The sequence below is a fragment of the Rhizobium sp. AN68 genome, from assembly GCF_030758035.1.
Lineage (GTDB): Bacteria > Pseudomonadota > Alphaproteobacteria > Rhizobiales > Rhizobiaceae > Agrobacterium > Agrobacterium tumefaciens.
In genome coordinates, this window is record NZ_JARWMI010000002.1 from 1,871,368 (window position 1) to 1,929,038 (window position 57,671).

At 59.4% G+C, this 57,671-nt stretch carries 46 protein-coding genes and 5 pseudogenes (2 of these 51 only partly in view); 36 read left to right on the forward strand and 15 right to left on the reverse strand.

Features of this window, described 5'->3' with window-relative positions; genetic code table 11:
• A pseudogene (gene katG / locus RBH71_RS11930) lies at positions 1-1,153 on the forward strand (catalase/peroxidase HPI) (it extends 1,020 nt beyond the left edge of the window).
• Positions 1,154-1,209: 56 nt separating this feature from the next.
• On the opposite strand, the gene RBH71_RS11935 reads toward katG, so the two are convergent.
• Positions 1,210-1,386 carry a hypothetical protein gene (locus RBH71_RS11935; protein ID WP_038495335.1) on the reverse strand — a complete coding sequence of 59 codons (177 nt, stop codon included), beginning with the start codon at positions 1,384-1,386 and terminating at the stop codon, positions 1,210-1,212.
• Between the two features lie 244 nt (positions 1,387-1,630).
• On the opposite strand from RBH71_RS11935, the gene RBH71_RS11940 reads away from it, so the two are divergent.
• Positions 1,631-2,524: an AraC family transcriptional regulator gene (locus RBH71_RS11940; RefSeq protein WP_323687307.1), complete on the forward strand. Its 894-nt coding sequence runs from the start codon at positions 1,631-1,633 to the stop codon at positions 2,522-2,524.
• Positions 2,525-2,655: 131 nt separating this feature from the next.
• On the opposite strand, the pseudogene RBH71_RS11945 reads toward RBH71_RS11940, so the two are convergent.
• Positions 2,656-4,777 (reverse strand): annotated as a pseudogene (locus RBH71_RS11945) (TonB-dependent siderophore receptor).
• Between the two features lie 222 nt (positions 4,778-4,999).
• On the opposite strand from RBH71_RS11945, the gene RBH71_RS11950 reads away from it, so the two are divergent.
• From RBH71_RS11950 to RBH71_RS11965, 4 genes are read left to right on the forward strand one after another with little or no spacing between them, the layout of a single operon-like run.
• On the forward strand, positions 5,000-6,010 hold the full coding sequence (locus tag RBH71_RS11950; protein ID WP_112515336.1) for an iron-siderophore ABC transporter substrate-binding protein: 1,011 nt from the start codon (positions 5,000-5,002) through the stop codon (positions 6,008-6,010).
• Positions 6,007-7,050 (forward strand): iron ABC transporter permease, encoded by a 1,044-nt coding sequence (locus RBH71_RS11955; protein WP_323687308.1) that lies wholly within the window; start codon positions 6,007-6,009, stop codon positions 7,048-7,050. The genes RBH71_RS11950 and RBH71_RS11955 overlap by 4 nt, the downstream gene beginning before the upstream one ends.
• Positions 7,051-7,052: 2 nt before the next feature.
• A complete protein-coding gene (locus tag RBH71_RS11960; RefSeq protein ID WP_111827910.1) occupies positions 7,053-8,087 on the forward strand; it encodes a FecCD family ABC transporter permease in 1,035 nt (344 codons plus the stop codon).
• Positions 8,084-8,896, forward strand: a complete 813-nt coding sequence (locus RBH71_RS11965; RefSeq protein ID WP_025594946.1) for an ABC transporter ATP-binding protein — start codon at positions 8,084-8,086, stop codon at positions 8,894-8,896. The genes RBH71_RS11960 and RBH71_RS11965 overlap by 4 nt, the downstream gene beginning before the upstream one ends.
• A gap of 5 nt (positions 8,897-8,901) precedes the next feature.
• Here RBH71_RS11965 and RBH71_RS11970 read toward each other — a convergent pair whose 3' ends face one another.
• On the reverse strand, positions 8,902-9,285 hold the full coding sequence (locus RBH71_RS11970; RefSeq protein ID WP_323687309.1) for a helix-turn-helix domain-containing protein: 384 nt from the start codon (positions 9,283-9,285) through the stop codon (positions 8,902-8,904).
• 153 nt (positions 9,286-9,438) lie between these two features.
• On the opposite strand from RBH71_RS11970, the gene RBH71_RS11975 reads away from it, so the two are divergent.
• Positions 9,439-9,828 carry a DoxX family protein gene (locus tag RBH71_RS11975; protein ID WP_323687310.1) on the forward strand — a complete coding sequence of 130 codons (390 nt, stop codon included), beginning with the start codon at positions 9,439-9,441 and terminating at the stop codon, positions 9,826-9,828.
• 26 nt (positions 9,829-9,854) lie between these two features.
• Positions 9,855-10,598 (forward strand): annotated as a pseudogene (locus tag RBH71_RS11980) (SDR family NAD(P)-dependent oxidoreductase).
• Positions 10,599-10,685: 87 nt separating this feature from the next.
• Here the strand turns inward: RBH71_RS11980 and RBH71_RS11985 are convergent.
• Positions 10,686-11,561, reverse strand: coding sequence for an AraC family transcriptional regulator (locus RBH71_RS11985; RefSeq protein WP_112199209.1), 876 nt, complete (start codon positions 11,559-11,561; stop codon positions 10,686-10,688).
• 132 nt (positions 11,562-11,693) lie between these two features.
• Here RBH71_RS11985 and RBH71_RS11990 point away from each other — a divergent pair, with 132 nt between their 5' ends.
• Positions 11,694-11,891 (forward strand): hypothetical protein, encoded by a 198-nt coding sequence (locus tag RBH71_RS11990; protein ID WP_112199208.1) that lies wholly within the window; start codon positions 11,694-11,696, stop codon positions 11,889-11,891.
• Positions 11,892-11,907: 16 nt separating this feature from the next.
• A complete protein-coding gene (locus RBH71_RS11995; protein WP_111803143.1) occupies positions 11,908-13,359 on the forward strand; it encodes an aldehyde dehydrogenase in 1,452 nt (483 codons plus the stop codon).
• Between the two features lie 30 nt (positions 13,360-13,389).
• Here RBH71_RS11995 and RBH71_RS12000 read toward each other — a convergent pair whose 3' ends face one another.
• Positions 13,390-14,286, reverse strand: a complete 897-nt coding sequence (locus tag RBH71_RS12000; RefSeq protein ID WP_111800805.1) for a choline sulfate utilization transcriptional regulator — start codon at positions 14,284-14,286, stop codon at positions 13,390-13,392.
• 94 nt (positions 14,287-14,380) lie between these two features.
• On the opposite strand from RBH71_RS12000, the gene RBH71_RS12005 reads away from it, so the two are divergent.
• Complete coding sequence (locus RBH71_RS12005) at positions 14,381-15,334, forward strand: choline ABC transporter substrate-binding protein (protein WP_323687311.1); 954 nt, start codon at positions 14,381-14,383, stop codon at positions 15,332-15,334.
• Positions 15,335-15,348: 14 nt separating this feature from the next.
• Positions 15,349-16,863: a choline-sulfatase gene (gene betC / locus RBH71_RS12010; RefSeq protein WP_323687312.1), complete on the forward strand. Its 1,515-nt coding sequence runs from the start codon at positions 15,349-15,351 to the stop codon at positions 16,861-16,863.
• 12 nt (positions 16,864-16,875) lie between these two features.
• Here betC and RBH71_RS12015 read toward each other — a convergent pair whose 3' ends face one another.
• Genes RBH71_RS12015 through RBH71_RS12040 form a run of 6 tightly spaced genes read right to left on the reverse strand, consistent with a single transcriptional unit; the run spans position 16,876 to position 23,393 of the window.
• On the reverse strand, positions 16,876-17,775 hold the full coding sequence (locus RBH71_RS12015) for a carbohydrate kinase family protein (RefSeq protein WP_323687313.1): 900 nt from the start codon (positions 17,773-17,775) through the stop codon (positions 16,876-16,878).
• On the reverse strand, positions 17,772-18,812 hold the full coding sequence (locus tag RBH71_RS12020; protein ID WP_323687314.1) for a sn-glycerol-3-phosphate ABC transporter ATP-binding protein UgpC: 1,041 nt from the start codon (positions 18,810-18,812) through the stop codon (positions 17,772-17,774). Before RBH71_RS12020 ends, RBH71_RS12015 begins: the two co-directional genes overlap by 4 nt.
• A complete protein-coding gene (gene argH / locus RBH71_RS12025) occupies positions 18,812-20,326 on the reverse strand; it encodes an argininosuccinate lyase (RefSeq protein WP_323687315.1) in 1,515 nt (504 codons plus the stop codon). The genes RBH71_RS12020 and argH overlap by 1 nt, the downstream gene beginning before the upstream one ends.
• Before the next feature lie 4 nt (positions 20,327-20,330).
• Entirely contained in the window at positions 20,331-21,173 is an 843-nt protein-coding gene (locus RBH71_RS12030; protein WP_112951399.1) for a carbohydrate ABC transporter permease, read from the reverse strand.
• Complete coding sequence (locus tag RBH71_RS12035) at positions 21,170-22,111, reverse strand: carbohydrate ABC transporter permease (protein ID WP_004431252.1); 942 nt, start codon at positions 22,109-22,111, stop codon at positions 21,170-21,172. The genes RBH71_RS12030 and RBH71_RS12035 overlap by 4 nt, the downstream gene beginning before the upstream one ends.
• A gap of 16 nt (positions 22,112-22,127) precedes the next feature.
• Positions 22,128-23,393 carry an extracellular solute-binding protein gene (locus tag RBH71_RS12040; RefSeq protein ID WP_323687316.1) on the reverse strand — a complete coding sequence of 422 codons (1,266 nt, stop codon included), beginning with the start codon at positions 23,391-23,393 and terminating at the stop codon, positions 22,128-22,130.
• A 245-nt stretch (positions 23,394-23,638) separates the two neighbouring features.
• Between RBH71_RS12040 and RBH71_RS12045 the strand changes: the two genes are divergently transcribed.
• The 3 genes and pseudogenes from RBH71_RS12045 to RBH71_RS12055 all read left to right on the forward strand — a co-directional run bounded on the left by RBH71_RS12045 (position 23,639) and on the right by RBH71_RS12055 (position 28,193).
• The gene (locus RBH71_RS12045) at positions 23,639-24,865 is read left to right on the forward strand and encodes an ROK family transcriptional regulator (protein WP_323687317.1); all 1,227 of its coding nucleotides are present in this window, start codon (positions 23,639-23,641) and stop codon (positions 24,863-24,865) included.
• Positions 24,866-24,884: 19 nt separating this feature from the next.
• Positions 24,885-27,287: a PIG-L family deacetylase gene (locus tag RBH71_RS12050; RefSeq protein ID WP_323687318.1), complete on the forward strand. Its 2,403-nt coding sequence runs from the start codon at positions 24,885-24,887 to the stop codon at positions 27,285-27,287.
• Positions 27,284-28,193: pseudogene (locus tag RBH71_RS12055) on the forward strand (DMT family transporter). The gene RBH71_RS12050 and the pseudogene RBH71_RS12055 overlap by 4 nt, the downstream one beginning before the upstream one ends.
• A gap of 12 nt (positions 28,194-28,205) precedes the next feature.
• Here the strand turns inward: RBH71_RS12055 and RBH71_RS12060 are convergent.
• Positions 28,206-28,673: a hypothetical protein gene (locus tag RBH71_RS12060; RefSeq protein WP_162694213.1), complete on the reverse strand. Its 468-nt coding sequence runs from the start codon at positions 28,671-28,673 to the stop codon at positions 28,206-28,208.
• Positions 28,674-28,746: 73 nt separating this feature from the next.
• Positions 28,747-29,640, reverse strand: a complete 894-nt coding sequence (locus RBH71_RS12065) for an AraC family transcriptional regulator (protein ID WP_323687319.1) — start codon at positions 29,638-29,640, stop codon at positions 28,747-28,749.
• A gap of 197 nt (positions 29,641-29,837) precedes the next feature.
• On the opposite strand from RBH71_RS12065, the gene RBH71_RS12070 reads away from it, so the two are divergent.
• The 11 genes and pseudogenes from RBH71_RS12070 (at position 29,838) to RBH71_RS12120 (ending at position 45,229) form a co-directional block, all read left to right on the forward strand.
• The gene (locus RBH71_RS12070) at positions 29,838-31,304 is read left to right on the forward strand and encodes an alpha-glucosidase/alpha-galactosidase (RefSeq protein WP_013761095.1); all 1,467 of its coding nucleotides are present in this window, start codon (positions 29,838-29,840) and stop codon (positions 31,302-31,304) included.
• A gap of 107 nt (positions 31,305-31,411) precedes the next feature.
• The gene (locus RBH71_RS12075; RefSeq protein WP_323687320.1) at positions 31,412-33,499 is read left to right on the forward strand and encodes an ABC transporter substrate-binding protein; all 2,088 of its coding nucleotides are present in this window, start codon (positions 31,412-31,414) and stop codon (positions 33,497-33,499) included.
• Positions 33,500-33,586: 87 nt separating this feature from the next.
• Positions 33,587-34,594, forward strand: coding sequence for an ABC transporter permease (locus RBH71_RS12080; protein ID WP_019566696.1), 1,008 nt, complete (start codon positions 33,587-33,589; stop codon positions 34,592-34,594).
• Between the two features lies 1 nt (position 34,595).
• Positions 34,596-35,732 (forward strand): ABC transporter permease, encoded by a 1,137-nt coding sequence (locus tag RBH71_RS12085; protein ID WP_111800815.1) that lies wholly within the window; start codon positions 34,596-34,598, stop codon positions 35,730-35,732.
• A 12-nt stretch (positions 35,733-35,744) separates the two neighbouring features.
• Entirely contained in the window at positions 35,745-37,409 is a 1,665-nt protein-coding gene (locus RBH71_RS12090; RefSeq protein ID WP_111800816.1) for an ABC transporter ATP-binding protein, read from the forward strand.
• 21 nt (positions 37,410-37,430) lie between these two features.
• Complete coding sequence (locus RBH71_RS12095) at positions 37,431-38,804, forward strand: alpha-glucosidase/alpha-galactosidase (protein ID WP_111800872.1); 1,374 nt, start codon at positions 37,431-37,433, stop codon at positions 38,802-38,804.
• A 361-nt stretch (positions 38,805-39,165) separates the two neighbouring features.
• Positions 39,166-40,230: an HlyD family secretion protein gene (locus tag RBH71_RS12100; protein WP_111800817.1), complete on the forward strand. Its 1,065-nt coding sequence runs from the start codon at positions 39,166-39,168 to the stop codon at positions 40,228-40,230.
• Between the two features lie 11 nt (positions 40,231-40,241).
• On the forward strand, positions 40,242-43,016 hold the full coding sequence (gene rbbA / locus RBH71_RS12105) for a ribosome-associated ATPase/putative transporter RbbA (RefSeq protein WP_111800873.1): 2,775 nt from the start codon (positions 40,242-40,244) through the stop codon (positions 43,014-43,016).
• A pseudogene (locus tag RBH71_RS12110) lies at positions 43,013-44,130 on the forward strand (ABC transporter permease). The gene rbbA and the pseudogene RBH71_RS12110 overlap by 4 nt, the downstream one beginning before the upstream one ends.
• A gap of 135 nt (positions 44,131-44,265) precedes the next feature.
• Positions 44,266-44,868 (forward strand): hypothetical protein, encoded by a 603-nt coding sequence (locus tag RBH71_RS12115; RefSeq protein ID WP_004431289.1) that lies wholly within the window; start codon positions 44,266-44,268, stop codon positions 44,866-44,868.
• A 214-nt stretch (positions 44,869-45,082) separates the two neighbouring features.
• Positions 45,083-45,229 carry a DUF1127 domain-containing protein gene (locus RBH71_RS12120; RefSeq protein ID WP_004431290.1) on the forward strand — a complete coding sequence of 49 codons (147 nt, stop codon included), beginning with the start codon at positions 45,083-45,085 and terminating at the stop codon, positions 45,227-45,229.
• Positions 45,230-45,672: 443 nt separating this feature from the next.
• Here the strand turns inward: RBH71_RS12120 and RBH71_RS12125 are convergent, their stop codons facing one another.
• Positions 45,673-46,116, reverse strand: coding sequence for a response regulator (locus RBH71_RS12125; protein WP_004431292.1), 444 nt, complete (start codon positions 46,114-46,116; stop codon positions 45,673-45,675).
• Between the two features lie 378 nt (positions 46,117-46,494).
• Here RBH71_RS12125 and ftsZ point away from each other — a divergent pair, with 378 nt between their 5' ends.
• From ftsZ to RBH71_RS12140, 3 genes are all read left to right on the forward strand, one after another.
• The gene (gene ftsZ / locus RBH71_RS12130) at positions 46,495-47,457 is read left to right on the forward strand and encodes a cell division protein FtsZ (protein ID WP_019566702.1); all 963 of its coding nucleotides are present in this window, start codon (positions 46,495-46,497) and stop codon (positions 47,455-47,457) included.
• A 202-nt stretch (positions 47,458-47,659) separates the two neighbouring features.
• Positions 47,660-48,358, forward strand: coding sequence for a GntR family transcriptional regulator (locus RBH71_RS12135; protein WP_004431295.1), 699 nt, complete (start codon positions 47,660-47,662; stop codon positions 48,356-48,358).
• A 108-nt stretch (positions 48,359-48,466) separates the two neighbouring features.
• Positions 48,467-49,432 carry a dihydrodipicolinate synthase family protein gene (locus RBH71_RS12140; protein ID WP_013761087.1) on the forward strand — a complete coding sequence of 322 codons (966 nt, stop codon included), beginning with the start codon at positions 48,467-48,469 and terminating at the stop codon, positions 49,430-49,432.
• 111 nt (positions 49,433-49,543) lie between these two features.
• Here the strand turns inward: RBH71_RS12140 and RBH71_RS12145 are convergent, their stop codons facing one another.
• Positions 49,544-50,581 (reverse strand): Ldh family oxidoreductase, encoded by a 1,038-nt coding sequence (locus RBH71_RS12145; RefSeq protein ID WP_323687321.1) that lies wholly within the window; start codon positions 50,579-50,581, stop codon positions 49,544-49,546.
• A gap of 326 nt (positions 50,582-50,907) precedes the next feature.
• On the opposite strand from RBH71_RS12145, the gene RBH71_RS12150 reads away from it, so the two are divergent.
• The 7 genes from RBH71_RS12150 to RBH71_RS12180 form a co-directional block, all read left to right on the forward strand.
• Positions 50,908-51,714, forward strand: a complete 807-nt coding sequence (locus RBH71_RS12150) for a transporter substrate-binding domain-containing protein (protein WP_323687322.1) — start codon at positions 50,908-50,910, stop codon at positions 51,712-51,714.
• Between the two features lie 71 nt (positions 51,715-51,785).
• Positions 51,786-52,451, forward strand: a complete 666-nt coding sequence (locus RBH71_RS12155; RefSeq protein ID WP_019566704.1) for an amino acid ABC transporter permease — start codon at positions 51,786-51,788, stop codon at positions 52,449-52,451.
• Between the two features lie 12 nt (positions 52,452-52,463).
• On the forward strand, positions 52,464-53,117 hold the full coding sequence (locus RBH71_RS12160; RefSeq protein WP_004431304.1) for an amino acid ABC transporter permease: 654 nt from the start codon (positions 52,464-52,466) through the stop codon (positions 53,115-53,117).
• A complete protein-coding gene (locus RBH71_RS12165) occupies positions 53,110-53,832 on the forward strand; it encodes an amino acid ABC transporter ATP-binding protein (RefSeq protein WP_004431309.1) in 723 nt (240 codons plus the stop codon). The genes RBH71_RS12160 and RBH71_RS12165 overlap by 8 nt, the downstream gene beginning before the upstream one ends.
• Positions 53,832-55,073, forward strand: a complete 1,242-nt coding sequence (locus RBH71_RS12170; protein ID WP_111800820.1) for an NAD(P)/FAD-dependent oxidoreductase — start codon at positions 53,832-53,834, stop codon at positions 55,071-55,073. Before RBH71_RS12165 ends, RBH71_RS12170 begins: the two co-directional genes overlap by 1 nt.
• A gap of 111 nt (positions 55,074-55,184) precedes the next feature.
• On the forward strand, positions 55,185-56,894 hold the full coding sequence (locus RBH71_RS12175) for an aconitase X (protein WP_323687323.1): 1,710 nt from the start codon (positions 55,185-55,187) through the stop codon (positions 56,892-56,894).
• A 10-nt stretch (positions 56,895-56,904) separates the two neighbouring features.
• On the forward strand, positions 56,905-57,671 hold the 5' portion of the coding sequence (locus RBH71_RS12180; protein WP_111803133.1) for a trans-3-hydroxy-L-proline dehydratase. The gene runs 262 nt beyond the window's last position; 767 of the gene's 1,029 nt are visible here — the first part of the coding sequence; its start codon is at positions 56,905-56,907; the stop codon falls past the right edge of the window.

The window sequence follows — 57,671 nt, forward strand, 5'->3', positions numbered from 1 at the left end:
CACAGCCCGGCTGGCGCGTCCCAGTGGGCGCCGATCACCATTGCCGAAGAGGACAAGCCTGTTGACGTCGAGGATCCCTCGATCCGCACCATCCCGATGATGACCGATGCCGACATGGCCCTGAAGGTCGATCCGATCTACCGCGAGATTTCGCTGAAGTTCAAGGATGACCAGGACCACTTCTCCGAGGTCTTTGCCCGCGCATGGTTCAAGCTGACCCACCGCGACATGGGCCCGAAGTCCCGCTACTTCGGCCCGGATGTTCCCGCAGAAGACCTGATCTGGCAGGATCCCATCCCGGCAGGTTCCACGAGCTACGATGTCGCTGCCGTAAAGGCAAAGATCGCCGCTTCCGGTCTGGCGGTCGCCGATCTGGTCTCGACCGCATGGGACAGCGCCCGTACCTTCCGTGGTTCGGACAAGCGCGGCGGCGCCAATGGTGCGCGCATCCGCCTAGCGCCGCAGAAGGACTGGGAAGGCAACGAGCCCGCCCGTTTGGCCCATGTGCTTTCGGTGCTGGAGCCGATTGCCCGTGAAACCGGCGCCAGCATCGCTGATGTCATCGTTCTCGCAGGCAACTACGGTGTTGAGCAGGCGGCGAAATCAGCCGGCTTCGATGTCGCCGTGCCTTTTGCACCCGGTCGTGGCGATGCCTCAGCCGAGCAGACTGATGCAGACAGCTTTGCGCCGCTCGAGCCGCTGGCGGATGGTTTCCTGCAACTGGGTGAAGAAGGACTATGTCGTCAGCCCCGAAGAACTGCTGCTGGACCGCGCTCAGCTTCTGGGTCTCACGGCGCCGGAACTGACCGTTCTCATCGGTGGCCTGCGCGTCATTGGCGCCAATTACGGCGGCGCAGCGCATGGTGTGTTCACGCAGACCCCAGGTGCTCTGACCACTGATTTCTTCGCAACGCTGACGGATATGGCCTATTCCTGGGTTCCGACCGGCGGCAATCTCTATGAGATTCGCGATCGCAAGTCCGGAGCAACCCGATATACGGCGACCCGCGTGGACCTCGTTATCGGCTCCAACTCCATCCTGCGTGCCTACGCGGAAGTTTACGCGCAGGACGACAACAAGGAAAAGTTCGTGCGTGATTTCGTCGCCGCCTGGACGAAGGTCATGAACGCCGACCGTTTCGACCTTGTCTGATAAGGCTGACTAGTCCAAAAAAGCCCCTCCCTGAGCGATCAGGGAGGGGCAATTTTCTATCTGCGGTCGGAGGATGGAACCGGTTTTTCGGGTGATGGCTTTTCGCCACTATCCCCCGGCGCCTTGCCGCCCTTTTCATTCTCATGCGCATCCGGCCCAGCGACGATGACGCCGCGGCCCTGCTCTTCGCGCTTCTTGTCGGCGAAATCGCCGGGTTCCTTTTTGTCGTTCATACTGATCTCCCTTCGTGATTTCATTTGTCTGGAGATCAAACGGCTGGTCGGGGCAGAGGTTCCAAGGCTCACATTGGAGCGGGATCGACTGGCAGCACAGCAATGTTTTGCATTACAACCATCTTTGCTATTAACATGAATTGATAAGTCATGTTATTGCGGCCTCATGTGGTGGAGCGTGCGGCGCCGTTATCGTGACGCGCATGTCTTACAACCTCGGCTCGACAACTGAACGGTACCCGCATTGAGTTTCTGGCACTCCATGACCTGGCACACGGAAGGGATCAGCGTCACTGCGCCGGTCAAATGGCGCCAACTGGACGGGCTCGTCAGCGCCTTCTGGGAGGCAGAGAGCCAGATGGGCGCGAAGGGTTATTACCTGGCCGCCGATCCACGTATCATGATATTTTTCAACGATGTCTCGTCGCGCATCAGCATTTCCAACCGCGACGGCGAGTTCACGCAGCATTCCCGCCCCATGACGCGGGCGGTCTATGTGCCGGCCGGTGTTCCCATGTGGACGAGCAGCAACGCTACGCACCGGTTTTCGCACCTCAATCTGCATATCCACAAGGACCGTCTGCTGCGTTTCCTGTCGCCATCGGTCGGCAGTTCGGCGGCGATGACAGCCTTGCGCCGCCCGGTCGAGATACAGGATATCGGCTCTGTCGAAACACTGGCTGGACTGCTTGTCGATGAACTCGCCGAGCCTTCGAAACATGCGGTCTATGCGGAAAGCCTTGTTGGCAGCATCGTTGCCGGTCTCCTCGATATTCCCGGAACTTCGCCGGAACAGGTAAATGGCAGGCTGACGCAGGCGCAGATGAACAAGCTGCTTGCCCGTGTCGAAAGCCGCGGTGACGACCGCATGACGGTTGCAGAAATGGCCGACATCGTCGGGCTTTCGGAAAGCTGGTTCGCAACCGTGTTCCGCCAGACAACGGGCAAGACGCCGCTGCAATGGCAACTGGAGCGGCGGATAAGCCTTGCCCAGAAACTGTTGCTCGAAGGCGATCTCACGGTGGCCGATATCGCTGCCCAGCTAGGCTTTTCCGATCAGGCCCATTTGACCAAAGCCTTCCGCCAGTCCGTGGGCAATACGCCAGCCGCCTGGCGGCGCATGCACAGGCTGCTTTGAATGGTCGCCTTGCCGTCTATGCGGAGCGGGTTCGGCGCATGCCTCGAGCTTCGTTCCACGTCACCCCAGGTCATGACGTGGAACGTTAGGATGGTTACGTAGTATGTTGAAAAGTAGAGATATACTTACCCTCACCACGTCTTGCGCAGCGTAGCTGAGAACGCTCGGCCGGGGTTGTAGAAGTCTGCGCCGAAACCGCCATAAGAGACGTGCTTCTCGTTGAAGAGGTTGGAGACATTCACCTCCAGCGAGGTGGTTTCCTGGATTTTGTAGCTGAACGCTGCGTCCATGGTCACGCTGCTGCCGGTCGAAACCTTGTTCGCGTCATCAAAATAATACGAGCCGGTGAAGCGTCCGCCGAGCCCGAAGGTCATGTCGCCGCGTTTGTCGTTGCCGGCCAGCGTGTAGTTTACCCAAAGCGAGGCCTGATGTTCAGGCACGAATTGCGGGCGGTTGCCGACATTGCCAGCGATGCCGTTTTCGGTGATTTCCGCGTTGAGATAGGAATAGGCCGCCGTCAGGCTCAGCTCGTCGGTAACTTCCGCCTTGGCCTCGAGGTCGAGACCGCGCACGCGCACCTCGCCGATGGTGGTGGGCAGGCTGGTGATCGGGCTGGTGACGGTAATATTGTTCTTCTTGAGGTCGTAGATCGATACCGTGAACAGGGCAGGGAAGGCATCCGGGCGATACTTCACGCCAAGCTCGATCTGCTCACCGCGTTCGGGCTCAACGGTCAGGCCCGAGGCCGGCACCACGGATTCGGCGTAGCTGATATAGGGCGCGATCTCGTTCGTGACCTTGTAAGACACGCCGATGCGCTTTGTCAGTTCGCTGATATCGCCGCTTGCCGTCGTGCCGTTCAGCCTGTTGGTCTGGTCGGTGTCGATCCAGTCATTGCGCAGACCGGCGCTGACGGTCAGCCTGTCGAAGAAGGTCAGGTCCTGCTGGAGGTAGATTGCCCTTGTCTTTTGATCCGTCAGCGAGCTGGCGTAGAGCGGCACCGAAGCGGGCGCACCGGTATAGACCGGGTTCAGCCAGTTGATGCCTGGCGCAGAACCGAAGTAGCTTTTGCTGCCGGACGAGTAGTCGTTATAAAAAACGCCGACAAGGCTGCGGCTTTCGACGCTTTCGAACGTCGCGTCATATTGCAGCCGGGTGTCGATCAGGAAATTCTCGGTTTCGGTCTCGTTGCCGAAATAGGAACGGTTGGCGATGGTCGAGCCATTGGTCGGTGTGGACGAGATATACGCATAACCGAAATCGGTATTTGCCTTGCTGTAGCGCGCGTTCGAACTCAGCGTCAGGCCAGAGCCGAAATCATGGTCGAACATCACGCTCAGCGAATTGCGGTTGGTGCCGCGGTAATTATAGTCCGGTTCACCGAAGAAACGGCTCCTGTCGAAATGCGAGCCGACCGGATGGCCGCCGCCGCCGGGAACGCCGTCCTTGTTGAGATGATCGTAAACGACGGTGAGGCTGGTGGCATCGGTGGGCCGCCATGTCAGGCCGCCCATGAAGAATTTTTCATCGTCGCGGGAATAGTCATATTCCGCGTCGGCATTTCTGAGCTTGCCGGTCAGGCGGTATGACAGGGTATCGTCGCTGGTGATGTTGTCGCCGAAATCGAAGCCGGTTTCAGCGCGGCTATAGGAACCGCCTGTCACATAGGCCTCACCAAAGCGGCTGCGTTTGGGAACCTTGGTCGAGTAGTTCACCGAACCGCCGGGATCGGATACGCCAAAGGTCGTGGAATTGCCGCCCTTCAGGACTTCCACGCGCTCATAGGCATAGGTCTCTTCGCGCAGCGCGCCGAAGGGACGGCCGAGCGTCAGCCCGTCGCGATAGGTGTAGGCGTCGAAACCGCAGAATCTTGAAATAGTCGAAACGGTCGTCCGAGCCGTAGAAATCCGTGGTCACACCTGCCGTGTATTGCAAGGCTTCTTCCACGGTCTGCACGCCACGCTGCTGCATTTCCTTGGCGGTGATGACGGAAACGGCGGCCGGCGTATCGAGAATGTCGGTTGCCATCTTGCTTCCGCTTGTGGTGCGGGTGGCGACGATCGACTTCTGGTCATTGTCACCGCTGTCGATGGTGATGCGCTCGAGAACCGTGCTTCCGCCCGTATTGGCGGCCTCCTGCGCCAGCGAACGAGCGGGCAGTACCGTCACAAGCGCCGTGCAGGCAAGAAGGGCTGCCTGCCCGTAGCGCAGTCGCGCGGTCCCGCCGTTGACGCCATTCATTTCAGTTTTCATTGCTAAATTCCAGAAGTTGATGCCCCAATCGCCGCTTCCACGGCCCGCTCTCGAAGCGCCCAATAACTTGAGAAAGTTTGTCCGGTATTGTAACTTTTTGCGGTTTTGTACAAAACCCCGGAAATTTCACCACTGTTGTGGCGGCATTTCCTCACCGGGGTTGACGGGGGCATGTGAAGCTGAGAGTTCAAGTCCACTTTTGAACCGTTGAGAGCTTCGCCCATGCTTTTCCTGTTTCGCTGCCTCGCGCCGGCATTCGTGTTTTTCCTGTCGATGATCGCGCCAGCCATTGCCTCGGCGGAAGAGGCGACGCGCTATCCCGTCGTCATCAAACACGCCTTCGGTACGACCACGATTGCGAGGAAGCCTCAGCGTGTCGCGACCGTCGCCTGGGCAAACCACGAGGTGCCGCTGGCGCTCGGCATCGTGCCCGTCGGTTTTGCCGCTGCCAATTTCGGCGATGATGACGGTGATGGATTGCTGCCGTGGGTAGCGAAGCAGCTTTCTGAAATGGGTGCTGCAAAGCCTGTTCTGTTTGATGAGGGTGATGGTATCGATTTCGAGGCCGTGGCGGCAACGCAGCCGGATGTCATCCTCGCCGCCTATTCCGGCCTCAGCCAGTCCGACTACGATACGCTAAGCCAGATCGCACCGGTCGTTGCCTATCCCGTGTCACCGTGGGCAACCGACTGGCGCGAGATGATCCGGCTGAACAGTGCCGGGCTTGGCATGGCGGCGGAAGGTGAGGCGCTAATCAAACGCATCGAGGGTGAGATCGCGCAGGTGGCTGCCGGCCATCCGCAGCTGAAGGGCAAGTCTGCGATGTTCGTCACCCATCTCGACGCCACCAATCTCAGTGTCGTCAATTTTTATACCGCCAATGACAGCCGGGTGAAATTTTTCACCGATCTTGGGCTGACCTCGCCGAAGAGCGTGGCGGAGGCGACGAAACCGGGGCAATTCGCCGCCGGCGTCAGCGCCGAGCGAGTCGATGCCTTCGACGATGTCGATATCGTCGTGACCTATGGTAGCCAGCCACTGCTCAAGGCGATGCGGGCCGATCCGCTGCTTGCCCGCATGCCCGCCGTTGCCCATGACGCCATCGTCATGCTGGGGCGTGATCCGCTCGGCACCGCATCCAATCCCACACCGCTGTCGATTTCCTGGGTTTTGAAGGACTACGCCGATCTTCTGGCGAAAGCAGCGGATAAGTCCTCCGGTAAAGCGAAATGACAATGGAAGGGCCTGCCAAAGGTCCGGCCGTGCTGCCGAGCGGCCGCTCCAACCGCATGCGGACCGCATGGCTCAGCGCCGTGCTGGCGCTTCTGGTGCTGCTATGTGCGCTTTCCGTGGCGATTGGCACCCGTGACGTCACGTTCGCTGACATCACGGCAGCGCTTGCCGGTCGCGTCGAGACGGTGGCGGAAGCGGCTGTCGCGGTTCGCCTGCCGCGAACGCTGCTTGCCCTGCTGTCCGGGGCAGCGCTCGGGCTCGCTGGCGCCATCATGCAGGGCGTTACGCGCAATCCGCTTGCCGATCCCGGTATTCTTGGCGTCAATATGGGCGCATCACTTGCCGTCGTTATCGCCATCGTCTGGTTCGGCATTGCCTCGGCGCAGGCCTTTATCATCACGGCGATTGTCGGGGCAGGTGCAGCTGCGGTTTTCGTTTATGTCGTCGGTTCGCTCGGACGCGGTGGGGCAACGCCGCTGAAACTCGCTCTGGCCGGTGCCGCCACCTCTGTCGCCTTCTCCTCACTCGTCATTGCCGTCGTGCTGCCGCGCAGCGATATTGCCGGCGGCATCCGTTCCTGGCAGATCGGCGGTGTCGGTGGTGCCACCTTTGACCGGATTGAGACCGTGCTGCCGTTTCTCGCCGCCGGTTTTTCCATCAGCCTTCTTTTGGCACGCAAGCTGAATTCTCTGGCGCTTGGTGATGAGTTGGCCGCCGGTCTTGGCGAGAATGTCGTAGTCGCGAGAGCCATTGCATCCTTTGGCGCTATCCTCCTCTGCGGCGCGGCGACTGCCATCTGCGGGCCAATCGGTTTCGTTGGGCTGGTCGTTCCGCATCTCTGCCGCCTGCTCGTTGGCGTCGACAATCGCTGGCTTCTGCCGTTTTCCGCGCTCGGCGGCGCCTGTCTGCTGCTTGCGGCCGATATTGTCGGGCGCATCGTGGCGCGACCGTCTGAACTCGATGTCGGTATCGTCACCGCCCTTGTCGGCGCACCTTTCTTCATCTGGATCGTCAGACGTCAGCGGGTACGCGAACTGTGAACATGCACACGTCCGTCATGGAAACTTTGGTTTCCAACCGTCACGCCCGCCAGCGCCGGCGTCGCCTTGTCATTGCAGCCCTTTCAGCTCTTTTGATCGCGGTTTTCGCATTGACGCTGATGCTGGGACAATCCTTCACGCCGCCCGGCAACGTCCTGCGGGTGCTGCTCGGAGAGGACATTGCCGGCGTCACTTTCACGGTCGGGCAGTTGCGCCTGCCACGCGCGCTGCTCTCCGTTCTCGCGGGACTGAGCTTCGGGCTGGGTGGTGTCGCCTTCCAGATCATGCTGCGCAACCCGCTTGCCAGCCCTGACATTATCGGCATCAGTTCCGGCGCAAGCGTGGCAGCGGTGTTTGCCATCGTTGTCCTGCATCTGAGTGGACCGCTCGTTTCGGTGTTCGCCGTCGTCGCCGGGCTTGGCGTCGCATTGCTGGTCTATCTACTGTCCTTCCGCAACGGGGTTGCCGGAACGCGGCTGATCCTTGTCGGCATCGGCGTTTCGGCCATGCTCGAAAGTTTCATCGCCTATATCCTGTCCGTTGCACCGGCCTGGACGCTGCAGGAGGCGATGCGCTGGCTGACGGGCAGCGTCAACGGCGCAAAACTTGCCCAGACGCTGCCGCTCTTCGTTGCGCTCATCCTCTTTGGCGGCCTGCTGCTCAGTCGCACGCGCGATCTCGAGGCATTGAGGCTTGGCGATGATATGGCCGCGGCGCTTGGGGTCCAGGTGGGGAGAACGCGCATCATCGTGATTATCGCCGCCGTCGGCATGATCGCCTTTGCCACGGCAGTTTCGGGGCCGATTGCTTTCGTCGCCTTTCTGTCCGGGCCGATTGCCGCGCGCATCGTTGGCAGCAATGGGTCGCTGCTCATTCCGGCTGCGCTCGTTGGGGCAGCCTTGGTGCTGGTGGGCGATTATTGCGGCCAGTTCCTGCTGCCTGGCCGTTACCCGGTCGGCGTCGTCACCGGCGCGCTCGGCGCGCCCTATCTGATCTACCTTATCGTGCGGGTGAACCGCAGCGGAGGCTCGTTATGACCAGCCACTCCCTTTCCGTGAACCGTCTTTCGGCCGGATACGGTGAAAACCTCATCATCGAAGGGCTGGATCTTGTCGTTCCGCGCGGCCAGATAACCGTCATCGTCGGTGCCAATGCCTGCGGCAAGTCCACGCTTCTTCGCAGCATGTCGCGGCTTATCTCTCCCCGCGCCGGTCAGGTCCTGCTCGACGGAAAGTCGATCCACCGTCTTCCCTCGCGCGAACTTGCAAGACGGATGGGTCTTTTGCCGCAGTCACCGATTGCGCCCGAGGGCATTGTCGTTGCCGATCTGGTCAGCCGCGGCCGTCACCCGCATCACGGCCTTTTCGCGCGGTGGTCGCGCCAGGATGATGAGGCCGTGGCCGCAGCCCTCGTCGCCACCGATACGGTTGAACTTGCCGAGCGGCCGGTGGACGAACTCTCCGGCGGGCAACGGCAACGCGTATGGATCGCCATGGCGCTCGCCCAGGAGACCGAGATATTGCTGCTCGACGAACCCACCACCTTCCTCGACATCAGCCATCAGGTGGAAGTGCTGGATCTTCTGACGGACCTCAACCATGCCCGTCAGACCACCATCGTCATGGTGCTGCACGATCTCAATCTCGCGGCGCGCTACGCTGATCATCTGGTCGCCATGACCGGTGGAAAGCTGCATATCTGCGGCACGCCGGAGGAGGTGCTGACGGAAGAAAACGTGCGGCACGTCTTCGGCATAGAAAGCCGTGTCATCGAAGACCCGACGTCGGGCAAACCAATGATGCTGCCGATCGGGCGGCACAGGACGGCGGCGCAACGGCCGCAATAATCCATCTATTTTTGCGGTGACCGTCTGCGTCCACGGGTGGTGGTTTTAACCGGAACGCTCGCGCCGTACTCGTTCCACCATGCCATCAATGCCTCCATGGTCGGGCCAAGTCCTTTCGCCTTTGCCGTAATTTCATATTCCACGCGTGGCGGAACCTCTGCAAAGACGGTGCGAGAGACCAGTCCATCGGCCTCGAGCTCACGCAATTGGGAGGTCAACATGTGCTTTGTGATGTCGGGAATGGCTTTGCGCAGCTCGTTGAAACGATAGACCCGCTGGTTGAGAAGCCACATGATTTCGAGCTTCCACTTGCCGGAAAGCAGCGCGAAAGCGCGACGCATTTCCTCGTGCATGTTAATGGTTTCACCGCCATTAGTCTGGTTTTCCATACTTACCACGCCAAATTCATCCTACTTGCGCATATTCATTCAATAGCACATTTTCCATGTGAGCGCCGGATCATGAGCCCCAAGCTGTTCCGGAACAACGAAAATATTGAACAAATCAAGCTGCCGAAGACATTCGGCGGCAATGGATATCCCATGTCTTCATTCTACATCTACTGGGTCGCAACAACCCTTCTCGTCCTGCTCTATCTGGCGTCGGCAGTCACCTACGTCGTCAAATCCGGCTGGGTGAGGGAGACGATAACCGGCTTCGGTTACCCTGCATACCTTGTGCCTCTTCTGACGGCGGTGAAGATCGCCGCCGTCATCGCCATCCTTGCGCGGTTCAACGTCGCCATCAGCGATCTGGCGTATGCGGGGGTACTGTTTCACCTGCTGCTGTCCGGCCTTGCACATATCGGCGTCCGCAAACCTGCCGGCGCACTGCCTGCCGCCATCGGGCTCGGGCTGCTCGTCGTTTCCTTCGCCATGCAGAACGCTGCACGCGAAGTCCCGTCCCCCTATGCCCTTGCACGGCAGCTCTGACGCATCCATCACGAAAGGAAATCAAAATGGGAAGACTGACCGGAAAAGTAGCCATCGTGGCGGGCGCAGGCAGAGGGATTGGCCGTGCGACGGCAGAACTCTTTGCAAGGGAGGGCGCCAAGGTCGTGGTATTGTCCTTGACGCCTGCAAATGTGAACGCGGTCGTCAGTCAGATACAATCCAGTGGTGGCACCGCGCTCGGCATCGTCTGTGATCTTGGCGATGGCCAACAGATCACCCGGGCTGTGGCTGAGGCAGCGGAGGTATTTGGCGGCATCGACATTCTCGTGAATGTCGCGTTCGACCCGACTGTCGTCCACTCCCCGATCCTCGAGCTGACAGTCGAGCAACTGCAACGAAACCTCGATATGGGGCCGATCGCCTATCTTCGCATGATGTAGGCTTGTTATCCGTACTTGAAGGCCAGTGGCGAGGGCCGGATCATTAATTTCGCGTCGCTGGCCGGTATTCTCGGCATGTCGCCGTATGGACCTTACAACCTTGCCAAGGAGGCCGTCCGCGCCCTGATGAGATCTGCTGCGCGCGAATGGGGTCCTGACAATATCACCGTGAACAACCTGCTTCCGGTTGCCGACACCTGGGGTGCGGGCGTCGACGCTCCTGCTCCCACGAATGCCCTTGGTCGTTACGGTTCCCCTGAAGAGGATGTCGCTCCGGTGGCTCTCTTCCTCGCAAGCAGCGATTCGAGGTTCATTACAGGCTCGAGCCTCACCCCCGACGGCGGCCAGATTATCGACAGCGCCCGCTAACGCCCCGTTGGAGTGCCGGGCAAACAGGCCGGCACTTCGCTCCGTTGTCTCTTCTGCCGCTCCTGATTTGCACCTGTCGGGCAGAAATCAAGGCCATGCGGCATAGGACGGCGGTGCTACGTTCTCTATGCGCACCGCCGTTCGCCGGAAACGGCCGGGAGACGTGCCTTCATTGCGGGTGAAGAAGCGGTTGAAATACCCAGGATCCTGAAATCCCAATCGAAACGCAATTTCAGCGACTTGCAGTGAAGAGTTAAGAAGAAGGTCACGCGCTTCGGAAAGCAGTTCGCGGTGAATATAGGCCTGTGGTGAAAGCCCCGTTGCCTTGCGCACCACAAATCCAAGACGTTCACGGTTGACGCCGAGTTGACCCGCATAGTCTTCCACGCCCCATTGGTCGCGTTTGTGCTGACTGACAAGTAGCACAAACCGCTCCGTAAGGCTGCCTGCGGTGGAAGCCGCGCCCGCAACGTCGGCCATGGCATGCTGGCAGATGCGGATAAGGGTGACGGATAACAGGCTGGCGATGATCGTATCCGACGCTGTCGATGAGCGGAAATTCTCATCCGCGATGGTGTCGAGATAACCCGCCAGTTCCTGGCTGTCCTTTTCAGCCAACGTCCGGGTCAGAACGCGCTGCAATGTGCTGCGCACCATGATTGCGCTCGTTCCGGTTGGCATGGCATGCGCAAGGCCGATTTCGGTCGTTTTCAGCAGTGATCCGCGGCTTCCGGCATTCAGCCGCAGGCGGCCGGCGGGGCCGGAGGCAGGCAGCCAGGCCAGCCCCGGCGCGGTAACCACAAGTGTCTTTTCGCCCTGAATGATCTCCGCTTCACCGGCTGAGACGACGACAAAATGGGCTGCGCCCTGTTCCAGCTTGAACTCCGACACGCGCAGGGACGAAGTCAGCATGCGCGCCGTCGTTTCGATCCTGTTAGCAGCTATCTGGCCGTGACGCGGCATTCATCCTCCAAAAGTACAATAATGCACTACATTAGTGCATTTTATATGCGCCTGTCGTTGCTAAACTTCCATCAGCGCAGGGAAGCCTTGAGGAGAATGGCAATCCCGCTACTGCGCCGTTGGAGGAAAATAATGAATGGTATGAAGCGCAGAATGCTGTCCTGCCTTGCGCTGGCGCAACAGGTTGTTCGCGGAAGCTCTGCCCTTGTCGATCGCGATTATCTGCTGGAAGCCGGAAGGATCGCAGGGGCGGGGACGGCAGCAGCCCTTTCCTCCCGTCCCACCGTGCAACGGGCGTTTTTCGGCGGTGCCGCCGCCACCATTTTCTGAATTCAGGAGGAAGACCATGCAGACTGTCAATCTTTTCATCGGTGGCGACCATTGCCCAGCCGCAAACGGCAAGCGTTTCGAGCGCAACAATCCTATTACCGGGGACCTGGCAACCAGTGCGGCGGCGGCAACGCCTGAGGATGCCACACGTGCGGCCGATGCCGCAGCCGCAGCCTTTCCCGTCTGGTCGGCAACGCCGCCCGGCGAACGCCGTCGCCTGCTTCTTGCCGCGGCGCAGGCGCTCCGCGATGCCGGGCCGCAGATTACGCTGGCGATGAAAGAGGAGATTGGCGCGACGGATGCCTGGGCCGGTTTCAACGTGATGCTGGCCAGCGACATGCTGGTCGAGGCGGCCAGTCTGACGACCCAGATAAAGGGTGAAATCATTCCCTCCAACCGCCCGGGAACCACGGCGATGGCACTTCGCCAGCCGGCAGGCGTGGTTCTGTCCATCGCGCCATGGAATGCACCGGTCATTCTCGGCGTACGCTCCATCGCCACGCCACTTGCCTGTGGCAACACCGTGGTGATGAAGACCTCGGAGCTTTGCCCGCGCACCCATGCGCTGATCATCGAGGCCGTCGCTTCGGCAGGTCTGCCGAAAGGTGTGCTGAACGCCGTCTCCAATGCGCCGGAAGATGCGGCGAAAATCGTTGAAACACTGATCGCCCATCCGGCTGTCAGAAGGGTGAATTTCACCGGTTCGACCCGCGTCGGTCGTGTCATTGCGGAAACGGCGGGCCGTTACCTGAAGCCAGCGCTTCTGGAGCTTGGCGGCAAGGCACCCTTCATCGTGCTTGATGATGCCGATATCGATGCGGCAGTGGCTGCGGCCGCCTTTGGCGCTTACATGAACCAGGGCCAGATCTGCATGTCGACGGAACGCATCATCGTACTCGACAGCGTTGCCGACACCTTTGTCGAGGCCTTTGCCAAAAAAGCGGCGAGCCTTAAGGCTGGAGACCCTCGCGACGGAAAAATGCCGCTTGGCTCCTTGGTCAGCGCCGAGGCCGCGTCCCGCATCCGGGCGCTGGTGGATGACGCCGTTGCCAAAGGCGCACGCCTTGTGGCCGGCGGAGGCGGCAATGGTACCATGCTGGATGCGCTTGCCGTCGATGGCGTGACCTCTGCCATGCGGCTCTATTCCGAAGAAAGCTTCGGCCCGGTCGTTTCCATCATTCGCGCCGCCAGCGTCGATGAGGCAGTCAGTATCGCCAACGAAACCGAGTTTGGTCTTTCCGCAGCTGTTTTCGGCAGGGATCAGGCAAAGGCACTCGCGGTAGCCGGACGCATCGAAAGCGGCATTTGCCACATCAACGGACCCACCGTTCACGACGAGGCGCAGATGCCGTTCGGTGGGGTGAAGGCCTCCGGTTACGGCCGTTTTGGCGGCACGGCGGGCATTGCGGAATTCACCGAACTGCGATGGGTCACGCTGCAGGACGGACCGTTGCATTACCCGATTTAAGCCGGAAGCATCACCGGCTGGCTGGTCACGTCAACGCTTCTCGTCGATCAGCCAGCCGGTGAGTTTTCTGACCGCACTGTCGCTGCTTTTCGGCCTCAGCAACCAGTAGCCGCGACCCGGCGCATCCAGACTCGGGCCTGCGGTCACCAGCACGCCTGCCTCGACCAGCGGATCGACCAGTCCCGCCCAACCGAGGGCAAAACCCTGTTCGCCGATCGTTGCCTGAACCACCATGGTGTAATTGTTGAAGCTGATGTCTCCGCTTTCGTTTTCCGCGCCTCTCAGCACGCCGAAATGCTTGAAATAGGACGCCCAGTCGAACCAGTGCGCCTGTGAGGTGTTTTCGAGGTGGATGAGTTTCAGCCGCGAAAAATCAGCCACGGTTTCGGGTGCCGACTGCTCCGCCAAAAGCGCCGGCGAACAGACGGGCGTGACCTTCTCCGAAAGCAGCAGCACCGCGCCGTCGCCGGCATCCTGCCGCGTGCCGAAGATGATCATCACGTCGCTGTCGTGTTTGCCCTGTCCGAGCGGATCCTGCGTGGCGACGATCTGGATGTTGATGTCGGGATTGAGCGCGCGAAAACCATGCATGCGTGGGATCAGCCAAAGAGAGGAGAAGGCATAGTCCGTGTGCAGGCGGATTGTCTGCCGTTCCTCCGTTCGGCGAAGTTGCTGGGCCAGAAGGTCGATGGCATCGACATTGCGCGAGACGATCTCGAACAGCTTTTGCCCCTCGGCCGTCAACTCGATGCCGCGATGTTTACGCCGCACCAGTGCAACGCCCAGATCGTCTTCCAGCCGGCGGATCTGATAGCTGACAGCTGGCTGGGTCAGCCGCAGGGATGCCGCCGCTGCCGTCAGGCTGCCGCGACGGGCGACCTCGGTAAAAATGCGCATCCATCCAAGATCGAGCGGCCGCTCTGTCATAGAAATTCCTTATATCAGTCATCGAAAAATACCCGCTTCACAGGCAAAAACAATGTGGTGTTCAATAAACTGGACTAATAAAAGGGGAGCCGCAATGAAAACCGTTTCTCGCATGCACCGCATCGCCGCCGGTCTGTTTTTGTCCGTGGCGGCCTTCTCCAGCCCGCTTTATGCCGCCGATGATGCGGCCTGCAAGACCATTCGCCTCAGCGATCCCGGCTGGACCGACATCACCGCCACCAATGGCGTCGCCTCGGTTCTGCTCGAAGCTTTGGGGTATGAGGCTGACGTCAAGACGCTGTCGGTGCCGATCGGCTATCAGGCCATGAAAAACGGTGAGATCGACGTCTTTCTCGGCAACTGGATGCCCGCCCAGAAATCCTTCGTTGACGACCTCAACGCCGCCAAGGCGGCCGACGTGTTGACGAAAAACCTTGAAGGCGCCAAGTTCACCCTGGCAGTGCCTTCCTATATGGCCGAAAAGGGCGTGAAGGATTTTTCGGATCTTGCCAAACACGCTGACGAATTTGAAAGCAAGATTTACGGCATTGAGCCGGGCGCACCCGCCAACCAGAACATTCAGAAGATTATCGATGCCAATGATTTCGGCCTGAAGGGCTGGCAGCTTGTTGAATCCGGCGAGCAGGCGATGCTGGCGCAGGTGGAACGGGCCGGAAAAGACAAAAAGGCGGTCGTCTTCCTAGCATGGGCGCCGCACCCGATGAACGAGAAGATCGATATCGCCTATCTCTCCGGCGGTGACGCCTATTTCGGCCCGAATTTCGGCGGTGCCGAGGTCTATACGCTTGCCCGTACCGGCTGGCCGCAGCAATGCCCGAATGCGGCAACGCTTTTCAAGAACCTCAAATTCGATATCGGCATGGAAAATGCCCTGATGGGTTCCATTCTTGGTGGCGAGGATTCCAAGGCGGCGGCAGCGACGTGGCTGAAGGCCAATCCGAAATCGCTGGATGGCTGGCTGCAGGGCGTTACCACGCTGGATGGCAAGCCGGGTGCGGATGCCGTCAAAGGCAAGCTTGGCTTCTGAGACTGTAGGGTGAAATGCCGCGTCCCAATATCCTGATCCTGATGGCCGACCAGTTCAACGGGACGTTTTTTCCCGATGGCCCGGCCGATTTTCTCCACGCGCCACATCTGAAAGCGTTGGCGGAGCGGTCTGTCCGTTTCGCCAAAACCTATACGGCAAGTCCGCTTTGCGCGCCGGCCCGGGCTTCGTTCATGTCCGGTCAATTGCCCAGCCGGACGCGGGTTTACGATAATGCCGCCGAATTCGCGTCGGATATTCCGACCTATGCGCATCACCTGCGGGCAGCTGGTTATTACACCGGCCTTTCCGGAAAGATGCATTTTGTCGGACCGGACCAGCTGCACGGCTTCGAAGAGCGTCTGACGACGGATATTTATCCAGCGGATTTTGGCTGGACGCCTGATTATACCAAGCCGGGCGAGCGGATCGACTGGTGGTATCACAATCTCGGTTCGGTCACCGGCGCGGGCGTTGCCGAAATCACCAATCAGATGGAATATGACGATGAGGTTGCCTATCACGCAACCCGCAAGCTCTACGATCTGTCGCGCCGGCTCGATGATCGCCCGTGGTGCCTGACCGTCAGCTTCACCCATCCGCATGACCCGTATGTGGCACGGCGGAAATTCTGGGATCTCTATGAGGATTGCCCGGCACTCGATCCGCAGATAGGGGCGCTTCCCTTCGAGCAGCAGGATCCGCATTCGAAGCGGTTGCTAGAAGCCTGTGATCATCAGGCCTTCGATATTTCACCCGACGAGATACGCCGGGCGCGGCGCGGTTATTTCGCCAATATCTCCTATATCGATGAGAAGGTCGGCGAAATTCTCGACGTATTGAAGGCGACGCGGATGGAGGAGGACACGATCATCCTATTCCTCTCCGATCATGGCGACATGCTGGGCGAGCGCGGCCTGTGGTTCAAGATGTGCTTTTTCGAGGGTTCGGCCCGCGTGCCCTTGATGATCGCAGCACCCGGCTGGAAACCGGCGCTTATCGACGCGCCGGTTTCGACGCTGGATGTCACACCGACGCTATGCGGTCTGGCAGGCCTCGATATTACCTCACTGAAACGCTGGACGGATGGCGAAGACCTTGCGGCTTTGGCTGCGGGAACAGGCGAGCGCGGGCCGGTGCCGATGGAATATGCCGCCGAAGGTTCGATTGCGCCACTCGTCGCCATCAGGGATGGCCGTTACAAGCTCTCGGTCTGCGAAGCGGATCCGCCGTTGCTCTACGACCTCGAGACGGATCCTGAAGAGCAGATAAACCTTGCCGGCAATCCTGAATTCGCTGATGTGCTGTCATCGCTTTCGGCTGAAATCGGCCGACGCTGGCAGCTGCCCGTTTTCGACGCATCGGTCCGGGAAAGTCAGGCGCGGCGCTGGGTGGTCTACAAGGCGCTGCGAAACGGCGCCTATTTCCCGTGGGATTATCAGCCATTGCAGAAAGCCTCGGAACGCTACATGCGCAACCACATGGACTTGAACGTGCTGGAGGAAAACCAGCGTTTTCCACGCGGGGAATAACGCTGGCAGGGATTATGCGGCGGCGGTCGTTCTCGGCGCGCCGCCCGTGGCCTGCACGGCGAGGCTACCCGCCGCGACGCCTGCCTCAAGGCATTGCTTCTCGTCCGCCCGACGAAGCCACGCATCGATGAAACCGGCATTGAAGGCATCACCCGCGCCTGTCGTGTCGACGACGGGTACCTTCTTTGCCGCCGCATGGTGTAGGCCTGTTTGCGAGGACACCCAGGCGCCCTCTGCCCCGCCTTTCAGGGCGACGACAGGAAACGACCCCGACAAGGCCCTGGCCGCCGATTCAGGGTCAGAATGGCCTGTGATCGCCTCGGCTTCTTCGAGGTTGGGCAAAAACACGTCGACGCCATCGCACGCCTTGAGCAGGCCCTTGTCATAAATCAGCGAGGCATCCCAGCTGGGATCGAGCGAGACGGACAGTCCGCTGTCCCTGGCGCGGGCGACGAGATCGGGGATTTCGTGCAGCGTGGCGAATTCCGCGATGTGCAGATGGCAGGCCCCGTTCCACGAAAAGGCGGCATCAAGGGTCGATGGCCGGGCGATGCCGGCGCGCCGTGTCAAAAACGCCCTGTCATGGCCAACCACCGTCGCAACGGTGACCTGCGGGCCCGCATCTGCCGAGTGTTCCAGAAATTGCAGGTCTACACCGCTTCGCTGCATTTTCTCGCCGATGGCGCGTGAGAAGGTGTCGGTGCCGAGCCTTGCCAGCAGCGTGGCCGTGCGGCCGATATGGGCGAAATGCGCAGCCGCAATGAAAGCCCCGCCACCGGCGGCGATTTCCATGTCGCTGGCAAACAGCTCCCGGCCGAGCACCGGCAATTCGTCAAGCCCGGTGAAAATGAGGTCGCAATATATCCGGCCGATACTGATGACCGCTGACTTTTCCGTGTCTGTCGTCATCATGCGCGGCCCAGAAGCTTTTCCGTCTTGGCATCGAAAAGATAGCGCGCGCCTGCCTGCGCCTCGCATTGCAAGCGGCTACCCACCTGGGGAATGGCTTTGCCCCTTGCTGTCGCGATGACCGAGGTCGTGGGCGTGTCCAGATGAACCAGCGTTTCCGGGCCGAGCGGCTCCACGGCTGTCACTGTTCCCTCCAGCGAGAAGGACCCTTGAGTTGCCTCGCCTTCTCCAACCAGCAGATCATGGGGGCGAATGCCAATCAGCAGATCGCCATCGGCAGACTGTGTAACGCTGTTCGTCGTTCTTTTGCCCCGCAGCAGGTTCATCGACGGGCTGCCGATGAAACGCGCAGTGAAGACGTCCACCGGCGTCTCGTAAAGTTCCGAGGGCGTGCCGACCTGAAGGATATGGCCGTCCTTCATCACGACAATCCGGTCGGCCATGGTCATCGCTTCCACCTGATCGTGAGTGACGTAGACGGTGGTTGTCTTAAGACGTTGGTGCAAGCGCTTGATTTCAATGCGCATCTGCGATCTCAACTGGGCGTCGAGATTGGACAGCGGCTCATCGAAAAGGAAGGCTGAGGGATCGCGCACCATGGCGCGGCCGATGGCGACGCGCTGCCTCTGTCCGCCTGACAAAGCCGCGGGCCGACGGTCTAGCAATGCCTCAAGTCCGAGCACCCGACCGGCCTCTTCGATACGCCGGTTCTTTTCCGCCTTGTCGAGCTTTGAGGTATAGAGCCCGAAGCCGATGTTCTGGCGAACCGTCATATGCGGGTAGATCGCATAGTTCTGGAAGACCATGGCGATGTTGCGCTGTTTCGGTTCTTTCTCGTTGACGACGTTTCCGGCAATTTTCAGCGTTCCGCCCGAAATCTCTTCCAGACCCGCGATCATTCTGAGTGTCGTGGATTTGCCGCAGCCGGAAGGGCCAACGAATACGACGAATTCGCCGTCTTCAATGGCAAGGTCGATGCCTTTGACTGCCTCCACCTTGCCGTAGCGCTTTACGAGTTGATTGAGTTCGATTGTCGCCATTATCGCGCTCCCGTCAGGGCGGTAAATTTCTCTGCAAGCTCAGCGGCTTTTGTCGCTGCGTAGTCGGCGGATCGCTGTGCTTCTGCTTCAAACGCAGCAAGTTTGTCGCGATAGGCCGCAATCGCCTCGCGCATCGGCTCCGGGGCAGGGCCGCCGAAGCGGCTGCGCACGGCGACAAAGTGCTCGGGCGAGACGATCTGCCTGAACTTTTCCTCATCGACACTGGTCTCGCGTCCTGCCAGTTCCTCGAACGCCTTGCGGAACGGCTGGTAACCGTCGTTCGGCAGGTCGCCCTTCAGCGCGACAACGCTTTTGGCGACGGTTGCGGCAATTTCATGGGCCTGGCGGAATGACAGGTCTTCGATGCGGACAAGAGAATCTGCCAGTTCCGTGATGGTGATGCAGGAACGGCGAATATTCTGGTCGACCCTTTCCGGATCGATACTGATCTTGCCGACGAGGCTGGCAAGGAGATCGAGCACCCGGCCGGCAGAGGCGAAGGCTTCGTAACCCATGCCCTGGGTTTCGCCCTCGCTGTCGTTCATGTCGGTGAAGGGCGTGTTGTGCATCACGTCGAGCATAGTCCTTGCCCGCCCGAATGTCTGGCTAGCAAGGTGGCGCAGATGTTCGATCGGGACCGGGTTTCGTTTCTGCGGCATGATCGACGAAATCTGCACCAGCGAATTCGGTACGTAGATCTGCCCGACTTCGAAGCTCGTCCAGAACTGGAAGTCCTGAATGAGCCTGCCGAGATGCAGGAACATCAATTCGATGGCGCCATAGGTCGCGGTCGTATAGTCGACGGCGGCGATGCAGGAATAGGAATTGCGCAAGGGTGCCGCAAAGCCGAGAAGTTCGGCGACACGTGCCCGGTCGATGGGAAAGCCGGACGTGGTGATGGCCGCAGCGCCCATGGGTGAGAGATCGACGATGCGCCGGGCCTCAGTGAAGCGGTCAATATCCCGGATCAGCACTTCGATGGCGGCGGAAAGATAGTGGCCGAAGGTGGTGGGCTGGGCCGGTTGTCCGTGCGTATAGGCGACGATCAACGTCTTTTCATTGCGCTCGGCGGCGTCGATCAGAGCGGCCAGCAGAAGCCGCGCCTTGGCAGTGAGCGTGTCGATCTTGTCTTTCAGGCCGATTTTGAAAAGCGTGTGATCTATGTCGTTGCGCGAGCGTGCCGTGTGCAGGCGGCCTGCCACATCGATACCGATGCGGGCTTTCAGCTCCTTTTCGATCAGGAAGAAGAAATCCTCGACCTCGCCGGTATAGACCAGCTCCGACGGATTGATGGTCCTGTCGATGTCATCAAGCGCTCCGGCGATTTTTGCTGCCGTGTCCGCATCGAGAATGCCGGTCTCGCGCAGCATGACCAGATGGGCGCGGTCGATGCGGCGGAAACCGTCGACATGGTGGTTCTTGGCGCCATCGAAAAGCGGACGCAGCACGGTTTCCTTGTAAACTGGGTCGGGAAACTCGCTGGTATCCGACAGGCGCGGGTTCATATCGGCCATGATGTTATCCTTTCAGGCCTGCCAGCATCACACCGCGAACGATGTAGCGTTGCAGGACGATGAAGACGATAAGGGTTGGGATGGTCGCAATGGCAGCGCCGGTCATGATCATTTCCCACTGGATCTGCTGTTCCACCGCAAAGCTCGATAAGCCGACGGGCAGCGTGTACAGCTCCTTGCTGGTAGTCACGATCAGGGGCCAGAAGAATGCTGTCCAGTTGCCGAGGAAGGTGAAGATCGCAAGCGCCGAAAGGGCAGGCGTCACCAGCGGCAGGGCTACCTTCCACCAGATCTGGAATTCGTTCAGCCCGTCGACACGCGCTGCCTCCAGGAAGTCATTCGGAACCGTCTCGAAGAACTGCTTCATCAGGAAGGTGCCGAAGGCCGTCATCATTCCCGGGAACATGATGCCCCAGTAGCTGTCGAGCCAGCCAAGCTGGCTGGACATCAGATACCAGGGGATAACAAGCATTTCGGTCGGGATCATCAGTGTGGAAAGGATCGCGAGGAAGATGAAGTAGCGACCCCGAAACTCGAATTTGGCCAGCGTATAACCGACCAGACTGTCGAAGAAGCAGTTGGAAACGGTGACGATGACCGCAACGAACATCGAGTTGAAGAACCAGCGGAGAAAACGGCCGTCGGCCATGACAGTCATGTAATTCGCAAGCGTCGGTGCTGCGGGAATGAGCCTGAGATCATAGACCTGATCCGCGGTCTTGAACGAGGTCGAAAACATGAAGAGCAGCGGCGAAATCATGATCAGGCCGCCGATGAACAGCAGCGTCCAGGCAAGGATGCGGCCTGGGCGGACGTGGGCGTGGGAGAGTGGCAACGCTTCGCTCATTTCTTTTCCCTCAGAACCCAGAGCTGGACCAGCGACACGACAAGAAGAATGGTGAACAGGACGACCGTCTGCGCGGCGGCATAACCCATCGCATAGGAGTTGAACGCGGTCTGGTAGATCATCAGCACCAGCGGTTTGGTTGAGCCGAGCGGTCCGCCCGGATCGTTGGTGGTCATGTTGTAGACCTGATCGAAAATGCGCAGGAAACCGATTGAGGAGAATACCACGAGGAAAACGGTAGTTGGTTTCAGGAGCGGCAGCGTGATCTTTCGAAGGATCGCCCATTCGCCAAGCCCGTCGATGCGCGCGGCCTCATAAAATGTCGTCGGAATGGAGCGCAGGCCCGCCATGAAGATAATGATCTGGAAACCAAGCCCCGCCCAGATGGACGTGACCATGACCGAATAAAGCGCCTGATCGGTGGAACGGATGAATGGCTGCTGCGGAATTCCGATCATGCCAAGCACGTCGTTGATGATGCCGATCGGCGGCGGCTGATAGAACCAGCGCCAGACCCATGCCATTGCCGCTGCCGTCGTCAAATAGGGCAGGAAATAAAGCGCGCGGATGAAACCGTGCAGGATCCGCACCCGATCCAGATAAAAGGCGATGACGAAAGCCAGAACCAGACTGATGGGCGTGCCGACGATGAGATAGGTGAAGGTGTTCTTGAAAACCTTCCAGAATTGCGGATCCTTGAACAGCTTGACGTAATTGGCAACGCCGATGAACTTTGCCGGGCGCAGCAGGTCCCAGTTGGTGAAGGACAACCAGAAGGCCTGCAACGTCGGGTAAAAACGGATGATGCTGTAAAACAGGATCGGGATAGCAAGAAAGCTCCAGATCCACACAAGCCGCTTCGTGCGCATGGAAAAGCGATCCCCGAAGGAGCCGCCGGGACGGCCGGATGCCGCCCCCTGTTGATCGATCGCTGTCATGATTGGACCTGCGGTTTTACGGTTTGGCCGCGTCGATGATTTCCTGCTCGGCGCTGGCGGCCTGCTTGATGGACTCCTCGACGGATTGACCCTCGAGCAAAATCCGGTTCGTCATGTCGATGGCGTTCTGCCGCTGGGCTGCCTCATCCATGAACCGTGTCGTATGGGCGTATTCGAGACCCTTCAGGAACGGTGCATAGATCGGGTCTTTCAGGTTCTCCTCGGTCAACGCCGCAGATCGCCGCGCCGGCAACTCGCCAACCGTCTTCAGCCAGATCGCCATGGCTTCCGGTGAGGAGATGTAAGTGAGGAATTTCTTCGACGCTTCCAGTTCTTCACCGGTTGTCTTGGCGCTGATGCCATTGGCGAAATAGCTGGCATAGTTGGAGCGGATATTCTTGTCATTGGTGGGAAGCTCGGTCACGCCCCACTCGAAGTCCTTGATGGTTCTGAAAGATCCAAGCCTGAACGTGCCGTCGATGGTCATGCCTGCCTTGCCCGCACGGAAGGCAGCCTGGCCTTCGTCCATGAAGCCCACCTGACCGATCTTCTTTTCAAGCTGCAGGCTCGTATATAACTTCAGCGCCTGGATGCCCGCCTCGCTGTCATAGGTGACTTTCTGGTCGTTGTCGGTGTAGGGCTCGCCGCCATATTGGCGGATAAGAACTTCGCGCCACCATTGGTGGTCCTGACCGCCCATATCGAGCGTGGAGCCTGCAACGGTCAGGTTTCCGGCGGCATCGTGCTTGGCGATCTTTTCCGCCGCGGCAACAAATTCGTCCAGCGTCTTCGGCGGATTGGCGGCGTCAAGGCCGGCTTCCGTGAAGAGCTTCTTGTTGTAGAAAAGTGCGAGCGAGCGAACCGCCGTCGGCAAGCCGTAATAATCGTCGCCGCGCTTCATGGCGCCGACGATGGGGAAAAATTCGCTTTCGATCTTGTCATGCGGGAAAGCGTCTGTCGGCAGCGGCTGCAAGATACCGCCGGCTGCAAACTTGTCGAGCCAGCCGTAGAAGAGCTGCATCACGTCAGGGCCTTTACCGGACATGTTGGCGGCAATCACTCGCGTCTGGTAGTCGGCATAAGGGAAGGTCACCTGTTTGACGGTGATATCCGGATTGGCCTTCTGAAACTCGGCGATAAGCTCGTCCATCGCTTTGACGCGTGTGTCGAAGACATATTGCCAATATTCGATTTCAACCGCCTGCGCGGCGTTGAATGCAAATGTGCTGAAACCGGCGACCAAGCCGGCGAACAAAGTTGCCCTGCGCATGTAAGCCTCCATTTTCTCCGCCCGGTCTTCCGGATGCGGAGTGATCGTTCCCTTTATCCGCGCTTTCGCGCGCGCTCATCGATTTGCCGGCAGCGGGATTTTTACGCGTTCCGCCCCTTGCAATTCTGACCCCCGGTCGCTCTCTACGGTTCTCTGAAGGCGAGCATTTGTCAATAACATAATTTACTTGAATTATTATATTGCGCTTATCCTCACTTCGACGCTATGAATTTTCTAACGGACGGGAAGTTGAAGAGATGACGGTGCACACGGTGGATACCTATCCCGTAGCAATCGGAAAAAATCCTGAGCGCAGCCGCGAACACAACAGGCGAGTCGTCCTCGACATCGTCAGGCGGCACGGCTCGCTCGGTCGCGCCCAGTTAGCCAAGATCACGCATCTCACACCCCAGGCGGTTGCCAATATCGTCGATGAGCTGGTGGGTGAGGGGCTCCTGAAAGAGCTTGGTCGCCGGCGCACCGGCAGGGGCCAGCCGCCGATACAATTTGCCGTCAACCCGGATGGTGGCGCAACGATCGGGGTTGAGATTGCCGCAGACCATATGGTCACCGTCGGTCTTGATCTGGCCGGCGTGTTGCGCACGCAGCGCGTCACGCCGCTCAAGGACACCACGCCGGACGCTATACTCAAAACCTTTGCGGCGGAGCATGCAGCGGTTGCGAAGAATGTCGGGTGCAGGCTGCTTGGCACCGGCGTCGTCATGCCCGGGCCTTTCGAGATTGACGGCATGACCTCTGTCGGTCCGACGACGCTTTCCGGCTGGGTGGGTGTCGATGCCCGCCAGATGCTGAGCGATGCCTGCGGCCAACAGGTCGTGGTGGAAAACGATGCGACGGCCGCTGCCGTCGGCGAGCGCCTGTTCGGCGCAGGGCTGGCTATCCCGAATTTCTGCATGGTCTATTTCGGCGTCGGCATTGGTCTCGGAATCATCCAGGATGGTTCGCCCTATCGCGGCGCTTTCGGCAACGCTGGCGAAATCGGCCATGTGACCGTCTCGCCCAAGGGAAGGCCTTGCCCGTCTTGCGGGCAAAGAGGTTGCCTGGAGGCCTATGCTTCCCTCTATGTGCTCAAGGAAAAGCTCGTCTGCGCCGGTGTTGCGGACACGGAGCTTGATGATCTTGAAGCCCTGTTCAGCGCGGGCAATCCGGTCGTGATGGAATGGATCGACGAGGCAGCCGTCCATCTGGCGCCCATGGTGGCGATGCTCGAGAACATTCTCGATCCGCAGACGGTCATTCTCGGCGGTGCGCTGCCTGAAAACATCATCAGCGAGATCATTGCGCGGATGGGGCATCTGCCGACTTCGGTTGCTAGCCGGCGGCAAAGAGAGTTGCCGCGCGTCATCCACGGCAAGTCCGGACAGTTGACGGCGGCGCTTGGTGCTGCCGCCTTGCCGCTGTTCGACATTGTCACACCAAAACTCGAGACGTCCCTGGGCGCCGCAGCGCAGGTGCCCGGCTGAATATTGGAGGAGACCGCCCATGCTTAATCCCCGGGAGCGCATCGAACGGCAGATGGCCGATCCATGGCTCGTGCGTCTGCACCGTAGACTGAGCGCACTGAAATCCACTGTAACCGTCATGCACACCGGTGCGCACCCGGACGACGAGCAGAACGGGCTTCTCGCCTATTTCCGGATGGAACTGGGCATGCGGATCATCATCGCCTGCTCGACGCGCGGTGAAGGTGGGCAGAATGCGCTCGGGCCGGAGCGGCTGGGCGCGCTTGGCGTCATCCGGTCGCGGGAGCTGGAGGAGGCGGCCCGCATCATCGATGCGGACATAAGCTGGCTCGGCCATGGCCCGGCGGATATCATCCACGACTTCGGCTTCTCCAAGGATGGCGACCAGACCTTTGGTCGATGGGGGCAGCAGCGCGTCGTCGAGCGGCTGGTGCGCGCCTATCGCAAGGAACGGCCCGATATCGTCATTCCGACATTTCTCGACGTGCCGGGACAACACGGGCACCACCGCGCCATGACGCGCGCGGCGAAAAGCGCAATCGCGCTGGCGGCTGATCCTGCCGCCTACCCCGAGCATTTCTCCGAGGGGCTGAAGCCGTGGAAGGTGGCCAAATATTACCTTCCTGCATGGTCTGGTGGTGGTGACACCTATGATGACGAGGTGCCTCCGCCGGAAACGACGCTGACAGTCAATGCAGTGGGCAAGGAGCGGGCAACCGGCGCGCAATACGACCGCATCGGCGAATGGTCGCGTTATTATCATGCCTCACAGGGAATGGGGCATTGGCCGAAGCGGGCGCAGGAAGCATGGCCACTGCATCTCGGGCTCTCCAACGTCGCGGGCGGTGAGGAAAGCTCGATCCTCGACAGCCTGCCGTCTTCGCTGGCTGATCTCTCGGCTTTTCCGGGTCTTACCGCCGATTTGGCAAAGGCGCTGGTTGCGGCCGAACAGGCAATCACTGACGCAATCGATGCCTTTCCCGACGCGCAGCGGATCACGGCCTCACTTCTGACGGCGGCAGCCCTTTTGCAAGAGGTTGACGAGGCCGCAGCGCAGGACTTCAGGGAGTTGCATGGGCACCGGATCGCGCGCAAACGGGCGCAGGTCGATGCCGCCATCCTGACGGCGCTTGATCTTTTCGAGCGGGCCTATGCCGAGCCGGCCGAGATCGTTCCGGGCGGGACGTCATCTCTCTATGTGGAACTCGCGGGAAAGGCGGCTGAATTTGACGTCGAGGTTACCCCGGTCCTTCCGGCTGGCGTATCGTCTTCGGTTCAGTCGCGTGGCCAGACAATGGTCTTCTCACTTGCCGCCGATCAGGACGCGGCCGTTTCCGGGCTTTACCAGCCCGCCTGGAAAGCCTCAGGCGGCAATGGTCATGCCTCGGTGCGCCTGTCCGTAAGGATTGGAGGCAGGGAGGTTTCGGCCGCTTTCGATCTGGAGGAGCCGTTTTTCGTGACGCCGGCGCAGTCGCTGACGATTTCGCCCGATGCGCTTCTGGTTCCACTTGGACAGGGGCAGGATTCCCATGTTTTTCAGGCACACATAAAGGGTGCCGATGCACCGCTGTCTTTCAGGAGTACGGGTGGCTGGAACCTGCGCAAGACCGGCAATGACTGGATTGCCGAGCGTACCGGTGAGGCAGCGGTCGGCCTTGCCCAGATCGAAGCGCTTGTCGGTTCGCAACCTGCCTTCCAGATCACGCCCATCGCATATCCGCATATAGGCCGGGCGCGGTTTCTGGCACCCTCCGCTCTGAAAATCCTCTCGCTCGATCTCAAGCTGCCCAAGGGCGCGCGCGTCGGTTATGTCGGCGGCGGTGCCGACCGGGTCGGATCATGGCTTTCGCGCATGGGTCTTGATGTCACCGAACTCGATGCGCAGGCGCTTGGCGGTGATCTCTCGTCCTTCACGACGATTGTTGTGGGCATCTTCGCCTTCGGCATTCGCAAGGATCTGGCTGCGGCAACCGAAAGGCTTCACCGCTTCGTCGAAGAGGGCGGCCATCTTGTCACGCTTTATCACCGGCCGACCGACGGATGGAGCCCTGAGACGACGCCCGTCAGGCGACTCGAGATCGGCAAGCCTTCCCTGCGTTGGCGGGTGACGGACCCAAATGCGGAGGTAACGGTGCTATTGCCCGATCATCCGTTGCTTGTCGGGCCCAACACGATCGGTGCTGCCGACTGGACGGGCTGGGACAAGGAGAGAGGGCTCTATTTCGCCGCGCGCTGGGATGATGCTTATGAGCCCCTGCTCGCCATGCACGATGTCGATGAACAGCCTCTGAAAGGGGCGCTGGTCTCGGCGGCCATTGGCAGGGGCCGGCATACGCATACGAGCCTCGTGCTGCACCACCAGATGGACAAGCTGGTGCCGGGGGCATTCCGCCTCATGGCAAACCTTGTGCAACCCGCGTGAATGGCCAGGACCAGAGTGAAAAACGGGAAAACCCGCGCGAAAACGATGCTCGCGCGGGCATCGGCTGGCTGCTCATGGATATGGCCCTCGTTTCGGGTGGAATGACAGCCCTCGTCAAGGCGCAGGGTGTGACCTATCCGGCCTTCCAGCTTGTCTTCATAAGGGCGATGATCGGCCTGATCTTCATCCTGCCGCTTATCTGGCGCAACCGGGGGAAATGGCGCGCGTCAAATATCCCTGGCGCAACCTTTTCCGAATCTGCTGCAACGCCATTGCACTCACCAGCAACTTCGTCGCCATCACCCTCTTGCCGCTCGCCACCGTCAATGCTGTCGGCTTCTCACGCCCGCTGGTGACGATGGCCATGGCGGTTGTCTTTCTCGGTGAAAAGGTAAGTCGATATCGCTGGGTCGGCGCTTGCCTCGCATTTGTTGGCGTTCTTGTAGTCATCGGGCCGGGCGGCGCGGAGATTAACGCAGGCGTGCTCGTCGTCCTCGTCTCCGTCGTGTTCGGCGCGCTTGCGGTGATCCAGACCCGGGCGCTGCGGCAAGAAAACACCACTGTCATGATGGTGTTCTACACGGTGGGTCTTGCCGTCATTACCGCCGTTCCGGCGATCTGGACGTGGAAACCGGTCATGCCGCTCGACTGGGGGCGCTGCTCGCCATCGGCCTGCTTGCGCAAATGGGGCAATATTGCTTCCTGCGGGCCTATCGCATCGCTGACGCCAGTGTTCTGGCGCCCGTTGGATATCTGTCGATTTTGTTCGTGACCGCTGTGGGATACTTCCTGTTTGACGAGGTGCCTGAAGCCCGTGTTGTTCTTGGCATAGCCATCATTCTCGTCTCCTTGCAGGCAACCGCCTTTGCGGAATATCTTTTGAAGAAGTTGCGCGGCCGGCGGTGAAAGGTGCCGCTTTTATCTTTGACGCGCCAGAACGCTCAGCCGGATCCAGCCCAGTGTCGCGCGCTTGAAGCGATCGTAAAACGAACGGGCAAAGCGCACATATCGCATGATCCATGCGAACCAAGCGTAGGTGAGGAGCTTCTCCCGACCGGCGTGGTAAATGCGCTCGACAATCAGGAACGTGGCGAGGTGAGCGAGGATCGTCAGCGCAATTCCCATTTTGACGGTGCCGTGCGCGATGAGGAGCAGGCCGATGATTTTCATCGGTTCGGCGATGGCAAATGGCACCGCCAGCAAAAGAAGAATGGCAAGACGCGGTAATCCGCCAATCCGGCTTTCCAGTTTCCTGATGAATGTCAGTCTGGATATCGCCTTGATGATCGGCCGATAGAGCGGGCGAAAAATGCCGTCGAGGATCAGGGCAAACACGATGATTGCCCGAAGCGGAAAGATGAGGATCTTCCTGATTTTGTTGTTCACCTCATTCGGTCTCCAAAAGGGGCTGTATGGCCAATTCTTAATCGCCTGAAACGTGGCAAAACGAAGTTGTTTTTTACGATCTGCTCTGCTGAACGCTCGCATACATGCCGGTGGTGCGGAATTCGCTTGGATTGATGCCATATAGCCTGCGGAAGACCTTCGAGAAATAGTTCGGGTCTTCGAAGCCGCATAGCACGGATACCTCCTTGATGGGGATGTTTTCGGCTGTGGTGAGAAGCTTGGCTGCCCGTCTCAACCGTCGCTGCAATACAAACTCGGCCGGTGGCAGGCCTTCGCTTGCCGTGAAGATGCGGGAAAAATGCGCACGGCTGAGGCCGGCGACGGCGGCAAGATCGCTGACGGAAAGACGCTCTCCGAGATGCCCGTCTATATAGCTCAGTACCTGCTGCATGGTGCGATATTCACCGCCAAAGGAGGGATGCGAGCCGAACACGTCGTCATAAAGCGTCATCGCCGCTTCATAGGCGACGGCGGAGGCCGCCCCTGGTGTTTCCGCGCCGGTGACGAGGCGCGAGCAACAATGGGCGAGATGATCGACGGTTTCCTGTTGCAGCTTGAGGATAGGCCCGGTGACGGCAAGAATATTGCGGTGAATGCGCAAGGCCTCCTCGCCATTCATGGAGATCCAGAAGAACTCCCATTGCTTTCCCGCATCCAGCCAGTAGCGATGATTGTGCGGGATGAGCAACAGGAGGGTTTCGCCCGGCTTCACCACGTAATGACGGTTTTCGTAACGAAGGTTTCCCAGTCCGCCAATGCAATATTGCAGCACAGTGAATGGTGTCTGTCCGCGCTTTCGTCCGTCCCAGTCATAATTGCCACTGCTGCGGATTTCATAGCCGCTGCTGGTAGGCATTGTGTGCAGGGTCTGGCGGCCGCGGGGCAGCGAGACGGTCCGCATCCCCGGCCCCTGATCGATCAAATCGCGCAGCACAAAATTACCCATGAAAGCATAATCCTTCTCTGGTTCCGCTCGTCATTATACGCATAATCCCGAACCGAGGAGACAGCCAGCGCGATATTGTTGCGGAGAATTTTTCAGGAGTGCCGGTTTTCCGGGGTTCTTACAGGTATATTCTCGCAGCGCCTTATTATGATCGTTTGGCCCGTTTCACCCGTTCGATTTGCAACAGAGGTGGCGTTATGAGTTTCAAAATCGCTATAATCGGCGCCGGAAGCGTCGGGTTCACGAAAAAACTGTTCACCGATCTTTTGTGCGTGCCGGAGTTTCGCGACATCGAGGTCGCGCTGACGGATATCAGCCAGCACAATCTGGATATGATCAGGGCGATCCTCGACAAGGTCGTGGAAGCAAACGGTTTTCCCGTGAAGGTGACGGCGCATACCGACCGCCGTCGCGCGCTTGAGGGTGCGAAATACATCATAAGCTGTGTGCGGGTCGGCGGTCTGGAAGCCTATGCGGACGACATCCGTATCCCGCTGAAATACGGGATTGACCAGTGCGTCGGTGACACCATCTGCGCCGGCGGCATTCTCTATGGCCAGCGTAACATTCCGGTCATTCTGGATTTCTGCAAGGATATCCGCGAGGTCGCCGCACCCGGTGCCAAGTTCCTGAATTACGCCAACCCCATGGCCATGAATACATGGGCAGCCATCGAATACGGCAAGGTGGATACGGTTGGTCTTTGCCACGGTGTGCAGCACGGTGCGGAGCAGATCGCTGAAATTCTCGGCGCAAAATCCCCGTCCGAACTTGATTACATCTGCTCGGGCATCAACCACCAGACATGGTTCATCGATCTGAGGCTGAATGGCCGCAAGATCGGCAAAGAAGAGCTGGTCGCCGCTTTCGAGGCGCATCCTGTTTTCTCACAGCAGGAAAAGCTGCGCATCGACGTGCTTAAGCGCTTCGGTGTCTACTCGACGGAGAGCAACGGCCATCTGTCCGAATATCTGCCTTGGTACCGCAAGCGCCCGGATGAAATTGCCCGCTGGATCGATATGTCGGACTGGATTCACGGCGAAACCGGCGGTTATCTGCGCCACTCCACCGAGACGCGGAACTGGTTCGAAACGGAATTCCCGCAGTTCCTGGCGTCAGCCGCCAAGCCCATCGAACCGGAGAAGCGCTCCAACGAACATGCGAGCCACATTCTCGAAGCGCTTGAAACCGGGCGTGTCTATCGCGGCCACTTCAACGTCAAGAACAATGGCGTCATAACCAACCTTCCTTCTGATGCGATCATTGAGTCGCCCGGTTTCGTGGATCGTTTCGGCATCAACATGGTCTCGGGTATCACGCTGCCGGAAGCCTGCGCAGCGACCTGCATGGCGTCTATCAACGTGCAGCGCATGTCGGTACATGCGGCGGTCAGCGGCGATATCGATCTTCTGAAGCTTGCCGTGCTGCATGACCCGCTGGTCGGCGCCGTCGCCACTCCGGAGGAGGTCTGGCAGATGGTGGACGAGATGGTCGTCGCACAGGCGCGCTGGCTGCCGCAATATGCGGATGCCGTGCCTGATGCCAAGGAGCGGCTTGCGAAATCCACCGTCAAGACCCGCGACTGGGCGGGTGCGGCGCGCCGCAATGTGCGCTCAATCGAGGAACTACGGGCCGAGAAATCGGCGCTGAAAAAGGCCGTTTGAAGGAAAAGGCATGGGAACAGGCCGGTGGTGAAAAGGAGTTCGCCGCCGTGGCTACCGCGACAACAGAGGGTGGGCGGTCGAAGAGCTGCCATTTGGGAGGAATGACGATGCAACTTCAACGCAAGATCGGTATCATCTCGGCACTGAGTCTTGGTGTTTCGATGATCGCACTCAGTGCGAACGCCTTCGAAACCACCACGCCGCCGGAGCCGCCGCAGTTTCCGGCGGAAGGCAAGATCAATTATGTGGCGCGCGACTCGATCCTCGAATTCAAGGCCCTGCCGAGCTACAGCGAGCCGGACTGGATCACCGAAAAATTCGAGAAGACAGGCAAGCTGCCGCCCTTGAAGGAACGCTTGCCTGAGGAGCCGCTGGTCTACAAGACCGGCAACATGGTGGATGGCATCGGCGTTTATGGCGATACGATGCGCCATGTGATCGGCGGACGGCCCGAAGGCTGGAACTACATTGCCGGCCAGAGCCAGGGCTGGGGCGGCATCGATATTGCGCTTTCCGAATGCCTGACTCGCACAGCGCCGCTGTTTCAGGTGAATGCCAAGGACACCGAACCGCTGCCCAATCTCGCCAAAGGCTGGGAGTGGTCGCAGGATGGCCACAAGCTGACGATGCATCTGGTCAAGGGTGCCAAATGGTCTGATGGTGTGCCGTTCAACGCCGATGACGTCATGTTCTACTGGGAAGATGCGGTTCTCGATCCCAACGTCTCGCCGCTCGGCGGCGGCGCGTCGCCCGAAGCCTTCGGCGAGGGCACCACGCTCAAAAAGATTGATGACTATACGGTGGAGTGGACTTTCAAGACCGCTTTCCCGAAGCAATATCTCTACACCATGGCCTATCCGAGCTTCTGCCCCGGACCGGCGCATATTCTGAAGCCACAGCATCCTAAATATTCCAAGAACACATATAACCAGTTCAAGAACGCCTTTCCGCCGGAATATATGAACATGCCTGTCATGGGTGGTTGGGTGCCGGTGGAATATCGCCCCGACGACATCATCGTGCTCAGGCGCAATCCATACTACTGGAAGGTCGACGAGAAGGGCCAGCAGCTGCCTTATCTCAACGAGCTTCATTACAAGCTCTCCACCTGGGCCGATCGCGATGTGCAGGCTGTGGCGGGATCGGGCGATTTCTCCAATCTCGAACAGCCGGAAAATTTCGTCGCTTCGCTGAAACGCGCAGCTGACCCGAATGCGCCGGCTCGCCTTGCCTTCGGGCCACGCCTGATCGGCTATAATCTGCAGATGAACTTTTCCGCCAATGGCTGGGGAAATCCGGACGAGCGCGGGCAGGCCATTCGCGAGCTGAACCGCAACGAGGTGTTCCGTCAGGCCGTGACCTCGGCACTCGATCGCAAGGCAATCGGCGACTCCCTCGTCAAGGGCCCGTTCACAGCGATCTATCCGGGTGGCATTTCCTCGGGCACCGGTTTTTACGATCGCAATTCCACGGTCTATTACCCCTTCAACCTTAAAGAAGCGAAAGCCGCCCTTGCATCAATCAGCCTGAAGGACACCGATGGCGACGGCTTCTTGAACTTCCCGAAGGAGACACTGGGCGGACGAAACGTCGAGATCATTCTTCTAGTCAATAACGGCTACACAACGGACAAGAGCATCGCGGAAGGCCTTGTCGGGCAAATGGCGAAACTTGGCCTTCGCCTCGTCATCAACAGCCTTGATTCCAACCAGCGCGATGCGGCCCATTATGGCGGTCAGTTCGACTGGCTGGTGCGCCGCAACTCCACCGAGCTTTCGTCCGTGGTGCAGAATACCGAGCAGTTGGCACCCGTTGGCCCGCGCACCAGCTGGAACCATCGCGCACCTGAAGGCAAGGAACTGGATCTGATGCCGTTCGAAAAGGAGATGGCCGATATCGTGCGCAAATTCATCTCCTCGCAGGACAATGCCGAGCGGGCGGAACTGATGAAGCAATATCAGAAGGTCTACACGCAGAACCTCTACACGATAGGGCTTACCGAATATCCCGGCGCGCTCATCGTCAACAAGCGGTTCTCGAATGTGCCGCAGGGCACGCCGATCTTCATGTTCAACTGGGCTGAAGACGCCATCATCCGCGAACGCCTTTGGGTCGCGGCCGACAAGCAGGGCAAATACGAGCTTTTCCCCGAGCAGCTTCCCGGCAAGCCGGGTGAGGGCGGCCCGATCAACTAGAACTCCTCCCGGAGAAAACCCGGTACCGGTCGCGCGTGAAGCGCGGCCGGAGACACACGGACTAGCCAAGCGGAGGATACCCGTTCGATGCTGAGATTCCTGACGATACGCATAGGCTCCGCCATTCCGGTGCTGCTTATCCTGAGCGTGGTGACATTCGCCATCATTCAGGCGCCACCCGGTGATTATGCCGACTACATCCGTTCGCAACTGATGAACCAGGGCGGCGCGTCCTTCGAACAGGCGGAAGCGCAGGCGCAGGCCTACCGCATCGAACACGGTCTCGATAAGCCGATCGTCGTGCAATATTTCAACTGGATCGGCGGTATCATCACACGCGGCGATTTCGGCTACAGCTTCTATTACAACAAGCCGGTTGCCGATGTGGTCGGCGAACGCCTGCCGCGCACCATCGCACTCGCCCTTGTCTGCCACATTCTTTCATCACTTCTCGGTATCGGATTCGGCATTTGGGCTGCCACCAGACAATATTCCTGGATCGATAATCTGCTTTCGACCGTCGCCTTTCTCGGCATGACCATTCCGCGCTTCCTGATGGCGCTGATCCTCGTCTACCTGATGGTGTTTCATTTCGACGTGTCGGAAATCGGCAGCTTCTTTTCGCCGCAATATGGCGGTGCGCCATGGTCATGGGGGAAGTTCGTTGATCTCGTCAGCCATGTCTGGCCGGTGGTTGCCATCGCCGTCTTCGGTGGACTTGCCTATAATATGCGGGTGATGCGCGGCAATCTGCTTGATACGCTGAACGCCCAATATGTGGAGACGGCGCGCGCAAAGGGTCTTTCGGAAGGTGCGGTCATCATGCGCCACGCCGTGCCGAACGCCGTGCATCCGCTCATTATGTATCAGGGCGTCGTGCTGCCCTATATGCTGAGCGGCGAAATCGAAACTGCGATCATCTTTGCGCTGCCGACCGTCGGTCCCGCCATCGTCGGGTCCATGGCGGTCGGCGATGTCTATGTCACCGCAACCTTCATGATGGTGCTGGCCGCCACGCTCATCGTCGGCAACATCATCGCCGACATGCTGCTCGCCATGCTCGACCCGCGTGTGCGCGAATTCGGGAGGGCTTGAGATGGTGGCCGTTGACGAACTCAAGAATGAATCGGCTGCCGCGCCGAAGCCCGATCGGGGTGTTCAGGGTAACGAGACCTATCTCGCTCTGGTGTGGCGGCGCCTCAGACGCTCTTTCACCGGCATGGTGGGGCTGGTGCTGGTGGTGCTGTTGATCACGATCTCCGTCTTCGCCGATTTCTTCGCGCCGATGAACCCGCTTGAAACCAATGACAGTTTCTCCCCGCCGCAGGTGGTGCGGTTCTCCGACAAGGACGGCAATATCAGCCTGTTCCCTCGGGTCTATGCTACCGCTGAAACGGACGAGCTCGATCCGGTGACCTTCCAGCCTATCGTCGGCCCCGATTACGACAATCCGCTTTATCTCGGCTTTTTCGTGAAAGGCGCGGAATATCGGCTGTTCGGCCTCATCCCGGCAAACCGGCACTTCTTCGGCACCGCGGACGGGCAGCCGGTGCATTTTCTCGGAACAGACAAGTTCGGACGCGATGTGCTGTCACGCGCCATTTATGGATCGCGCATCTCGCTTGCCATCGCGCTCAGTGTCGTCACCATCGTTACCGTCATCGGCACCAGCGTCGGGTTGATCTCAGGATATTTCGGCGGGCCGCTGGATGCCTGGGTGCAGCGTTTCGTGGAAGTGGTTCTGGCCTTTCCACAATTGCCGCTCTATCTCGCCTTGACGTCGCTTATCCCGGTCACTGCCCCGACGACTGTTTTCCTCCTCTTCGTGGTCGGCGTCATGTCGGCGCTCGGCTGGGCGCAGATGTCTCGCGAGGTGCGCGGCAAGACGCTGGCGCTGGCGCGTATCGATTATGTCCGCGCCGCGATTGCCGTCGGCGCCACCGACCGGCGCATTATCTTCCAGCACATCCTGCCGAATGTGATGAGCCATGTGATTGTTGCCGTCACGCTGCATATTCCAAGCGTCGTGCTGCTCGAATCCTTCCTTGGCTTTCTCGGTTTCGCGGTCAAGCCGCCGCTGATCTCCTGGGGGCTGATGCTGCAGGATACGGCTACCTATTCCGTCATTGGTTCCTATCCATGGATCCTTGCGCCGGTCGGCTTTGTGCTGGTCACCGTTTTTGCCTTCAACGCGCTGGGCGATGGCCTTCGCGATGCTGTCGATCCCTATTGAAAGGAGCGTAACATGGTTGCTGCACAGAACACCTACGCCCCTGCCATCCGCTTCGATGCTGATAATCGAAACGACCAGGCCATCATCGATGCACGCAATATTGCCGTGACTTTCAAGGTTGAGCACGGCACGGTGGAGGCAGTGAAGGACATTTCCTTCCAGCTTTACCGGGGGGAGACGATCGCCATCGTTGGCGAATCCGGTTCGGGAAAATCGGTGACCGCCCGCACCATCATGGGGCTTTTGACGAAGCGGGCCTCGGTTTCGAAAACCGCGACCGTGCGCTTCAACGGCGACGACATCCTGAAGTTTTCAAGCCGCCAGCGGCGGGCGTTGCGCGGCAACCGTATCTCGATGATCTTTCAGGAGCCGATGAGTTCGCTGAACCCGATCTATACGATCGGCAGTCAGATCGTCGAGGCGATCCGCGTCCACTCGAGGATGAGCAGGAAGCAGGCCGAGGCGAGGGCGCTCGATCTTTTGCGGCAGGTGCAGATACCGGAGCCGGAGGCGCGGCTGAAGCAATATCCGCACCAGCTTTCAGGCGGTCAACGGCAGCGTGTCATGATCGCCATGGCGCTCTCCAACGATCCGGATGTGCTGATTGCCGACGAACCCACCACCGCACTCGATGTCACAGTGCAGGCGCAGATCCTCAACCTCATTCGAGACTTGCAGAAGAAGCGCGGCATGGCCGTGGTACTCATCACCCATGACCTGACGATCGTGAAGCAGTTTTCCGATTACGTCTACGTCATGCAGCATGGCGAGATGCGTGAGCACAACACCACTGAGCGGCTGTTTGCAGCGCCGAACCACCCCTATACCCGAAAGCTGCTTGCTTCCGAGCCGCATGGTACTGCCAAACCACTGCCGGAAAATTCCGGCGTGCTGCTGACGGCGAATGGCGTGCGGGTGTCGTTTATGATGCGCTACGGCGGCCTGTTCAAGCCGGAATTGAAGGAACTTGTTGCCGTCGACGATCTTGGTCTTACCCTCAAACGCCATGAAACGCTGGGGATTGTAGGCGAATCCGGGTCCGGCAAGACGACCTTTGGCCAATCCCTGTTGCGGCTGAACGAGCCGGTGGCCGGGCAGGTGATTTTCGATGGCGAGAGGGTCGACGGCCGCTCCCGGTCTCAAATGCGGCCCCTGCGCTCACGCATGCAGGTCGTCTTTCAGGACCCTTTCGCCTCGCTCAATCCACGCATGACCATCGGCCAGATCATCGAGGAAGGGCTGGTTATCAACGGGCTTGGTAAAACCAAGGCCGAAAGGCTGGAGCGGGTGCGCGACGCGCTGGAGGCGGCAGGCATGCCCGGCAACATCCTCTCGCGTTTCCCGCATGAGTTCTCCGGCGGCCAGCGCCAGCGCATCGCCATTGCCCGCGCCGTGGCGCTGGAGCCAGAATTCATCCTGCTCGACGAGCCAACCTCGGCGCTCGACCTCTCCGTTCAGGCGCAGATCATCGACCTGCTCCGCAAGCTGCAGGACGAGCGGGGCTTAAGCTACCTGTTCATCTCACACGACCTGAAGGTCGTTCGCGCTCTCTGCCACCGCGTCATCGTCATGCAGCGCGGCAGGATCGTGGAGGAAGGCCCCGTCGAGGAGGTGCTGAACCGTCCGAAAACCGAATACACCCAGCGGCTCGTCCGGGCCGCCTTTGAAATCGCATAGTTCAAGATGCCGGAGGCAAATATGGCACGAGATCCCAAGATCACATTTATCGGCGCAGGTTCCACGGTGTTCATGAAGAACATCATCGGCGACGTGCTGCAACGTCCGGCTCTTTCCGGCGCAACGATCGCGCTGATGGACATCAATCGCGAGAGGCTGGAAGAAAGCGCCATCGTCGTCAACAAGCTGATTTCGACATTGGGGGCAAAGGCGAAAGCCGAGACCTATACCGACCAGAAAAAGGCGCTTGCCGGTGCCGATTTCGTCGTCGTCGCCTTCCAGATCGGCGGATATGAACCCTGTACGGTTACCGATTTCGAGGTGCCGCGCAAATATGGCCTGCGCCAGACCATTGCCGATACGCTCGGCGTCGGCGGCATCATGCGTGGTCTTCGCACCGTGCCGCATCTGTGGAAAATCTGCGAGGATATCCTCGCCGTTTGCCCCAACGCCATCATGCTGCAATATGTGAACCCGATGGCGATCAACACTTGGGCGATTGCCGAGAAATACCCGACGATCCGGCAGGTCGGCCTCTGCCATTCGGTGCAGGGTACGGCCATGGAACTCGCCCATGATCTCGATATTCCCTATGAGGAAATCCGCTATCGTTCGGCTGGCATCAACCACATGGCGTTTTTCCTGGAATTCGAGCACCGTCAGCCTGATGGCAGCTACAGGAACCTCTATCCCGATCTCGTGCGCGGCTATCGCGAAGGCCGTGCGCCAAAACCCGGCTGGAACCCGCGCTGCCCCAACAAGGTGCGGTACGAGATGCTGACGCGTCTCGGCTACTTCGTTACCGAAAGCTCCGAGCATTTCGCCGAATACACACCTTATTTCATCAAGGAGGGGCGAGAAGACCTGATCGAGAAATTCGGCATCCCGCTTGATGAATATCCCAAGCGCTGCATCGAGCAGATCGAGCGCTGGAAGGGGCAGGCGGCGGCCTATCGTTCGGCTGAGAAGATCGAGGTCAAGCAATCCAAGGAATATGCCTCCTCCATCATCAACTCGGTCTGGACCGGCGAACCCTCCGTCATCTATGGCAACCAGCGCAACAACGGCTGCATCACCTCGCTGCCATCGGATTGCGCGGCAGAAGTGCCCTGCCTTGTCGACCATAACGGCGTGCAGCCCACCTTTATCGGCGAATTGCCGCCGCAACTCACCGCCCTGATGCGCACCAACATCAACGTGCAGGAACTGACGGTGCGGGCGCTGATGAGCGAAAACCGCGAGCACATTTTCCACGCGGCGATGATGGACCCGCATACGGCGGCGGAGCTGGACCTCGACCAGATATGGTCGCTGGTGGATGATCTGCTTGTCGCGCACCGGGACTGGTTGCCGGAATGGACGCAGGTGGAGATGAAGCGGGCGCGGGCGGTGTAAGGAACGCGACGGCTGCGTTGACGGCAGGCTGGCGCACCTTGCGTGGCGTTCGCCGGTTGTCATTCCGCTATAGATTTAACGTCATCCTCGGGCTCGTCCCGAGGATCCAACCACCTAGCAGAAAATGATAGCTAGCAGATGCTCGGGACAGGGCCGAGCATGACGAAGTGGGTTTTAGTCCTTCATCCACTTGACGTGTGTCAAAGCCTCGAGGCCCTTCCTCACCTAAACAGCCCCCAACAACCTGTCGTCTCCCTTCAATAGTGGAAATATCAGGTACGAATTATGAACGTAAAGGTGGCTGGCTTCTTCGGTTTCATCGTATTACGGTTGAAACTACAGGGGCGCAGGGGGAAGACGGATGTCTAAAAAAGGCTTGCTCATTGGTCTGGTGGTTCTGGTTATTGCCGGTGTCGCCTATTTCTCCTGGTCAAAGCTGAAGGGGGAGGGACTTCCTGCCGGCTTCGTGGCCAGTAATGGCCGGATCGAGGCTGTCGAGATCGACATCTCCACCAAAACCGCCGGCCGCCTTCAGGATATCATGGTGCGCGAAGGCGATTTCGTGAAGGCAGGACAGGTGCTTGCCCAGATGGACACGGCCCAGCTGGAAGCCAAGAAACGTCAGGCGGAAGCGCAGCTTCGTCGCGCGAAAATTGCGATCGATACCGCCAACAGCCTCGTTGCCCAGCGGGAAGCGGAAAAAACCTCCGCTCAGGCGGTGGTGGAACAGCGCAAAGCCCAACTCGATTCCGCCTCCAAGACCAATACACGTTCGAAACAGCTCCTGACCGGCAATGCCGTGTCGCAGCAGATCGTCGACGACAGCGAAGCCGCCGAACAATCCGCCCGCGCCACACTTGCCTCGGCGCAGGCCTCTCTCGCCGCTTCGGATGCTGCAATCAACGCCGCCAAGGCACAGATCGTCGATGCGGAAGCGGCTGTCGATGCCGCGCAGGCCGATATTGAGAGCATCGAGACTGACATAGCCGATGCGACGCTGAAATCACCCCGCGACGGCCGGGTGCAATATCGTATCGCCCAGCCCGGCGAAGTGCTCTCCGCCGGTGGGCGGGTTCTCAACCTTGTCGATCTCGGCGATGTCTATATGACGTTTTTCCTGCCGACGGCTGAGGCAGGCCGCACGTCGATGGGCTCCGACGTCCGCCTGATCCTCGACGCCGCGCCGCAATATACCATTCCGGCCAAGGTTTCCTTCGTCGCCGATGTCGCGCAATTCACGCCAAAGACGGTTGAAACCGAGGAGGAGCGCCAGAAGCTTACCTTCCGGGTGCGGGCGCAAATTCCGCAGGAGCTGCTGCAGAAATATATTCAATATGTCAAAACCGGTCTGCCGGGCATGGCCTATGTCCGGCTTGATCCGCAGGCCGCCTGGCCGGAAAACCTCGAACGCAATCTTGTGAAGTGAGGGTGGCCGCGATGGTCGCGCCCTCCACGAATAAGAAAAACGATCCGAATGCGCCCGTCGCGCGGCTGGCGGATGTGCGGCTGACCTTTGGCAGCACGGTAGCGCTGGCCGACATATCGGTCGAGATTCCCGCTGGCCGGATGATCGGGCTGATCGGGCCTGACGGTGTCGGCAAATCCAGCCTGCTGTCGCTCATCTCCGGCGGACGCGCCATACAAAAGGGAAAAGTGGAGGTCCTCGGCGGCGATATGTCCGATCCGCGCCACCGCGAGGATACTTGCCCGCGCATCGCCTATATGCCGCAGGGCCTCGGCAAGAACCTTTATCCAACCCTCTCGGTCTTCGAAAATATCGACTTTTTCGGCAGGCTGTTCGGGCAGGATGGCAAGGAGAGAAAGGCACGCATTGCCGAGTTGCTGAAGAGCACCGGCCTTGAACCTTTTGCCGACCGGCCGGCCATGAAGCTTTCAGGCGGCATGAAACAGAAACTTGGTCTCTGCTGTGCGCTGATCCACGATCCCGACCTGCTCATTCTCGATGAACCGACCACCGGCGTCGATCCGCTGTCGCGCCGGCAGTTCTGGGAGCTGATCGATACGATCCGTGCCGGACGTCCGGGCATGAGTGTGATTGTCGCGACGGCCTATATGGAAGAGGCCGCCGGTTTCGACTGGCTGGTCGCCATGGATGGCGGCAAGATCCTCGCCACCGGCTCCCCCGACGAACTTCTCGAACGCACCTCGACCGCCAATCTCGATGCCGCGTTTATTGCGCTTCTTCCGGAAGAAAAGCGCAAGGATTACCACGAGGTGCATATTGCGTCACGCAAGGTGACGGATGATGGTGACTATGCCATTGAGGCGTCGCATCTCAGCATGCGCTTCGGTGATTTCACCGCCGTCGACAATGTCAGCTTCAAAATTCCGCGCGGCGAGATTTTCGGTTTTCTCGGCTCGAACGGCTGCGGAAAATCCACTACGATGAAAATGCTGACCGGGCTTCTTGCCGCCACTGAAGGCGAGGCGAAGCTGTTCGGCCACAAGGTGGATGCCAGTGACATGGCGATCCGCCACCGCGTCGGTTACATGAGCCAGGCGTTCTCGCTCTATTCCGAATTGACGGTGCGCCAGAACCTTGATCTGCACGCACGGCTGTTCAAGCTGCCGGAAGAAACCATTCAGCCGCGCATCGCCGAGATGGCGGAGCGTTTCGATCTGGGTGCGGTCATGGAAACCATGCCTGACGACCTGCCGCTCGGCATCCGCCAAAGACTGTCGCTGGCCGTGGCGATGATCCATTCGCCCGACATTCTCATCCTCGATGAGCCGACCTCCGGCGTCGATCCGGTGGCGCGGGACGGCTTCTGGCAAATCCTCGCCGATCTCTCCCGCAACGACAATGTCACCATCTTCATCTCCACGCATTTCATGAATGAGGCGGAGCGTTGCGACCGGATTTCGCTGATGCATGCCGGCAAGGTGTTGATCAGCGATACGCCTGACGCGATCACCAAAAGCCGAAATGCCGCAACGCTCGAAGAGGCTTTCGTTGCCTATCTCGAGAATGCTTCGGGTGTCAAAAAGGCGGAGCCTGCAATAGCGCCCGCTCCGGCAGCGGAGGTGGTTCCGACGCAACACGCAACACCTGCCCGCAAACGGTTTTTCGATGTCAGACGCATGTTCAGCTATACGCGCCGCGAGGCGCTGGAACTGCAGCGCGATCCCATTCGTGGCACTTTGGCGGTTCTTGGCAGCGTCATCCTGATGTTCGTGATCGGATACGGCATCAATCTCGATGTTGAGGACCTGACCTTCGCGGTACTGGACCGCGACGATTCCACCATCAGCCGCGATTATGTGCTCGATATAGCCGGCTCCCGTTACTTCATCGAGAAAGAGCCGATCCGCGACTATGCCGACATGGACCGGCGCATGCGTGACGGGGAACTCAGCCTTGCCATCGAAATTCCACCCGGTTTCGGCCGCGATGTCCTGCGCGGCAAGACGGTGGAGGTCGGGGCCTGGATCGACGGCGCCATGCCGCAGCGGGCAGAAACAGTGCGCGGTTACGTGCAGGGCATGCACCAGACATGGTTGGCACGCAAGGCGAGCGAAATCTATGGCAATGCAGCGACGCAAAGCAGTTTCAGCATTGAAACGCGCTATCGTTACAATCCTGACGTCAAGAGCCTCGTCGCCATGGTCCCGGCGGTCATTCCTCTGCTGCTGATGCTCATACCGGCCATGCTGGCGGCCCTCAGCGTCGTCCGGGAAAAGGAGCTTGGCTCCATCGTCAACCTCTACGTGACGCCGACCACGCGGCTGGAATTCCTGATAGGAAAACAGCTTCCCTATGTGGCGCTCGGAATGCTCAATTTCCTGCTGCTGACCGCATTTGCGATATTCATCTTCCAGGTGCCGTTTACCGGCAGTTATCTCGCTTACGCGACTGGCGCTTTGCTCTTCGTCATCATCGCCACGTCCATCGGTCTCGTCATGTCTTCCTTTATGAAGAGCCAGATCGCGGCGATCTTCGGCACCGCCTTGCTGACGCTCATTCCGGCGACGCAATATTCGGGCATGATCGATCCCGTTTCGTCGCTGCAGGGGGCGGGGGCCTTTATCGGTAATATCTATCCCGCCACCTATTTCATGACAATTTCGCGCGGCACCTTCTCAAAGGGGCTGGATTTCGCCGGCCTTTCCGGTTCTTTCCTGCCGCTCATCATCGCCATTCCGCTGCTGCTCATCGCCGGCGCCGCTCTTTTGAGGAAACAGGCGTCATGAGGTTTTTTTCGTCCAACATCTTCCAGCTCGGCATCAAGGAACTGCGCGGGCTTGCGCGTGACGGAATGCTGCTGCTCTTGATCGCTTACGCCTTCACGCTGCAGATCTACACCGGCTCCAGCGCGTTGCCCGAAACGCTCAACAATGCCGCCATCGCAATTGTGGACGAGGATCAGTCGCCGCTTTCCGGCCGCATCAGCACGGCGTTTTATCCGCCCTATTTCGCGCCGCCGAAACAGATTTCCATTGCTGAAATGGACAAGCGCATGGATGCTGGGCTCGACACCTTCGCGCTCAACATTCCGCCGGATTTCCAGCGTCAGCTAATGGCCGGGCAGCAACCTGCCATCCAGCTCAATATCGATGCCACCCGCATGAGCCAGGCCTTCAGTGGCGGCGGCTACGTGCAGAACATCGTGACGAGCGAAGTTGAGGAATATGTCAACCGCTATCGCGGCGCGACGACGGTGCCAGTCGATCTGACGCTGCGTTCTCGTTTCAACCCTGAACTGGACAAATCCTGGTTCGGCTCGATCAACAATATCATCACCGCCATCACCATGCTGTCGATCGTGCTGACGGGCGCGGCGCTCATTCGCGAGCGTGAACATGGAACTGTCGAGCATCTGCTGGTCATGCCGGTCACGCCGCTGGAAATCGTGCTCAGCAAGGTCTGGTCCATGGGCCTTGTCGTGTTGGTGGCCTCGGCATTTTCCCTTTTCGTTGTCGTCAAGGGGCTGCTCGCTATTCCCATCGAAGGCTCGCTCTCCCTTTTCCTGCTTGGAACGGCGTTGCAGCTCTTTGCGATGACATCGATGGGTATTTTCCTGGCAACAGTGGCGGGTTCCATGCCGCAATTCGGCATGTTGCTGATCTTATTCCTGCTGCCGCTGCAGGTGCTGTCCGGCGCCATGACGCCGCGCGAAAGCATGCCGGATATCATCCAGTACATCATGCTGCTCGCACCCAACACTCATTTCGTCATTCTGGCGCAATCGGTGCTTTTCAGGGGGCGGGGCTAGATGTGGTCTGGCCGCAATTGCTGGCGCTGCTTGCGATAGGCTCTGCACTCTTCATTTTTGCGCTTCGCCACTTTCGGCGGTTCCTGCGCTGACCGGCGGACAAGAGCCCTTTTTCCAGCATTTGCGAACGAGTTGAATTAATTGTGTTCGGTAACGGTATGTTCGCCCTCCGGGAATATCCCTATGAGGGCGGTTGGGTAAAAGAGGGCTTTGTTCAGGAGTAGCAAATGAATATCGCAGGACGTCTGTCACTCACGGCCATGATCGCACTGGCCACGACACCATCTCTCGCATCGGAGGATATGGCTTCGCAGACGAGTGAAGCGATATTTGGTTTTGGTGGTGTGTTAACGAAAGAAGACATGCTGAAAAGCGCTGCCCTCGTTCCCGTGGAATACGAAAAGAATGCCATTCTGGGTGGCGGTTATCAGTTCTATCCCTATCGCATCGGCAATGTGAAGCTGGGCGGTGAAATCGGCGTTGCCGTCAGGTTTGGCAAGGGTTTCACTGGTGAAGTCTGGGCGGGGCCGGTCGCGCGATATGACAAGATCAGGCTCGGGGAACGGTTGTTCGTTTCGCCGAGTTTCACGGCGGGTCTGAGCCTCGTCTCGGATGCGCAGCCGGGGCGGGAGCGGCAAGAAGAAATTAAGGACAACGGCAACGCCAATGTCCTGTTTTACCTCGGCCCGGAAATCAACGTTTCCTTCAGCGAAGAATCCTCGACGGAGTTCTTCTGGCGGCTTCACCACCGTTCCGGCGGCGGCAAGACGCTGGGCAATATGAAGGGCGCGACGAATGCCAATGTGTTTGGCGTCCGCTACAAGTTCTGACGACGGGGTGCCGGTAGTGGCACCCGATATGACTGAATTTACGCCACACTTCTGTTTTTCCGCGCCCCTCGGAGGATGATCCTTGCATTCAGCGCATGGGTGGCCTGCCTTATTCTGTCTGTTCTTTGGTCCCGACAAGGCGCATATAAGGGACATCAAAGGACGCCGGAACGAAACGTTACTGACGTCGCCAACACCTTGAAAGGGTAATGTCATGAACGTAGCACGCAGCTTTAATAACTGGCGCAAGTATCGTCAGACCGTCAACGAACTGGGCCGCATGAGCAGCCGCGAACTGCACGATCTCGGTATCGACCGTAGCCAGATCAACAGCGTCGCCCGCGCCGCCGTCGGCAAGTAATCAGGCAGCTATTGCCGCTTTTTAATGCCTAAACGCCCGCTTCGCGGGCGTTTTTGTTTTTGGCGAACCGTCCACGCTTGTGTCTCCCACGGGGCATGCCGTGCAAAGGCGAAAATCAGCCTGTTGCATTGATGTTTCGGGTTGGAAAAATCGCCATGCGTTTGATGCATGTCTGAGGTGCAAGCTTGTGTCTGTGAAATGCAGAAAAAAATGATATCTTCAAATCATCGAAACGGATGTACCTCCTCCCACATCCTTTCGGTAATGCGGGTGATCCTACTCCTCCTCCCAAGGATTACCCCGGGAACAGCGGTTTCCTCCTCCCATATCGCTGTTCAATCTTTCAAGAAGCCTGCCGCACCTCCTCCCGCGGCAGGCTTTTTTGTTTTCAGCGCCGGGCGCCGTTTTCAGGCAACCCGCTTTTTTATCTCCACGAGAATGGTTCAGTCGAAAGCCATCATGCCGATGGGCGTAACGGCACGCGTGCCCGCGCGCTTGGCAAGTGCGTAGGAAAGGCACTGCTCCACGGCGTCCTGCGGCACAGGTTTTACGATAACGCCTGCGCCGATACCGAGATTGACCACCACTTCCGGATTTGCCGTCATGAAGATCACCACGACGCCGTGATCCTGCGAAAGCCGCCTCCCGATCTCCGGGCCGGTCTGGCCGTCGGCGAGATTGACGTCGACAAAGGCAATATCTGCGCGGCTGCCGAGTGCCACGGCCTGATCCAGCCGGTTGGCGATGCCGATGACGTCAGCTTCCTCTTCCGCCTGCATAATGGAATCTTCGATATCCATGGCGATGAGAAATTCGTCCTCCACGATCAGCACACGCGGTTGTTCCGTGCGGAAACCCGGTTCGTTTTGCAGGATGTATGCGGACATATGACTGCCTCCATTCCATGCGCTTTAGCGCGGTCGGAAGGCAAACACCTGCCGAAGCAACTCGTTCCAAAGTGAGATAAACATGGTGAATACAGTGTAAACGGACCGGCTTTTCGGCTATCAGCTCTAGATAGCGAAGCAGTTGATTCGGTTTGGTTTTCATCCGGGGAAGGGGTCGGAGACAGTCGCCGTAGCGCATCTTTCGCCCCTGGAGCACAAGCCTTTAGCCGCAAGCGGGGCAAAGGCTTGCATGCAAATTCAAAGCGTTACAGCGTCCTTCACGCGCCAGGAAGGAAATGCAGGAACGTTGCCGATCATTCGCGTGCCGCGGTTAAAAAACGGCGCGAGACCCTATGAGTTTAGAAAGAGAATAAGACGATGACCCAGTCTCCGCGCGCTCCAATCGCCCGCAATACGCCCAATATCGCTGTTATCGGCGTCGGTGGCGGCGGCGGAAACGCGATCAACAACATGATCGACGAGGGCATCGGCGGCGTTGATTTCATCGCCGCCAATACGGATGCGCAGGCGCTGAAGAAAACCAACGCGCCAAGGCTCGTGCAACTCAGCTCCGAACTCACAGGCGGGCTGGGTGCCGGGGCTGATCCGGAGGTCGGCCGGCAGGCGGCAATCGATTCGCTTGACGAGATCATGGATCACCTCAACGGTTACGACATGTGCTTCATCACCGCCGGTATGGGCGGCGGTACCGGCACCGGTGCTGCGCCCGTCATCGCGGAAGCGTGCCGTGCGAAGAATATCTTGACCGTCGGTGTCGTCACCCTGCCGTTCAGCTTCGAGGGCGCGCGCCGCATGCGTGCTGCCGAATATGGTTTCGCCAATCTGCTTAATACCGCCGATACCGTCATCGTCATTCCCAACCAGAACCTGCTGCGTATTGCTGATGCCGGCACGACCTTTGAAAGTGCCCTGAAGACGGCGGACAAGGTCCTGTCCCTCGGCGTGCGCTGCATTACCGATCTCATCCTGCGCGAAGGCCTGGTCAATCTCGACTTCGCCGATGTGCGTTACGTCATGAAGAATGGCGGACGCGCGCTTATGGGTACGGCGCAGGCGAAGGGTCCAAAACGCGCTTCGGAAGCGGCAGCAGCCGCCATCGCCAACCCGCTGCTCGGTGAACCGTCGCTGAAGGAGGCCCGCGGCGCGCTGGTGTCGATTTCCGGCGGTAACGACCTGACGCTTTACGAGATCGACGAGGCGATGACGCTTGTGCGCGAGGCAGTCAGCGAAGAGACCGATGTGGTGATGGGCGCGTCCTTCGATCCGACGCTGGACGGCGCTTTCAAGATTTCCGTCGTGGCCACCGGCCTGCGTAACTGAGGTCCCGACCTCGAAGCGGTGCTTTGTAGAAAAGCAGCGATGTCACAAATTGAATTATTGAAGCCGTCGCGGGTAATTTTCGTGACGGCTTTTTGTTGTTTTTGAACAATTATTCCGCCATTCGAAGGGCAGGTGCTGCAACGCGGCGTTGATATGGAAAAAATATAATAGTACTCTTTATGTCGACAAGAGGGATTTGGTTATGACGGATATAATTGCTTCTGCCGAGCGTAAGCGTGGCTCCGGCGTGAAGATGGTCTACGATCTGCTGCGCGACGAGATTCTCGATCTGGTTCTGCCGCCGGGTAGTCCAATCGATGAGGTGCAGCTTGCCGAGCGGTTCAAGATGTCGCGCACGCCCATTCGCGAAGCGCTGGTGCGGCTCTCGGGCGAGGGGCTGATCGATACGCTGCCGAACCGTTCGACCATGGTGTCGAACATCGATTTCCTCAATATGCATACCTATTTCGATGCGCTGGTGCTGATGTACCGGGTGACGACCCAGCTTGCTGCCCAATATCACCGTCCGGAAGATCTGGCCGGCATCCGCGCCCATAATGCGGAATTTGCCATTGCGGTTGAAGAGCAGGACGCGCTGGCGATGATTTCCACCAATGCCGCCCTGCACCTTTCCATCGCCGAAGCCGGGCGCAACCCCTATTTCACCAGTCTGTTCAAGCGTCTGCTGGATGAGGGACGGCGCATCTTGCGGCTGTATTACCAGTCCTATGATGATCGCCTGCCGAAACGTTTCGTCGACGATCACGATGCGATCATCGCGGCGATCGCCGCGCGCGACACCGTTCTGTCCGAGAAACTGGCCCGCGAGCATGCCGAACAGATCGTGCAGCAGGTGCAGAAACTACTGGTGCGCAATGAGCGGCTGGAAATAAATCTGTAGCTTGTCGATTTCTTGTCGACAAATAAAATACAAGATTGTAATGTCCTTGTTGAAAGGGTGGCGCGGAGGTGCGTCCATTCCCGAAAAACTGTCCCTTAGGAGCTAGTAATGACGGCCAGCATTTTTTCCGGCGTGATTCCCGCCTTGATGACCCCCTGCAAAGATGATCGCACCCCCGATTTCGACGCGCTTGTCCGCAAGGGCAAAGAGCTGATCGCCGATGGCATGTCTGCCGTCGTGTATTGCGGTTCCATGGGCGACTGGCCACTTCTTTCCGATGAGCAGCGCATGGAAGGCGTGGAACGTCTGGTAAAAGCCGGCATTCCGGTCATCGTCGGCACCGGCGCGGTCAACACCGCATCTGCCGTTGCGCACGCCGCCCATGCCCAGAAGGTTGGCGCAAAGGGCCTGATGGTCATTCCGCGTGTTCTTTCGCGCGGCTCGGTCATCGCTGCCCAGAAGGCGCATTTCAAGGCCATCCTTGCGGCCGCTCCCGAAACGCCCGCTGTCATCTACAACAGCCCCTATTACGGTTTCGCCACCCGCGCCGATCTCTTCTTCGCGCTGCGTGCGGAACACAAGAACCTCGTGGGCTTCAAGGAATTCGGTGGTCCGGCGGATATGCGTTACGCTGCTGAAAACATCACCAGCCGCGATGATGAAGTCACCCTGATGATCGGCGTCGATACTGCCGTTGTCCACGGCTTCGTCAATTGCGGTGCAACCGGCGCGATCACGGGCATCGGCAATGTCCTGCCGAAGGAAGTCATCCATCTCTGCAAGCTGTCGCAGGCCGCCGCCAAGGGCGATGCGGACGCCCGCGCCCGCGCGCTGGAACTGGAGCAGGCGCTCGCCGTCCTCTCCTCCTTCGATGAAGGCCCGGATCTGGTTCTCTACTTCAAGCACATGATGGTGCTGAAGGGCGACAAGGAATATACGCTGCACTTCAACGAGACCGATGCCCTCAGCGACAGCCAGCGCGGTTATGTCGAGGCGCAGTTCAAGCTGTTCAACAGCTGGTACGCCGACTGGAGCAAGCTTCCGGGTGCGGTTCAGGCCTGCAAGGCTGCCTGATTACTTTCTGCAGTGAAAAAGGCCCGCATTTGCGGGCCTTTTTTGTTTTATAAGGTTCGATAGCTATCCTTCGTCATGCCTGATTGGGTTCGGCATGACGAAGGACTGATGTCAGGAGACGGCGTCCATCCCCCGTTCCAGCAGCCGGTCGAGACCGGCGATTTCGGCGGTGGTCAAGGTAATGCCTTCGCTTTCCGATTTGGCGCGTGCAGTGAAGCGGCGGCCGGAGGGCAGGCGGGCACCCTGGCCGATAATGGCGTCGAACAGGATTTCCGCCCGCTGGAAAGGATCGCCCGGGCGGCCCTTGGCGAAGGCTTCCGGGGAAAAGGCGACGATCAGCTCGCCATGGAAGGGCGCAAGCGTTGTGGTGCCGAGATACTCCAGTACTTCAGGGCTGGTCAGGTCACCGATCATGATACCCGCGAGAAGCTCGATCATGGTGCCGATGGCCGAACCCTTGTGGCCGCCGAACGGAAGCATGGCGCCGGCAAGCGCAGCCTCCGGGTCGGTCGTCGGGTTTCCGTCGGCATCCACGGCCCAGCCTTCAGGCAAAGATTTGCCCGCGCGACGGTGCAGTTCTATCTCGCCGCGCGCCGCAACAGATGTCGCGAAATCAAAGACATAGGGTGAAGTGTTCTTACGGGGCCAACCGAAGGCGAAGGGGTTGGTTCCGAGCAGCGGCTTGGTTCCGCCAGTGGGGGCGACGGTGGAATAGCTTGGGCACATGACCAGACCCGCTAGACCGTTCGCTGTCAGCCCCTCGACTTCCGGCCAGAGCGCCGAGAAATGCGTACAGTCATTGATGACGAGCGCGGCGATGCCGGTGCGTTTCGCCCGCTCCACCAGAACAGGCAGGCCAAGCTCGAAAGCGGGGTTGGCAAAACCGCCATTGGCGCTGACTTTCACGATCGCTGTGCCGTCGTCTGCGGCCACCTCCGGCATCGCATCGGGCTTAACCTTGCCTGCCTTAACGGTGCGCAGGGCGCCTTCGATGCGGTAGATGCCGTGCGATTTGCAGGCGTCGCGCTCACCGGCAACAATAACCCGCGCAAGCGCTCCCGCCTGCACGGCATTGAGCCCCGCCTTGCGGAAAATAGCTTCGACCCGCTGAAAAAGCCCGTCGATGGTCAATGTGGTGTTGTCGCTCATCATAATCCTCCGATATTGGGCTCGCACATTTTGAATACATAAAGTATACAACGGTCATTCTATTGCAACTTGTCTTTTCGGCATTCTGCGTCCGGTGCCCATTCCTGCCACAAGCGCCGGGATGAGAGTAGGGCGGAACTGCCCAACCAGGGCGTCATTTTCACGTGCTCTTCGGTCCCGAACTGCAAGCTCGCTGCCGTAGCACTGTTCGCTGCTGCAAAAATTCTTTTTGTATACTCATTGTATTTTTATGTTGATTTATCGCCTCCATGGGGAAATAGTGACCTCGCCTTCAATGGCAGAGCAATTCTGGGAGCAAATCAACAATGAAAAAATCGGTCATCGTCGCCGGCCTGCTGGCCGCCACTTTCGCTATTACTCCGGCCAAGGCCGACAAGCTTGACGACATCATTTCGTCCGGTACGCTGCGCTGTGCGGTCGTGCTCGACTTCCCGCCCATGGGCGCGCGTGATGACGCCAACAACCCGATCGGCTTCGATGTCGATTATTGCAACGATCTCGCCAAGGCGCTCGGCGTCACGGCTGAAATCGTCGAGACACCTTTCCCGGAACGTATTCCGGCGCTGATGTCCGGCCGCGTCGATGTTGGTGTTGCCTCAACGTCCGATACGCTTGAGCGCGCCAAGACGGTTGGCATGACCGTGCCTTACTTCGCCTTCGAGATGGCAGTCACCGCCAACGACAAGTCCGGCGTCAAGTCCTTTGAGGACATGAAGGGCAAGACCGTCGGCGCGACTGCCGGTACGTTCGAAGCCATTGCGCTCGAAAAGACCGTCAAGGAATGGGGCGTGGGCGAGTTCCGTCCTTACCAGACGCAGGCCGATGTGTTCCTCGCGCTCAGCCAGGGCCAGATCGACGCCACCGTTTCGACCTCGACCGTTGCACAGGCCAACGTCAAGACCGGCAAATTTGCTGGCATCTCGGTGGTCGGCAAGGCACCCTATGACATCGATTATGTCGCTCTCTTCACCAACCGCGATGAATATGGCTTCATCAATTACCTGAACCTGTTCATCAACCAGCAGGTTCGCATCGGCCGTTACGCCGAACTCTACGGAAAATGGGTTGGCGGCGAAGTTCCTTCGCTCACCGTCAACGGCGTCTATCGCTGATCGGAACTTTTCCCAAACGGCGCGGTCGGATCGATCGCGCCGTTGATCGTTTCTGAAAAGGTGAGACGGTTATGTTCAATTATACATTCCACTGGAATCAGGCGCTGAAGGCTTTGCCGCAGTTGCTGGACGGTGCGGTGGTGACGCTGCAGATCGCGATCCTGTCGATGGTGATCGGTCTTTCCTGCGCCATCGTGCTGACCCTGTTCCGGCTTTCCGGTAACCGGATATTGGGTGCCATTGCCGCCGTCTGGGTGGAAATCGCCCGCAACACGCCGGCGCTGTTCCAGATTTACATGGCCCATTTCGGCCTTGGCAATTTCGGCATTCATCTCAGCCCCTATACGGCACTTCTGGCCGGCATCGCCTTCAACAATGCGGGCTATCTTGCGGAGAACTTCCGTGGAGCGCTGAAGGCGATACCGGATACGCAAACGCGCTCCGGCCGTTCGCTCGGCATGACGTCGATGCAGACCTTCCGCCTCATCATCATGCCGCAGATGCTGCGCGTCGCCTTCCTGCCTGCCACCAACCAGATGGTCTGGGCAATCCTGATGACCTCGCTCGGTGTCACCGTCGGCATGAATACGGATCTTGCCGGTGTCACGCAGGCCTTGAACGCCCGTTCGTTCCGCACCTTCGAATTCTTCGCGCTTGCCGCGGTCATCTATTACGTGATCGCCAAGATCGTCACGCTTGCCGCCAGATTGCTGGCCGCTCGTCTGTTTCGTTACTGAGAGAGGTGCGCCATGTTTGAAACCGCTCTCACCTGGAGTGATCTTGCCTTCCTTGCCAAGGGCGCGGGGATGACGCTTGCCGTCACCGCCGTTGCCGTGACGGCTGGCACCCTCATGGGTATCATCTTCGGTGTCATCCGCTTCCAGCTCGGGGCCTATTGGTCGCTGCCGCTGACCTTCGTGCTGGATGTTTTCCGCTCCGTGCCGCTCCTCATCCAGCTGGTGCTTGGCAATGCCTTCCAGTCGATCGCCAAGCTCGGTTGGCCGCCATTCACCACCTCATGCGTGGTTCTGTCGCTTTATACGGCGGCCTACTGCACCGAGATCGTGCGTGGCGGCATCGAAGCGGTGCCGTCGAACACGCGCCGTGCCTGCCGTTCGCTCGGCATGACCTGGTCGCAGGACATGCGCTACATCGTGCTGCCGCTTGCAACTCGCGTGTCGTTGCCCGCCTGGATCGGCCTGACACTCGGCGTCATGAAGGATTCGGCGCTCGTGCTGTGGCTCGGACTTATCGAGCTTCTGCGTGCCTCGCAGATCCTCGTCACCCGCCTGCAGGAACCGCTGACCATTCTCATGATCTGCGGCGCCATCTATTTCCTTATCAGCTTCCCCATCGCCCGTTTCGGCGGGTATCTCGAAAGACGGTGGTCCCCCAATGATTGAGATCGAAAACGTCCGCAAATCCTTCGGCCCGCTGGAGGTTCTGAAAGGGATCAACCTGACCGTCAACAACGGCGAGGTCGTCACTATCATCGGTGGTTCCGGCTCCGGCAAGTCGACACTGCTGACCTGCATCAACGGCCTGGAGCCGATCGATAGCGGCAAGATCGTCATCGACGGCACCGAGGTGCATGCCAAATCGACCGACCTCAACAAGCTGCGTCGCAAGGTCGGCATCGTCTTCCAGCAATGGAATGCCTTTCCGCATCTGACGGTGCTCGAAAACGTCATGCTGGCGCCGCGCAAGGTGCTTGGCATTTCGAAAGAGCAGGCCGAGGAAATCGCGGTCAAGCAACTGACCCATGTCGGTCTTGCCGAAAAGCTGAAGGTCTATCCGAACCGCATGTCTGGCGGTCAGCAGCAGCGTATGGCGATTGCCCGCGCTCTTGCCATGTCGCCGGAATATATGCTGTTCGACGAAGTCACCTCAGCGCTCGATCCGATGCTGGTGGGCGAAGTGCTCGATACGCTGAAAATGTTGGCCGACGAGGGCATGACGATGATCTGCGTCACCCATGAAATGGCCTTCGCCCGCGATGTGTCGAACCGTGTCGCCTTTTTCCATCAGGGCGTGATGGCGGAAATCGGCACGCCGGATCAGCTTTTCGGCGCGCCGCAGCACCCCGAGACGCAGAAATTCCTGTCGAGCGTGCGGTAATGTCTGCAAACAATGTCATCGTCATAGGGGCCGGCGTTGTCGGCCTCTCGGCAGCTATTGCCGCGCAGGGACGCGGCCTTTCGGTCACGGTTATCGATCGCGAAGGCCCGGCGGCCGGCGCTTCCGCCGGTAACGCCGGTGCCTTCGCCTTCACCGATATCCTGCCGCTCGCATCCCCCGGCATTCTCTGGAAAGCGCCGAAGTGGCTTCTCGACCCGCTCGGGCCTCTCAGCGTCCCGCCTGCCTATGCGCTGAAGATTGCACCATGGATGTTTCGGTTCTGGCGCGCCTGTGCCGCCTCGAAGGTTGAACATTCCACCGTCGCCCAGACGGCGCTGATGGACCTGTCGAAATCTGAACTTGAGCCGTTTCTCAGGAGAACCGACACGATTGCCATGCTGCGCAAGGAGGGCAATCTCCAGGTCTATGAAAGCGAAGCCGAATTCGAAGGCTCGCTTGCCGGCTGGAAGGCGCGCGAGCGTCATGGCATCGAGTTCCGGCACCTCAATGCCGAGCAGATGGCCGAGATACAGCCGGGCATCGCACCGCGTTTCACCTGCGGCACCTTCACGCCCGGCTGGCATTCCATCGCCGATCCAAAGCTCTATACGCTGGCTCTTGCCGAGCATTTCCGCAGCATCGGCGGTCGTATCGAACGTCTCGACATCGCAGCGCTCAGGCCGCTGGAAGACGGTGTGGAAGTGGTGAGCCATGACGGGCGCACCCGCAAGGCCGGCAAGGTGGTGCTGGCGGCGGGCGCTTTTTCGCATCGCATTGCCCGTTCGCTTGGGGAAAAAATTCCGCTGGAAACGGAACGGGGGTATAATACCACCCTGCCTTCAGGCGCCTTCGATCTGCGCACGCAGGTGACCTTCGGCGGTCATGGTTTCGTTGTCACGCGGCTTTCGACCGGCATTCGCGTCGGCGGTGCAGTGGAGCTGGGCGGGCTCGAGCTTCCGGCCAATTTCGCCCGCTCCGAGGCGCTTCTCGCCAAGGCGGCAAGTTTTCTGCCAGGACTGAAAACCGAAGGCGGCAAACAATGGATGGGTTTTCGCCCCTCGCTGCCCGACAGCCTGCCCGCGATTGGTGCGGCGCGCCACACGGCGCGGGTGGTCTATGCCTTCGGCCACGGCCATCTGGGGCTGACGCAATCGGCCGGCACGGCCCGCATCGTCGCCGATCTACTGACGGGGCAAAAACCCGCCATCGATACAAGGGCATTTTCGCCACAACGTTTCTAGAGGATTTTGGCTTTTCTCCGAAACGCAAAAATTCTCTAGTTTTTTTTACGCATTTTCCAGACGTAAAACCGCTACGCACTTTTACTGGAAATGTTTTTGGGGAGATTTTCGATGTCTTCTTCCGGTTCGACAACAGCCGTTCCTCAGGCGCGCAGCATCCTGCCGGGCGCGGCTGAAGGCGTGGTGATTGCCACGACAGAGGCGCTGAGTTTCTGGGGCGGTGTCGATCCCGCCACCGGCAAGGTGATTGACGTGCACCACCCGCTGCATGGCGTCTGTCTCACCGGCGGTGTGCTGTTCATGCCGTCAAGCCGTGGCTCCTGCACCGGTTCTGGCGTTTTGCTCGATCTCATCCTGACGGGCCGCGCACCCTCAGCGCTTGTCTTCTGCGAGGCCGAAGACGTGCTGACGCTGGGTGCACTGATCGCTTCGGAAATGTTCGGCAAGCCTTTGCCGGTTCTGCGCCTGGACGCGGAGAATTTCGCGCGGTTCTCTCAAGCCTCTCATGTGCGTATCGATGAAAATACCATTGAGGCTGACGGCGTTTCCCTCGCGATCGCGCCGCCTGCGACGACGCATCTCGATCTCAAGAATGACGACAGGGCAATGGTCGAGGGCCGCGATGGCATTGCCGTGCAGCAGGCCATGCGCATCATTGTCGCCATGGCCGCCCAGCAGGGGGCGTCAGCGCTCGTCGATGTCACGCAGGGTCATATTGACGGCTGCATTTATGCGAGCCCCGCCAATCTCACCTTTGCGGAGAAGATGGCGGAGATGGGCGCAAGCGTGCGCGTGCCGACGACCATGAACGCCATCTCGGTCGACAAGGCGCATTGGCGCGCGCAGGGCGTGCCGGAGGATTTCGGCGATCCCGCCGCAAGGCTGGCGGATGCCTATGTACGCATGGGCTGTCGCCCCACCTTCACCTGTTCGCCATATCTGCTCGACAGCGCGCCGCAGGCCGGCGACATGATCGCCTGGGCCGGATCGAATGCCGTGATTTTCGCAAATACGGTTCTCGGCGCACGCACGGCTAAACATCCGGATTTTCTCGATCTCTGCATTGCCTTGACGGGCAGGGCGCCATTGTCCGGCGTCTATCTTGAGGAAAACCGCCGACCGCAACGTATTGTCGATGTCGCTTTGCCTGAGGATATCAATGACGCCTTCTGGCCGCTCATCGGTTATCTCGCTGGCAAGGCAGCCCCCGATTGCATTCCGCTTCTGCGCGGTCTTGGTGCAGCAAAGCCTTCGCGGGATGATCTGAAGGCGCTCTGCGCCGCTTTCGGCACCACGTCTGCGGCTCCCATGCTGCATATCGAGGGCGTCACCCCGGAAGCGGGACTGGAGCCGGTCGAAACGGCGGAAACCGTCACAGTTTCGCTTGCTGATATGGCCGCAGGCTGGTCGCTTCTGAATGAGGGACCAGAGGATGTGCAACTGGTTGCCATCGGCAGCCCGCATGCCTCGCTGGAGGAATGCCGCGCGCTGGCGTCCGCCTTCAACGGACGCAGGCGTCATGCAAATGTTGCCGTCATCGTCACTGCCGGACAGCAGGTCATCGACGCAGCAGAACGGGACGGCACCCTGCAAAGCCTGCATGACAGTGGCGTCCAGGTGCTGCCTGATCTCTGCTGGTGCTCGATTTCCGAACCGGTCTTTCCGACCAGGACGCGCGCGCTGATGACCAATTCGGGCAAGTACGCCCATTACGGCCCTGGACTCAGCGGCCGCGCGGTGCGCTTCGGCAGCCTTGCCGACTGTGTTGAAAGCGCACTGACCGGTCGTGCTATTTCCCGTCTTCCATCCTGGCTTTCCTGAGGAGCACTAAATGCGCAGTATCAAGACAGTTCACGTCATCTCCGCCCATGCGGAAGGCGAGGTGGGTGATGTGATCGTGGGCGGCATCAGGCCGCCGCCGGGCGAGACGATCTGGGAACAGAGCCGTTTCATCGCCCGCGATGAGACCCTGCGCAATTTCGTGCTCAACGAGCCGCGCGGTGGCGTGTTCCGCCACGTCAATCTTCTGGTGCCGCCAAAACATCCTGACGCGGATGCTGCCTTCATCATCATGGAGCCGGAAGATACCCCGCCCATGTCGGGCTCCAACTCCATCTGCGTTTCCACGGTGCTTCTGGATGGCGGTATCGTGCCAATGCAGGAGCCGGAAACCCATATGCTGCTTGAAGCGCCGGGCGGGCTTGTGAAGGTGCGTGCCGAATGCCGCAATGGCAAGGCCGAACGCATTTTCGTGCAGAACCTGCCGAGCTTTGCCGCGAAGCTCGATGTAGAACTCGAGGTCGAGGGTCTCGGTACGTTGAAGGTAGACACGGCCTATGGCGGCGACAGTTTCGTCATCGTCGACGCCGAGGCGATGGGCTTCAGCCTGAAGCCGGATGAAGCGCATGAGATTGCCCGTCTCGGCGTGCGCATCACCAATGCCGCCAACAAGGCTCTGGGTTTCGAGCATCCCGAAAACCCGGATTGGCGTCATTTTTCCTTCTGCCTGTTTGCGGGCAAGGTGGAGCGCACCGCTGAGGGCCTGCGGGCAGGTGCCGCCGTCGCCATCCAGCCCGGCAAGGTGGATCGCTCACCGAC

Coding starts and splice junctions, on each gene's coding strand:
- RBH71_RS11935 (WP_038495335.1), bottom strand. CDS start 1,386: ATGAACGACAAAAAGGAACCCGGCGATTTCGCCGACAAGAAGCGCGAA.
- RBH71_RS11950 (WP_112515336.1), top strand. CDS start 5,000: ATGCTTTTCCTGTTTCGCTGCCTCGCGCCGGCATTCGTGTTTTTCCTG.
- RBH71_RS11955 (WP_323687308.1), top strand. CDS start 6,007: ATGACAATGGAAGGGCCTGCCAAAGGTCCGGCCGTGCTGCCGAGCGGC.
- RBH71_RS11960 (WP_111827910.1), top strand. CDS start 7,053: ATGCACACGTCCGTCATGGAAACTTTGGTTTCCAACCGTCACGCCCGC.
- RBH71_RS11965 (WP_025594946.1), top strand. CDS start 8,084: ATGACCAGCCACTCCCTTTCCGTGAACCGTCTTTCGGCCGGATACGGT.
- RBH71_RS11970 (WP_323687309.1), bottom strand. CDS start 9,285: ATGGAAAACCAGACTAATGGCGGTGAAACCATTAACATGCACGAGGAA.
- RBH71_RS11975 (WP_323687310.1), top strand. CDS start 9,439: ATGTCTTCATTCTACATCTACTGGGTCGCAACAACCCTTCTCGTCCTG.
- RBH71_RS11985 (WP_112199209.1), bottom strand. CDS start 11,561: ATGCCGCGTCACGGCCAGATAGCTGCTAACAGGATCGAAACGACGGCG.
- RBH71_RS11990 (WP_112199208.1), top strand. CDS start 11,694: ATGAATGGTATGAAGCGCAGAATGCTGTCCTGCCTTGCGCTGGCGCAA.
- RBH71_RS11995 (WP_111803143.1), top strand. CDS start 11,908: ATGCAGACTGTCAATCTTTTCATCGGTGGCGACCATTGCCCAGCCGCA.
- RBH71_RS12000 (WP_111800805.1), bottom strand. CDS start 14,286: ATGACAGAGCGGCCGCTCGATCTTGGATGGATGCGCATTTTTACCGAG.
- RBH71_RS12005 (WP_323687311.1), top strand. CDS start 14,381: ATGAAAACCGTTTCTCGCATGCACCGCATCGCCGCCGGTCTGTTTTTG.
- betC (WP_323687312.1), top strand. CDS start 15,349: ATGCCGCGTCCCAATATCCTGATCCTGATGGCCGACCAGTTCAACGGG.
- RBH71_RS12015 (WP_323687313.1), bottom strand. CDS start 17,775: ATGATGACGACAGACACGGAAAAGTCAGCGGTCATCAGTATCGGCCGG.
- RBH71_RS12020 (WP_323687314.1), bottom strand. CDS start 18,812: ATGGCGACAATCGAACTCAATCAACTCGTAAAGCGCTACGGCAAGGTG.
- argH (WP_323687315.1), bottom strand. CDS start 20,326: ATGGCCGATATGAACCCGCGCCTGTCGGATACCAGCGAGTTTCCCGAC.
- RBH71_RS12030 (WP_112951399.1), bottom strand. CDS start 21,173: ATGAGCGAAGCGTTGCCACTCTCCCACGCCCACGTCCGCCCAGGCCGC.
- RBH71_RS12035 (WP_004431252.1), bottom strand. CDS start 22,111: ATGACAGCGATCGATCAACAGGGGGCGGCATCCGGCCGTCCCGGCGGC.
- RBH71_RS12040 (WP_323687316.1), bottom strand. CDS start 23,393: ATGGAGGCTTACATGCGCAGGGCAACTTTGTTCGCCGGCTTGGTCGCC.
- RBH71_RS12045 (WP_323687317.1), top strand. CDS start 23,639: ATGACGGTGCACACGGTGGATACCTATCCCGTAGCAATCGGAAAAAAT.
- RBH71_RS12050 (WP_323687318.1), top strand. CDS start 24,885: ATGCTTAATCCCCGGGAGCGCATCGAACGGCAGATGGCCGATCCATGG.
- RBH71_RS12065 (WP_323687319.1), bottom strand. CDS start 29,640: ATGGGTAATTTTGTGCTGCGCGATTTGATCGATCAGGGGCCGGGGATG.
- RBH71_RS12070 (WP_013761095.1), top strand. CDS start 29,838: ATGAGTTTCAAAATCGCTATAATCGGCGCCGGAAGCGTCGGGTTCACG.
- RBH71_RS12075 (WP_323687320.1), top strand. CDS start 31,412: ATGCAACTTCAACGCAAGATCGGTATCATCTCGGCACTGAGTCTTGGT.
- RBH71_RS12080 (WP_019566696.1), top strand. CDS start 33,587: ATGCTGAGATTCCTGACGATACGCATAGGCTCCGCCATTCCGGTGCTG.
- RBH71_RS12085 (WP_111800815.1), top strand. CDS start 34,596: ATGGTGGCCGTTGACGAACTCAAGAATGAATCGGCTGCCGCGCCGAAG.
- RBH71_RS12090 (WP_111800816.1), top strand. CDS start 35,745: ATGGTTGCTGCACAGAACACCTACGCCCCTGCCATCCGCTTCGATGCT.
- RBH71_RS12095 (WP_111800872.1), top strand. CDS start 37,431: ATGGCACGAGATCCCAAGATCACATTTATCGGCGCAGGTTCCACGGTG.
- RBH71_RS12100 (WP_111800817.1), top strand. CDS start 39,166: ATGTCTAAAAAAGGCTTGCTCATTGGTCTGGTGGTTCTGGTTATTGCC.
- rbbA (WP_111800873.1), top strand. CDS start 40,242: ATGGTCGCGCCCTCCACGAATAAGAAAAACGATCCGAATGCGCCCGTC.
- RBH71_RS12115 (WP_004431289.1), top strand. CDS start 44,266: ATGAATATCGCAGGACGTCTGTCACTCACGGCCATGATCGCACTGGCC.
- RBH71_RS12120 (WP_004431290.1), top strand. CDS start 45,083: ATGAACGTAGCACGCAGCTTTAATAACTGGCGCAAGTATCGTCAGACC.
- RBH71_RS12125 (WP_004431292.1), bottom strand. CDS start 46,116: ATGTCCGCATACATCCTGCAAAACGAACCGGGTTTCCGCACGGAACAA.
- ftsZ (WP_019566702.1), top strand. CDS start 46,495: ATGACCCAGTCTCCGCGCGCTCCAATCGCCCGCAATACGCCCAATATC.
- RBH71_RS12135 (WP_004431295.1), top strand. CDS start 47,660: ATGACGGATATAATTGCTTCTGCCGAGCGTAAGCGTGGCTCCGGCGTG.
- RBH71_RS12140 (WP_013761087.1), top strand. CDS start 48,467: ATGACGGCCAGCATTTTTTCCGGCGTGATTCCCGCCTTGATGACCCCC.
- RBH71_RS12145 (WP_323687321.1), bottom strand. CDS start 50,581: ATGAGCGACAACACCACATTGACCATCGACGGGCTTTTTCAGCGGGTC.
- RBH71_RS12150 (WP_323687322.1), top strand. CDS start 50,908: ATGAAAAAATCGGTCATCGTCGCCGGCCTGCTGGCCGCCACTTTCGCT.
- RBH71_RS12155 (WP_019566704.1), top strand. CDS start 51,786: ATGTTCAATTATACATTCCACTGGAATCAGGCGCTGAAGGCTTTGCCG.
- RBH71_RS12160 (WP_004431304.1), top strand. CDS start 52,464: ATGTTTGAAACCGCTCTCACCTGGAGTGATCTTGCCTTCCTTGCCAAG.
- RBH71_RS12165 (WP_004431309.1), top strand. CDS start 53,110: ATGATTGAGATCGAAAACGTCCGCAAATCCTTCGGCCCGCTGGAGGTT.
- RBH71_RS12170 (WP_111800820.1), top strand. CDS start 53,832: ATGTCTGCAAACAATGTCATCGTCATAGGGGCCGGCGTTGTCGGCCTC.
- RBH71_RS12175 (WP_323687323.1), top strand. CDS start 55,185: ATGTCTTCTTCCGGTTCGACAACAGCCGTTCCTCAGGCGCGCAGCATC.